This is a genomic window from Paenibacillus luteus (assembly GCF_006542765.1).
Classification (GTDB): Bacteria; Bacillota; Bacilli; order Paenibacillales; family Paenibacillaceae; genus Pristimantibacillus; species Pristimantibacillus luteus.
In genome coordinates, this window is record NZ_SKCD01000033.1 from 115,344 (window position 1) to 173,014 (window position 57,671).

Annotated in this window: 42 protein-coding genes and 1 pseudogene; 35 read left to right on the forward strand and 8 right to left on the reverse strand. The window is 48.7% G+C overall.

All coding sequences use genetic code 11. The features are described 5' to 3' along the window. The first annotated feature begins 141 nt into the window (after positions 1–141). From E0496_RS22765 to ppk1, 8 genes are all read left to right on the forward strand, one after another. Complete coding sequence (locus E0496_RS22765) at positions 142–633, forward strand: phosphatidylglycerophosphatase A family protein (RefSeq protein WP_141504079.1); 492 nt, start codon at positions 142–144, stop codon at positions 631–633. A 95-nt stretch (positions 634–728) separates the two neighbouring features. After that, complete coding sequence (locus E0496_RS22770) at positions 729–920, forward strand: hypothetical protein (protein WP_053374720.1); 192 nt, start codon at positions 729–731, stop codon at positions 918–920. 40 nt (positions 921–960) lie between these two features. Continuing rightward, the gene (gene accD, locus E0496_RS22775; RefSeq protein WP_141504080.1) at positions 961–1,830 is read left to right on the forward strand and encodes an acetyl-CoA carboxylase, carboxyltransferase subunit beta; all 870 of its coding nucleotides are present in this window, start codon (positions 961–963) and stop codon (positions 1,828–1,830) included. Beyond that, on the forward strand, positions 1,820–2,890 hold the full coding sequence (locus tag E0496_RS22780; RefSeq protein ID WP_141504081.1) for an acetyl-CoA carboxylase carboxyltransferase subunit alpha: 1,071 nt from the start codon (positions 1,820–1,822) through the stop codon (positions 2,888–2,890). The genes accD and E0496_RS22780 overlap by 11 nt, the downstream gene beginning before the upstream one ends. A gap of 94 nt (positions 2,891–2,984) precedes the next feature. Then, positions 2,985–4,739 carry a pyruvate kinase gene (pyk, locus tag E0496_RS22785; RefSeq protein ID WP_141504082.1) on the forward strand — a complete coding sequence of 585 codons (1,755 nt, stop codon included), beginning with the start codon at positions 2,985–2,987 and terminating at the stop codon, positions 4,737–4,739. 100 nt (positions 4,740–4,839) lie between these two features. Then, on the forward strand, positions 4,840–5,307 hold the full coding sequence (locus tag E0496_RS22790) for an acyl-CoA thioesterase (protein ID WP_141504083.1): 468 nt from the start codon (positions 4,840–4,842) through the stop codon (positions 5,305–5,307). Positions 5,308–5,413: 106 nt separating this feature from the next. Beyond that, a complete protein-coding gene (locus E0496_RS22795) occupies positions 5,414–5,806 on the forward strand; it encodes an FxsA family protein (protein WP_141504084.1) in 393 nt (130 codons plus the stop codon). A gap of 254 nt (positions 5,807–6,060) precedes the next feature. Continuing rightward, positions 6,061–8,121, forward strand: coding sequence for a polyphosphate kinase 1 (gene ppk1, locus E0496_RS22800; RefSeq protein WP_141504085.1), 2,061 nt, complete (start codon positions 6,061–6,063; stop codon positions 8,119–8,121). Here ppk1 and E0496_RS22805 read toward each other — a convergent pair. Further along, the gene (locus E0496_RS22805; protein WP_141504086.1) at positions 8,099–9,646 is read right to left on the reverse strand and encodes a Ppx/GppA phosphatase family protein; all 1,548 of its coding nucleotides are present in this window, start codon (positions 9,644–9,646) and stop codon (positions 8,099–8,101) included. The two genes, ppk1 and E0496_RS22805, sit on opposite strands and share 23 nt — an antisense overlap. Positions 9,647–9,952: 306 nt before the next feature. Between E0496_RS22805 and citZ the strand changes: the two genes are divergently transcribed. The 10 genes and pseudogenes from citZ to E0496_RS37235 form a co-directional block, all read left to right on the forward strand. Continuing rightward, the gene (citZ, locus tag E0496_RS22810; protein ID WP_141504087.1) at positions 9,953–11,065 is read left to right on the forward strand and encodes a citrate synthase; all 1,113 of its coding nucleotides are present in this window, start codon (positions 9,953–9,955) and stop codon (positions 11,063–11,065) included. A gap of 170 nt (positions 11,066–11,235) precedes the next feature. Then, positions 11,236–12,531 carry an NADP-dependent isocitrate dehydrogenase gene (gene icd, locus E0496_RS22815; protein WP_141504088.1) on the forward strand — a complete coding sequence of 432 codons (1,296 nt, stop codon included), beginning with the start codon at positions 11,236–11,238 and terminating at the stop codon, positions 12,529–12,531. Between the two features lie 399 nt (positions 12,532–12,930). Next, on the forward strand, positions 12,931–13,872 hold the full coding sequence (gene mdh, locus E0496_RS22820; RefSeq protein WP_141504089.1) for a malate dehydrogenase: 942 nt from the start codon (positions 12,931–12,933) through the stop codon (positions 13,870–13,872). Between the two features lie 121 nt (positions 13,873–13,993). Continuing rightward, on the forward strand, positions 13,994–16,153 hold the full coding sequence (gene recQ, locus E0496_RS22825; RefSeq protein ID WP_141504090.1) for a DNA helicase RecQ: 2,160 nt from the start codon (positions 13,994–13,996) through the stop codon (positions 16,151–16,153). Positions 16,154–16,329: 176 nt separating this feature from the next. Continuing rightward, positions 16,330–16,758 (forward strand): hypothetical protein, encoded by a 429-nt coding sequence (locus E0496_RS22830; protein WP_141504091.1) that lies wholly within the window; start codon positions 16,330–16,332, stop codon positions 16,756–16,758. A 40-nt stretch (positions 16,759–16,798) separates the two neighbouring features. After that, on the forward strand, positions 16,799–17,755 hold the full coding sequence (locus E0496_RS22835; protein WP_141504092.1) for a sugar kinase: 957 nt from the start codon (positions 16,799–16,801) through the stop codon (positions 17,753–17,755). A 2-nt stretch (positions 17,756–17,757) separates the two neighbouring features. After that, the gene (locus E0496_RS22840; protein WP_141504093.1) at positions 17,758–18,540 is read left to right on the forward strand and encodes a DeoR/GlpR family DNA-binding transcription regulator; all 783 of its coding nucleotides are present in this window, start codon (positions 17,758–17,760) and stop codon (positions 18,538–18,540) included. A gap of 315 nt (positions 18,541–18,855) precedes the next feature. Continuing rightward, on the forward strand, positions 18,856–18,996 hold the full coding sequence (locus tag E0496_RS37230; protein WP_421924584.1) for a DUF7336 domain-containing protein: 141 nt from the start codon (positions 18,856–18,858) through the stop codon (positions 18,994–18,996). 169 nt (positions 18,997–19,165) lie between these two features. After that, entirely contained in the window at positions 19,166–20,026 is an 861-nt protein-coding gene (locus tag E0496_RS22850; RefSeq protein ID WP_161601524.1) for an aminoglycoside 6-adenylyltransferase, read from the forward strand. 41 nt (positions 20,027–20,067) lie between these two features. Next, a pseudogene (locus E0496_RS37235) lies at positions 20,068–20,235 on the forward strand (IS256 family transposase); the annotation flags it as partial. 543 nt (positions 20,236–20,778) lie between these two features. On the opposite strand, the gene nagA reads toward E0496_RS37235, so the two are convergent. Both nagA and nagB read right to left on the reverse strand, forming a co-directional pair. Further along, complete coding sequence (nagA, locus tag E0496_RS22855; protein WP_141504095.1) at positions 20,779–21,966, reverse strand: N-acetylglucosamine-6-phosphate deacetylase; 1,188 nt, start codon at positions 21,964–21,966, stop codon at positions 20,779–20,781. Continuing rightward, on the reverse strand, positions 21,967–22,692 hold the full coding sequence (nagB, locus tag E0496_RS22860) for a glucosamine-6-phosphate deaminase (RefSeq protein ID WP_141504096.1): 726 nt from the start codon (positions 22,690–22,692) through the stop codon (positions 21,967–21,969). Positions 22,693–22,941: 249 nt separating this feature from the next. Here nagB and E0496_RS22865 point away from each other — a divergent pair, with 249 nt between their 5' ends. The 8 genes from E0496_RS22865 (at position 22,942) to fni (ending at position 32,083) form a co-directional block, all read left to right on the forward strand. Then, positions 22,942–24,492, forward strand: coding sequence for a phytoene desaturase family protein (locus tag E0496_RS22865; protein WP_241674937.1), 1,551 nt, complete (start codon positions 22,942–22,944; stop codon positions 24,490–24,492). Beyond that, positions 24,483–25,991 carry a phytoene desaturase family protein gene (locus E0496_RS22870; protein WP_141504098.1) on the forward strand — a complete coding sequence of 503 codons (1,509 nt, stop codon included), beginning with the start codon at positions 24,483–24,485 and terminating at the stop codon, positions 25,989–25,991. The genes E0496_RS22865 and E0496_RS22870 overlap by 10 nt, the downstream gene beginning before the upstream one ends. After that, entirely contained in the window at positions 25,976–26,863 is an 888-nt protein-coding gene (locus E0496_RS22875) for a phytoene/squalene synthase family protein (protein ID WP_241674938.1), read from the forward strand. Before E0496_RS22870 ends, E0496_RS22875 begins: the two co-directional genes overlap by 16 nt. Continuing rightward, positions 26,860–27,612: a carotenoid biosynthesis protein gene (locus tag E0496_RS22880; protein ID WP_241674939.1), complete on the forward strand. Its 753-nt coding sequence runs from the start codon at positions 26,860–26,862 to the stop codon at positions 27,610–27,612. Before E0496_RS22875 ends, E0496_RS22880 begins: the two co-directional genes overlap by 4 nt. Beyond that, positions 27,581–28,333: a lysophospholipid acyltransferase family protein gene (locus tag E0496_RS22885; protein WP_141504099.1), complete on the forward strand. Its 753-nt coding sequence runs from the start codon at positions 27,581–27,583 to the stop codon at positions 28,331–28,333. The genes E0496_RS22880 and E0496_RS22885 overlap by 32 nt, the downstream gene beginning before the upstream one ends. Then, on the forward strand, positions 28,309–29,460 hold the full coding sequence (locus E0496_RS22890; protein ID WP_141504100.1) for a glycosyltransferase family 2 protein: 1,152 nt from the start codon (positions 28,309–28,311) through the stop codon (positions 29,458–29,460). Before E0496_RS22885 ends, E0496_RS22890 begins: the two co-directional genes overlap by 25 nt. Continuing rightward, the gene (locus E0496_RS22895) at positions 29,457–30,950 is read left to right on the forward strand and encodes a phytoene desaturase family protein (protein WP_141504101.1); all 1,494 of its coding nucleotides are present in this window, start codon (positions 29,457–29,459) and stop codon (positions 30,948–30,950) included. Before E0496_RS22890 ends, E0496_RS22895 begins: the two co-directional genes overlap by 4 nt. 77 nt (positions 30,951–31,027) lie before the next feature. Next, positions 31,028–32,083 (forward strand): type 2 isopentenyl-diphosphate Delta-isomerase, encoded by a 1,056-nt coding sequence (gene fni, locus E0496_RS22900; protein ID WP_141504102.1) that lies wholly within the window; start codon positions 31,028–31,030, stop codon positions 32,081–32,083. Between the two features lie 92 nt (positions 32,084–32,175). Here fni and E0496_RS22905 read toward each other — a convergent pair whose 3' ends face one another. Genes E0496_RS22905 through E0496_RS22915 form a run of 3 tightly spaced genes read right to left on the reverse strand, consistent with a single transcriptional unit; the run spans position 32,176 to position 35,692 of the window. Beyond that, a complete protein-coding gene (locus E0496_RS22905) occupies positions 32,176–33,267 on the reverse strand; it encodes a Ger(x)C family spore germination protein (protein ID WP_141504103.1) in 1,092 nt (363 codons plus the stop codon). After that, positions 33,264–34,364: a GerAB/ArcD/ProY family transporter gene (locus tag E0496_RS22910; RefSeq protein WP_141504104.1), complete on the reverse strand. Its 1,101-nt coding sequence runs from the start codon at positions 34,362–34,364 to the stop codon at positions 33,264–33,266. Before E0496_RS22910 ends, E0496_RS22905 begins: the two co-directional genes overlap by 4 nt. After that, a complete protein-coding gene (locus E0496_RS22915) occupies positions 34,361–35,692 on the reverse strand; it encodes a spore germination protein (protein WP_141504105.1) in 1,332 nt (443 codons plus the stop codon). The genes E0496_RS22910 and E0496_RS22915 overlap by 4 nt, the downstream gene beginning before the upstream one ends. 184 nt (positions 35,693–35,876) lie before the next feature. Here E0496_RS22915 and E0496_RS22920 point away from each other — a divergent pair, with 184 nt between their 5' ends. Both E0496_RS22920 and E0496_RS22925 read left to right on the forward strand, forming a co-directional pair. Then, a complete protein-coding gene (locus E0496_RS22920; RefSeq protein WP_141504106.1) occupies positions 35,877–36,623 on the forward strand; it encodes a class I SAM-dependent methyltransferase in 747 nt (248 codons plus the stop codon). A gap of 2 nt (positions 36,624–36,625) precedes the next feature. After that, positions 36,626–37,663, forward strand: a complete 1,038-nt coding sequence (locus E0496_RS22925) for an MBL fold metallo-hydrolase (protein ID WP_141504355.1) — start codon at positions 36,626–36,628, stop codon at positions 37,661–37,663. On the opposite strand, the gene E0496_RS22930 is transcribed toward E0496_RS22925, so the two are convergent. Beyond that, a complete protein-coding gene (locus E0496_RS22930; protein WP_141504107.1) occupies positions 37,660–39,273 on the reverse strand; it encodes a response regulator in 1,614 nt (537 codons plus the stop codon). The genes E0496_RS22925 and E0496_RS22930 overlap by 4 nt on opposite strands. 78 nt (positions 39,274–39,351) lie before the next feature. Further along, positions 39,352–41,079: a sensor histidine kinase gene (locus E0496_RS22935; RefSeq protein WP_141504108.1), complete on the reverse strand. Its 1,728-nt coding sequence runs from the start codon at positions 41,077–41,079 to the stop codon at positions 39,352–39,354. Between the two features lie 268 nt (positions 41,080–41,347). Here E0496_RS22935 and E0496_RS22940 point away from each other — a divergent pair, with 268 nt between their 5' ends. From E0496_RS22940 to E0496_RS22970, 7 genes are all read left to right on the forward strand, one after another. After that, positions 41,348–42,202 (forward strand): ABC transporter permease, encoded by an 855-nt coding sequence (locus E0496_RS22940; protein WP_141504356.1) that lies wholly within the window; start codon positions 41,348–41,350, stop codon positions 42,200–42,202. Positions 42,203–42,225: 23 nt separating this feature from the next. Next, a complete protein-coding gene (locus tag E0496_RS22945; RefSeq protein ID WP_141504109.1) occupies positions 42,226–43,104 on the forward strand; it encodes a carbohydrate ABC transporter permease in 879 nt (292 codons plus the stop codon). A gap of 127 nt (positions 43,105–43,231) precedes the next feature. Further along, the gene (locus E0496_RS22950; RefSeq protein ID WP_141504110.1) at positions 43,232–44,962 is read left to right on the forward strand and encodes an extracellular solute-binding protein; all 1,731 of its coding nucleotides are present in this window, start codon (positions 43,232–43,234) and stop codon (positions 44,960–44,962) included. 169 nt (positions 44,963–45,131) lie between these two features. Beyond that, a complete protein-coding gene (locus E0496_RS22955) occupies positions 45,132–53,765 on the forward strand; it encodes a carbohydrate binding domain-containing protein (RefSeq protein ID WP_141504111.1) in 8,634 nt (2,877 codons plus the stop codon). 284 nt (positions 53,766–54,049) lie between these two features. Further along, positions 54,050–55,018, forward strand: a complete 969-nt coding sequence (gene glpX / locus E0496_RS22960) for a class II fructose-bisphosphatase (RefSeq protein WP_141504112.1) — start codon at positions 54,050–54,052, stop codon at positions 55,016–55,018. Positions 55,019–55,470: 452 nt separating this feature from the next. Beyond that, positions 55,471–56,448, forward strand: coding sequence for a transposase (locus E0496_RS22965; protein WP_241674940.1), 978 nt, complete (start codon positions 55,471–55,473; stop codon positions 56,446–56,448). Next, on the forward strand, positions 56,429–57,013 hold the full coding sequence (locus E0496_RS22970) for a hypothetical protein (protein ID WP_141504114.1): 585 nt from the start codon (positions 56,429–56,431) through the stop codon (positions 57,011–57,013). The genes E0496_RS22965 and E0496_RS22970 overlap by 20 nt, the downstream gene beginning before the upstream one ends. Positions 57,014–57,671: the final 658 nt, after the last annotated feature.

Consider the following 57,671-nt stretch of genomic DNA (forward strand, 5'->3'; position numbering starts at 1 on the left):
TGTTCGCGCATATGTTTAGAGATACAAGCGGCGATGACAATTAAGCTTGCCAGAATAAGTTCGGTTTTCTGGACACGGTCATCTGCTCACGCTAATGTTTTCAAGCTAAACGTACAAGCAGTTACGGGAGGGATGAGTTCGATGACAGGTATCGAGAAATGGCTCTTGAAGCGGGGAGTATCGGTCGACAACGTAACGGAAATCGTGTACACGCTGCAGCGTCCTTACAACGCTGATCTGACGATGGAGGAATGCGAGGAGAGCGTGAGAGCTGTACTCGCCAAGCGGGAAGTGCAATATGTGATGTATACAGGCATTGCTCTTGATGAGCTTGCTGAACGAAAATTGCTGCCTGAGCCTTTGCAATCGATCATGGAAAATGACGAGTCTCTTTACGGCGTAGATGAGACGCTGGCACTCGGCATTACAAATGTTTATGGCATGATTGGATTGACGAGCTTCGGATATTTGGATAAAGTAAAACCCGGTATTATTCGTCAATTGAATGTGAAGGGCGAGCGTATTCATGTGTTTCTGGACGACTTGGTTGCTGGATTGGCTGCTGCCGCATCGGCAAGAATTGCACATCAGGACCCGAAAGCGATCCGATATGATTTGCCGGATTCGCCCTGACTATGGTATCATTATGAGATCATATGGCCTGTTACCGGGATAGCTATGCTTAGTAAGTGAACTTTGCGGTAGCAAAGTTTTCAGGAGGTACCATGATGTGGACGGTCATTTATATCGCACCAACAGCAAAAATCGCAGATAACATCAAGAAGCGGCTAACGGAAGAAGGATTTTTGGTGAAAATCCGCTCCGTCAATCTGTCCAAACAGCAATACGAGATACTAGTTCCGTCTGGCGAGTTGGAGGAAGTTCAGGAAGTATTCAACTCCATTATGCGGCCATTATGATGGACTGCTCTATACTATTGCGCCTTGAGAGGTGTCACACGTGCAAATAAAGGACTTATTTACGAAGAAGAAATATGCGACAATACCTTCGGAACCGCGCAAGCGCGAGGTTCCTGAGGGCTTGATGAATAAGTGCCCAAAATGCGGCACAATTCAGTACAGCAAAGAGTTGGAAAAGAATTTAAAGGTATGTTCCTCGTGCAGCCATCACTATCGGCTAACCGCTTTGGAACGTATTGCTTTAACGCTCGATGACGGGCATTTGTTAGAATACGATGCGGATATGGAATCCGTCGATCCTCTAAACTTTCCTGGTTATGCCAACAAGCTTGAGCAGCAGAAGAGCAAGTCCAGTCTTCGCGAAGCTGTTATTACAGGAGAAGGTGCGATCGGCGGTTTTCCGGTTGTCATTGCCGTAATGAGCTTTGATTTTTTCACGGGAAGTATGGGATCGGTCGTTGGAGAGAAGATTACTAGAGCGATAGAAGCGGCTCATGCGAAGCAATTGCCGCTTCTCATTTTCTCTACTTCGGGTGGCGCCCGCATGCAGGAGAGTATCCTCAGCTTGATGCAAATGGCCAAGACAAGCGCAGCGCTTTCGAAATTTCAAAGCGCGGGTGGTTTGTTTATTTCGATTTTTACCGATCCTACTACAGGCGGGGTATCGGCAAGCTTCGCGAGCTTGGGTGATTATAATTTGGCCGAGCCTGGCGCATTGATCGGCTTTGCTGGACGAATTGTTATCGAACAGACAATTCGCCAGAAGCTGCCGGATGATTTCCAGACGGCTGAGTTTAATTTGCAGCACGGCCAGCTCGATAAGGTCGTACACCGCAAAGATATGAAGCCTACGTTAGCAAAGCTGCTCGATATGCATTGCGTAAGGGAGGAAACATCTTATGGCGGGTGAACTGCCTTTTGAAAAACCGCTCAACGATATGCGGCAGAAGGTTACGGAGCTGAAAACCTTAAGCGTCGAGAAGGGCATTGACTTTACGGAAGAAATTTTGCAGCTTGAGCAGAAATGCAAGCAGCTGGAAGAAGAGCTTTACAGCGAGCTAAGCCCTGCTCAAAAGATGCACATGGCACGCCATCATCAGCGTCCAACATCGCTTGATTTTATTCAAACGGTGTTTACCGATTTTATGGAGTTGCACGGCGATCGTCTCTTTGCAGATGATCTTGCGATCGTTGGCGGTCTGGCTAAGCTTAACGGCGTCCCTGTGACAGTCATTGGCCATCAGCGAGGCAAGGATACTCGTGAGAATATCGCCCGTTTCTTCGGAAGTCCTCATCCCGAGGGCTTCCGCAAGGCACTTAGGCTGATGGAGCAAGCGAATAAGTTCAAGCGCCCAATCATTACTTTTATTGATACGAAGGGTGCTTATCCGGGCAAAACCGCTGAAGAACGCGGCCAATCAGAAGCGATTGCGCGTAATTTGCGGGAAATGGCCGGCTTCGGCGTGCCTATCATTTGTATCGTTATCGGAGAAGGCGGCAGTGGCGGCGCACTAGCTTTAGGCGTGGGCAACCGCGTACTTATGCTTGAAAATGCTATCTATAGCGCGATTTCCCCAAATGGAGCCGCATCGATTTTGTGGAAGGATGCTTCCCGTGCGGACGAAGCTGCCGAGGCAATGAAAATAACAGCCAAGGATTTGCTTGAATTTGGCGTTATTGAAGATATCGTGGCTGAGCCGCAGGGCGGTGCACATAAGGATCTAGCTTTTCAAGCTGAGCAAATTAAAGTCAAGCTGTGGCATCATCTGCAGGAGCTCAGAACGATGAGTTCGGAGCAGCTTATCGAAGATCGCTATAATAAATTCCGTAAGGTGGGCCAATTCAAGATCGTGGAACAGCCTGCCGCAGCTTCCAGTGCTTCTGCAAGCGATGAGAATCATGGTGAAGCAACTGACGGTACGGAGCAAACTCAGCAGCAATTATCTGAAGCAGCGCCAACCGTTCAGTAAATTATATGTAAAATTGATTATTTCACTGTACAAGCAGTGGGGTGTCATGTCAGTATAGAATAGAATATCAGGCAATTTACGGAGGAAACTTAACATGCGCAAAACTAAAATCGTTTGTACGATCGGTCCATCCAGCGAATCGTTGGAGAACACAAAGAAACTAATCAAGGCAGGCATGAACGTTGCCCGTCTTAACTTCTCCCACGGAGATTTTGAAGAGCACGGCAACCGAATCAAAAATATTCGTATAGCTAATGCAGAACTTGGTACTTCGGTAGCTGTTTTGCTTGATACGAAAGGTCCTGAGATTCGTCTAGGCAAGCTGAAGGAAGAGCCGATTGAACTAAATCAAGGCGAAATCGTTACGCTTACTACGGAAGAAATCCTAGGTGACCGCAACCGTGTTCCTATTACGTACAACAACCTTCCAAACGATGTTACTGTCGGATCAACAATCTTGATCGATGACGGCTTGATCGGTTTGACAGTTGAAGAAGTAAAAGGTACGGAAATCGTTTGCCGCATCGTAAACAGTGGTCCAATCAAAAGCAAAAAAGGCGTTAACGTGCCTGGCGTGAAAATTTCATTGCCTGGTATTACCGAGAAGGACGCTAATGATATCGTATTCGGTATCGAACAAGGCGTAGATTTCATTGCTGCTTCTTTTGTGCGTAAAGCAAGCGACGTGCTTGAAATCCGTGAGCTTCTTGAGCGTCACAATGCTGGTCATATCCAAATCATTTCAAAAATTGAAAACCAAGAAGGCGTAGACAATCTCGATGAGATTCTTGAGGTTTCTGACGGCTTAATGGTTGCGCGTGGCGACCTTGGCGTAGAAATTCCAGCTGAAGAAGTGCCGCTCGTTCAAAAAAATATGATTAAAAAAGGCAATCGCGTTGGTAAACCGGTAATTACGGCTACGCAAATGCTTGATTCCATGCAGCGCAACCCGCGTCCAACACGCGCAGAAGCAAGCGATGTTGCGAATGCGATCTTTGACGGCACGGATGCAATTATGCTATCTGGCGAAACAGCTGCTGGGCGTTACCCAACAGAGTCCGTACAGACGATGGCTCGTATTGCTGAGCGCGCAGAAGCGGCTTTGGAATACCGTGAAATCTTCACAAAGCAAGCAAATGCACAACAAACTTCCGTAACGGAAGCAATCAGTCAGGCGGTTGCGAACTCAGCTCTTGATCTACGTGCGAAAGCGATTATTACTTCGACTCAAAGCGGCTTTACCGCTCGCATGGTATCGAAGTACAAGCCTAAAGCTCCAATCATTGCTGTAACGACAGATGAGAAAGTATTGCGTCGTCTTTCCCTTATTTGGGGCGTGTTCGCGGTACTTGGCCCGGATGCCGATACAACGGATGAAATGTTCGAAAATGCGGTTAAAGGCGCGATGAGCACGGGCTTCTTGAGCCTTGGCGATACAGTCGTTATTACTGCAGGTGTTCCTGTTGGCCGTGCGGGTACGACCAACCTGATTAAAATTCACCACATCGGTGAGCTTTTGGCTCAAGGACAAGGTATCGGCAGCCAAACAGCTATCGGTAAAATCGTTGTTGCTCGTACTCCAGAAGAAGCGATCGCAAAAACGACGCAAGGTTCTATCCTGGTTACGATTTCAACGGACAAAGAATATATGCCTGCGTTTGAGAAAGCTGGAGCGGTTATTACGGAGCAAGGCGGTATTACTAGCCATGCTGCAGTAGTCGGCCTTAACCTTGGAATCCCAGTTATTCTAGGCATTACTAATGCGACAGAATTGTTGAAAGATGGCATGGAAGTTACCATCTACGGCGAGACTGGCGTCATCTACCATGGTCAATCAAAAGTACTGTAATTGCGCAGCCGCTTTTAAATGAACCTTATAGTACAAAAGCTAAAGCGATGGTGATCTCACCGTCGCTTTTTGCTAATCATATAGGCTCAGGAGGAATAAGATGCTCGCAGCTTCCACTTGGTGTATGCATCCGATTCGTGTCCGTTATCAGGAAACGGATCAAATGGGTGTCGTGTTCCACGGAAATTATGTAACCTGGTTCGAGATTGGACGTACAGAATGGATAAGAAATGCAGGTTATCATTATAAAGAAATTGAAGAGCGGGGCTTACTGCTGCCTGTTGTTGACTTGCAATGCAAATATGTGCTCCCAGCACGTTATGATGATATGGTTCTTGTGTGCACAAGGATAGCGGATTGCTCGCCGCTTAGGGTTTCTTTTGAATCACAGATCAGACGGGTGGACGCCACTGACTTTCATGCCTCGCAGCTTGCGGCAACGGAACAATTACCAGGAGAACTGCTGGTTGAAGGTGGTACGAAGCATGTATGGGTTAACGCGAACTGGCAGCCGTCCAGGCTAAACAAAGTGATGCCAGAGTTGTATGAGCTGTTGCGTACCAGGTGATTTTTTAACGCAAACTAGGCTTATGCTAACGAAGTAAGTTTGCTTCGCAAACTAAGCTTATGCTTACGAAGTAAGTTTGCTTCGCAAACTTTTAGGAGGTCAAATCATGTCCAAATGGTTGTTGGCTGTCATTATTGTAGTACCATTTATAGAGCTTTGGGGCATATTTCAGGTCGGGAGCTGGATTGGCGGCTGGAATACGTTTTTTATCCTTATTGTAATGGCTCTTGCCGGCGCTTATTTAGCGAAGGCAGAAGGGCGCAAAGTTTGGGGAGAGGCTCAGCGCCAAATGCAGGCCGGACAAATTCCAGGCCAGTCGCTTTTAGATGGACTTTGCGTGCTCGCTGGTGGGCTACTGCTGCTCATTCCCGGTTTTCTGTCAGATATTGTGGGTATCACACTCCTAATCCCCGGGACACGTGCCTACTACCGCCAAATCATGCTGCACTGGATAGAAAAACGGATTCGCAATGGTAATTTTAGAATCGGAAGGTTCTAATATTTACGTGACATTTACAAAAGGTTAACATGGCAATAATAGTTATGCTTCATAATAAAGTGAACATATGTCGTATCCTGTCACTAATGGCAAGCGATTGTGATTTTTAGCTCGCCGAATATGTGAATAGGCGCTGCTTATGTGTAAATAGGATAGCCTGAGCTTCAAGCTTGTGAAGCAGTCTTCAATTCGAAGCTGCAGCGTAAGCTAAGAGAGAAGGTTTACTTAGCATAATGACTCAGGAGGCGTGAGAAATGACCAAGCTTTTGTCCAACTATGTAAACCGCGACTTAAGTTGGATCGAATTCAATCGAAGGGTTCTTGAGGAAGCTCAGGATACGAGCAATCCTTTGCTCGAGAGAGCCAAGTTTCTAGCGATTGTCACGAGCAATTTGGATGAATTTATGAGTGTGCGGGTGGCAGGCATACAAATGCAGATGCGGGCAGGTCTGTCGAAAACGGATTTTACTGGATACACGCCTTCTGGACTGTGGAAAAGGCTCATCAAGCGCGCTACGCAGATGGTAAATGATCAATATCGTACATATCGAGAAGTATTTCGCGGCTTAAGTCGTGAAGGTATATTTATTCGTACTATTGAAGAGCTCAACATATCGCAGACCAAGGCAGTGTCGGACTATTTTCATGAAATTGTATTTCCAGTTTTAACACCAATGGCTGTTGACCAAAGCCGACCGTTCCCACTTGTTCATACGAAAGAATTGTATTTGGCTGTGCTTCTCAGACAAGACAGTGACCCGTCAGAGGAAGAGCCGTTATTCGCAATCGTTCAGGTTCCATCTATTTTACCTCGTTTTGTTCCGGTTCCAGGCAGAGTGAACAGCAAAAAAACAGAGTTTGTGCTGCTTGAAGATTTAATCGAGCAGTTTATTGATACCTTGTTCAATGGCTATATTCCATTCTCCGTCAATCCATTCCGGTTGACAAGGGACGCAGATATTACGCTCAACGAAGAGGATGCGGAGGATCTGCTTGAAGAAATTGAGAAGGAGCTTCGCCGCCGCCGCTGGGGCATTCCTGTGAGGCTTGAGGTTGCAAAGGGAATGCACCCTTATGCGCTTGAAATGCTGACCGAAGAGCTTGAGATTGAAGATAATCTATTCGAAATCGACGGCCCTCTTGATCTAAGCTTCTTGATGAAGTTCGCAGGCGCCGTGCCGGGCAACGAAAACTTACGTTATGAGAAGCTGGAGCCTGTGTATCCAAGAGAATTCGATGAGACCGATGATATGTTCGAGGTGATACGCCAGCGTGACGTTTTGATGTACCATCCGTATGAATCTTTTGATGCAGTTAATGATTTTGTCATGCAGGCAGCCTATGACCCGGACGTGCTGGCGATCAAAATGACATTGTATCGCGTCAGCGGCCAGTCTGCGCTCGTCCAGGCACTTGCCAAGGCAGGCGAGTCAGGCAAGCAGGTGACGGTAGTTGTAGAGCTAAAGGCGAGGTTTGACGAGGAACGGAACATTGCATGGGCGCGCCAGCTGGAGAAAGCAGGCTGTCATGTCGTTTATGGCTTGGTTGGACTGAAGACACATGCGAAAATTTTGCTGGTCGTTCGTCGCGAGCAAGGAACTTTGCGTCGTTTCGTTCATGTAGGCACAGGCAATTACAATGACAGTACAGCGACGTTATACACGGACATCGGTCTATTTACCTCGCATCCTGTCATTGGCGGTGATGCTTCGGCATTATTTAACGAAGTGACTGGATACTCCTCGCCTTACGAGTGGAAGGCATTTGGTGTCGCGCCGTCAGACTTGAAGGAAAAGCTTTACCGGCTGATCGATCGCGAACGGTTAAATGCAATCGCTGGAAAGCCGGCCAGGATCATTGCGAAGATGAATTCCTTATCGAACCAGGAAATGATTGACAAATTATATGAAGCTTCACAAGCAGGCGTGAAGATCGTATTGATCGTACGCGGCGTATGCTGCTTGCGTCCAGGGGTGCCTGGCCGGAGCGAAAATATACAAGTAATTAGCATTGTAGATCGCTTCCTTGAGCATGCAAGAATCATGTATTTCCATAACGGCGGGGAGGAAGAAGTATATCTGTCAAGCGCGGATTGGATGACACGGAATTTGACAAGACGTATCGAGCTGATGTGTCCGGTATTCGATATGTCACTTAGACAGATTTTGATCAAAATGCTTCAGCTTAATATCGATGATAATGTGAAGGCGCGCGAACTGCGGCCGAACGGCACTTACGAGCATATTTCAAGTGAAGATAAGCAGCCGTTCCGCAGTCAGTTTGAGGCAAAAGCTATAGCGTCGTGGAAGGGATAGGGGAAGAAGTGTAATCCAGGCTTGGCGTTACGCCCCATAGCTTCTTGAATTCAGTACCCAGCTCTTCCACCTCTCGTCGCTCGACGGCTAAGGCGCCGCGCGGCTGGATTGGACGAAGCAGCAGTTGGCTTCCATCCAGTTGAACGTTTAACTGGGCAATGGCCTGCGTTTCTGTGCGGTCCAATGCTGCAGAAAGCTGGAGCAAGGAACCAAGCTTATAAATAATAGCAAGGTCGGATTCGTTCAGCAGCTCCTTATATTCGGAAATATGCTGACGGGCCCGGCCTTTGCTTTTGTAAGAGGCAATCGCTGCGGTCATAATCATTTCCCGGTGCGTAAGACCATTAAGCTGTGAATGGATAATCAAATAGAACGAATGCCTGGCGTATTCGTAATAATCGATGGAAGCTCCAATCCGGAACAATTGCGAAGCCGTATCAAGCAGTACTCTAGTCTGAGGCTGCAAGGGATACTCATAATTCAACACATCGAATAGCTCCAAGGCAATGCGGTTTACCTGCAGCACATGCTGCTTGGGGGCGGCCGGATGAAGGGCGCTTAAATTTGTAAGGCTGTATTTTAATACGTCGTCGAGCTTTGGATGGTTAGGAAACCGAGTAGCATGAAACAGTCCATCTCTTAAGCCTGCACCACAAATTCGGTAGTAGGAGGCTTTGGTTGCTCGGAAAAGGACACGCAAGATGGCTACTCCTGGTAAGACGACATCGGCGCGGTCCTTGGACAAGCCAGGCAGTTTGCGCCGTTTGTCGAGCGGCAGCTTGCGCATCTGATGGAACAGCTCATCCACCTGCTCTCCGGTAACGGGATAGTTATGCGTTTGCGGGAATGGGTATCTATAGGCTGCTTGATGCATTTTACCCAGCGCACGGACCGTTCCGCCTACACCAACAAGGGGTAAGCCAGGCGTATCGCCGATCCATGATTCATGCCTGACCGCTTCCGCGACAAAGGTCTCAAGCGCTTTTAAATCATCGTCCTGAAGGGTTCCTTTAGCCACAAAGCGTTTGTTAAGACTGACGCAGCCAAAAGGAAAGGATACGGTGCGAACGATGGCGCGATTGCGGAATAAGGATAGCTCGGTGCTTCCGCCTCCGATGTCGATAAGCAGTCCATCCCGTATTTGAAGCGAGTTGATCATGCCAAGAAAACCGTAGGATGCCTCGTCCTCGCCAGAGAGCAGCTCAATGCTGAGTCCTGTTTCTGTTTTGATTCGATTCAATATTTCGGGCCGGTTATTGGCGTTGCGAACAGCGGCTGTAGCGACTGCTCGAATACTGGTTGTATGATTATGTGTGCAAATCATGGTAAAATGGGTCAGCGTGTCGATCAGCTCGTCAATCGCTGTCCCGGGGAGACAGCCGTTCTCATCGATGCGTTCGCTTAGCCTGGCAGGCCGTTTGCTGCTGTCGGCCACACGATGGGCACCATTTGCTGTCCTCTCGTATACGACGAGCCGGACCGAGTTGGAGCCTATGTCAATAATTCCAATACGTTGTTCTGTCATGTAGCGCCTCCAATACGGCAAATTTTGCTCAGTGAATTCTCTTTTTGACATTTTACCACTATATTCGCTTCTGTAAAAATAGTTTATGCAGCGTCTAAAGTTGGAGCGAATAGGGAAAAATGCAGCTGGAGCATACGATACGATGTGGTCAAACCATAAGCGAAAAAAATATTAATGACGCCGATAAAGCATTTTTATGACGTATTTGTTCACTTCGCTGTCAAAATCATTTATGATTAATAGCGATGGTACAAATTCCGAATCCCTACTATTGTTTATGATACCCAAGTTAAAGGAGAGAGAACGATGACAGCAACTAAAGGTCTAGAAGGAATTGTTGCCGCGGCTTCGTCCATCAGCTCTATTATTGATGGCGTACTGACATACCGTGGTATCGATATTGATGATCTCGCAGCAAACGCTACTTTTGAAGAGGTCGCATATCTGCTATGGTACGGCAAATTACCTAATCGTTCCGAGCTTGACGGACTGCAAAAGCAATTGGATCAATTTGCTGCAGTACCGCAAGGCGTGCTTGATCAAATCAAGCTATATCCCAAAGACACCAACTCGATGGCTGCACTTCGTACAGCAGTATCTAGCCTGGCTTTGTACGATAGTGCTGCCAACGAGATGACTCCTGAAGCTAATCAATTGAAAGCAATCAAATTGCAAGCTCAATTGCCTACGATTATTGCTGCATTTGCCCGTATCCGTCAAGGCTTGGAGCCAGTTGCTCCAAAGCAAGGCGTATCCATCGCTTATAATTTCCTTTATATGCTAACAGGCAACGAGCCAGCTGAAGTAGCCGTTAAGGCGCTTGATCAAGCACTCGTTCTTCATGCTGACCACGAGCTGAATGCTTCGACCTTCGCAGCACGCGTTACGGTTGCAACGCTGTCAGACATTTATTCAGGCGTGACATCGGCAATTGGCGCTTTGAAAGGACCGCTTCATGGCGGTGCGAACGAAGCTGTTATGGTGATGCTCGAAGAAATCGGTTCTGCAGCTAACGTGGAGAGCTTTATTAACAACGCGCTTGCGAACAAAGTGAAAATTATGGGCTTTGGTCACCGCGTTTACAAAAACGGCGATCCTCGTGCAAAGCATTTGCAAAAAATGTCGCGCGAGCTTGGCAAGTTGACAGGCAATATGGAGCTTTATGAAATGTCTGTCAAAATCGAAGAGCTGGTCACAGGTCAAAAAGGCTTGAAGCCAAACGTTGACTTCTACTCCGCTTCCGTATACACGACGCTGGAAATTCCACGCGACCTATTTACGCCGATTTTTGCAATCAGCCGGGTTTCTGGGTGGAGCGCTCATATTCTTGAGCAATACCAAGATAACCGCTTGATTCGTCCGCGTGCCGACTACGTTGGCCCTGTTAATGCGAAGTATATTCCGATCGAGCAGCGCTAATCTCTAAATTAGGATACAATGGGAGAAGTGAACGGGCTGTCGTTCGTTCTACTTTTTCCAAATATAATCATTTATAAAGCACTACATATAAAAGATTATATGGCATTACGAAATAATACCAAATTATGCCTGCATAAGAAGCAGGCCCCATTCTAAGGAGGATTTCATTCATGGCTCAGTTCGAAAAATTCGCGCTTCCAACCGAAGGCGAGCAAATCACAATCGATAACGGTGTTCTTAATGTACCTAACAACCCGATCATCCCTTTCATTGAAGGCGACGGCACAGGCCGCGACATTTGGAAAGCTTCGAAACGCGCGCTTGACGCAGCGGTAGAGAAAGCATACAACGGCGAGAAAAAAATCGCTTGGTACGAAGTATTTGCCGGCGAAAAAGCATTCAATGAATACGGCGAATGGTTGCCAGCTGACACGCTGACAGCAATCCGCGAATACATCGTTGCGATCAAAGGTCCTTTGACTACGCCAATCGGTGGCGGTATCCGTTCTTTGAACGTTGCTCTTCGCCAAGAGCTTGACCTTTACACTTGCTTGCGCCCAGTTCGTTACTTCACTGGCGTACCTTCCCCGGTAAAACGCCCTGAGCTTGTTGACATGGTTATTTTCCGTGAAAATACAGAAGATATCTATGCAGGTATCGAGTACCAAGAAGGTTCTGCAGAAGTGAAAAAAGTAATCGAGTTCCTTCAAAATGAAATGGGAGCAAACAAAATTCGCTTCCCTGAAACTTCAGGTATTGGCATCAAGCCGGTATCCAAAGAAGGTTCACAACGTCTTGTTCGTGCAGCAATCGAATATGCGATCAAGCACGGTAAAAAATCCGTTACGCTTGTACACAAAGGCAACATCATGAAATACACAGAAGGCGCGTTCAAAAACTGGGGCTACGAAGTGGCTGAGCAAGAATTCGCTAACGAAACCTTTACATGGGGCGAATACGACCGCATTAAAGAAGCAGAAGGCACAGACGCTGCTAACAAAGCACAAAAAGATGCAGAAGCTGCTGGCAAGCTAATCGTAAAAGACGCAATCGCGGATATCGCATTGCAGCAAGTTCTTACTCGTCCAACTGATTTCGATGTAATCGCAACATTGAACCTTAACGGTGACTACCTGTCCGACGCTCTTGCTGCTCAAGTTGGCGGTATCGGTATCGCTCCAGGCGCGAACATCAACTACCTGACTGGCCACGCGATCTTCGAAGCAACACACGGCACAGCTCCAAAATATGCTGACCTTGACGTTGTAAACCCAGGTTCTGTTATCTTGTCCGGCGTAATGCTCCTTGAGCACCTTGGCTGGCAGGAAGCGGCTGACCTTATCTATAAAGGTATGGAAGCTTCGATCCACAATAAAACCGTAACTTACGATTTCGCTCGCTTGATGGAAGGCGCAACAGAAGTTAAATGTTCCGCTTTCGCAGACGAAATCATCAAAAACATGTAGTCCAACCTTTATCTTAAATTAGGGAACCCTGTCCCCTAGTTTTTACACTCACACAAAGACAAAGAATGGTGTCCCGCAGGGGACACCATTCCTCTCTTTAGCTCTTGAACTTAGGATGGCGTCGCGTAAGGGACACATTCTGTTCTTCGCTCTTGAACTTGGAATGGCGTCCCGCAGGACGAAAGCGCTCCAAGCTCAAAAGTTGCATGTGTTCGCCGTTCAATCACCTACGTTTGTCCAATTTGCAGGTGTCCAGAGGGCGCAGCGCCTTGGGGTCCTCCCTTGGAAGGGAGGATTTAGGTGGGTTCGAAAACGAACTTAGGAGCTCGAAGGTTTAAGTGGTAAATAGGGGGCAAAGGGGTCTCCCCTTTAATAAAATTTCGGGAGGGTTTACTCAAGATGGCTATAAAACGCAAAAAAATCACGGTAGTAGGAGCAGGTTTCACTGGTGCTACTACTGCACTTATGCTTGCTCAAAAAGAACTCGGCAACGTTGTTCTTGTTGATATTGCCCCGCTTGAAAACCCGACTAAAGGCAAGGCGCTCGACATGCTGGAAGCAACTCCTGTACTAGGCGTTGACGCAAGCATTATAGGTACTTCCAACTACGACGACACGAAAGATTCCGATGTTGTCATCATCACTGCGGGCATTGCCCGCAAACCAGGCATGAGCCGTGATGACCTTGTCAGCACGAACGCTGGCATTGTAAGATCCGTTTGTGAAAACATCAAAGCAAGCAGCCCAAATGCCTACGTAATCATCTTAAGCAACCCGGTTGATGCGATGACTTATGCGGCATTCCAAACGCTAGGCTTCCCTAAGAACCGCGTTATCGGTCAATCTGGCGTTCTTGACACTGCCCGTTACTGCACATTTATTGCGCAAGAGCTTAACGTATCCGTGGAAGATGTTCGCGGCTTCGTGCTTGGCGGACATGGCGATGACATGGTACCGCTCGTTCGTTATTCGAACGTTGGCGGTATTCCAATCGAGAAGCTGATCCCTGCTGATCGCATAGAAGCCATCGTTCAGCGGGCTCGCGTCGGCGGTGGCGAGATCGTTAATTTGCTGGGCAACGGCAGCGCGTACTATGCGCCTGCAGCGTCGCTCGTACAAATGACAGAAGCCATTCTTAAAGACAAAAAACGGATTCTTCCGGTCATCGCATTGCTTGAAGGCGAATACGGCTATGACAACTTGTTCATGGGCGTACCGACAATCATTGGCGGTGACGGTATCGAGAAAGTGCTTGAGCTTGACCTGACTGATGAGGAAAAGGCAGCACTTGATAAATCCGCGCAATCCGTTCGTAGCGTTATTCAAATTGTAACGGGCTAATGAATCGGATGTTAGCAGATTAAATAAATGATTGCGTTTGGGAGGACCCTGACAGAATGCTGCCAGGGTCCTCCCTGTTTATTTTTAGAGGGCAGAAGCTTTAGTTTAGGAGGAATACGGAATGATTGAACAAGCGAAGCAAGCCTTGAAACAGGTGTACGGCTACGACTCTTTCCGGAAGGGGCAAGAGGATATCATTTCGGGCATCATGCATGGAAGGGATACTCTCGCCATCTTGCCGACAGGCGGAGGTAAATCGATATGTTATCAAATTCCTTCGATGCTGCTGCCAGGTACGTCACTTGTCATTTCGCCGCTTATTTCATTAATGAAGGACCAAGTGGATGCTTTGCGCCGGGTAGGGGTTTCTGCGGCATTTCTGAACAGCTCTCTTGGAGCAGCGGAATACCGGGAGGTGATGCGGAGCGCAATGCAGGGCGAGTATAAGCTGCTGTACGTGGCGCCTGAGCGTCTCGACGCGCCGATGTTCCAATCCTTGTCCGAGCAGCTCTCGATCCCTCTGATCGCCATTGACGAGGCTCACTGCGTATCGCAATGGGGGCATGACTTCCGCCCGAGCTACAGGCAGTTGGCAGGCTGGATTGCAAGAATGAAGGATCGGCCTTTGGTAGCCGCATTTACGGCGACGGCCACGACTGAAGTAGCCGCGGACATTTCTGAAATGCTGAAGCTGCGTGACCCGAGTATATTTGTCACTGGGTTTGCCAGGCCGAATCTATCGTTGTCCGTTGTGACAGGCGTGGACAAAAAGAAGTTTCTAGAGAACTTTGTGTCTGGCCGAAAAGAGCAATCGGGCATTATTTATGCCGCAACGAGAAAAGAAGTCGAGAATGTGTATGAGCAATTGACTCGCAGAGGCATCCAGGCCGGTAAATATCACGGTGGTCTATCCGATGTGGAGCGTGCCGAAACACAGGAGAAGTTCCGTTTTGACGACATTCGCGTTATGGTGGCAACCAATGCTTTTGGGATGGGGATCGACAAGCCGAACGTTCGGTACGTGATGCACTGGCAAATGACTAGCGATATTGAATCGTATTACCAAGAGGCAGGCCGTGCGGGCAGGGACGGTGAGGAAAGTGAATGCATTCTTCTGTTTGAGCCGGCAGATATGCAGGTACAGCGATTTCTAATTGAGCAAGGCACAGGGGATACGGATCGTAAGTCGATTCAGCTCTCCAAGCTTCATACGATGATGAATTTTAGCCGGACACAGCGATGTTTGCAGCAATTCATCGTTGATTATTTTGGAGAATCAGGCGTTGAGGCATGTGGAAAATGCAGCAGCTGCCTAGACAAGAGCGAGCCGGTGAACCGGACCGAGGAGGCGAAAATGGCGCTCTCCTGTGTCGGTCGAATGAGAGGGCGTTTTGGTGTAACGATGGCGGCTAAGGTGCTGAAGGGCTCCCGTGATAAACGGCTGCTTGAATTTGGTTTAGATCGCTTGAGCACTTATGGCTTAATGCGGCATTTGCCCGAGAAGGAAATAGCGGATTGGCTGTATTGGCTCGTTGCGGAGGGTTACCTTAAGCTGAGCGAGGGGCAATACCCCGTTGTCTCTTTAACCGCAAGCGCTCTGCCAGTGCTAGAAGGCCGTGAGCCGATCATGCAAAGAGTAAGAGCGACTGTCCGGCAAGCCGCTTCTTCTGACAGCGCGATTTCTTCGCCGTTGTTCGATGCGCTCAAGCAGTGGCGCAAAGAAAAAGCTGCGGTGGAAGGCGTTCCGCCATTCATGCTGTTTTTTGACGCGACGCTTCGGGAAATTGCCAATGCACAGCCCAAAACGACGGATCAATTGCTTGGCGTAAAAGGGATCGGAGCGGCAAAGGCAGAGAAATACGGCGAGGATTTGCTTTCCCTTATCCATTCATTTGCCGGAGATGGCCAAGAGCAAGCTGCGGGAACGGTCTCGACGGTTTCGCGGGCGGGTGCGGCAACGGCCAAGCGAGTGCAAAGTGACGAACAGCCCAGCCACTTAGCCACCCTTGAGCTTTTTCAAGCCGGACAGGAGCCGGAAGAGATTGCAAAGGATCGTGGGTTAAGCAAGGTGACGGTTGAAGGACATATTATTCGCTGTGCGGATGAGGGCGAGGAAGTGGATTGGAGCCGGATCATCCCTGCGGATTACGAGCAATTGATCGTAGATGCCATTGGCGAGTTGGGCATTGAAAAACTTCGGCCGATCAAAGACGCTTTGCCGGAGGAAGTGACCTATTTTTCCATCCATGGCGTAATGAGCAAATACGGTTTCAAATCATAAAAGTGTGAAAATTTCGGGAACGATTCGGGATAAAGCGTGCAAAAAAGTGCATAAAGGTTCGTATCGGGTGCGTTATCATTTGAAAAAAGTTTCGTTTCTGATAAAATATTTAATATAGACGATTTTGGCAATTGCGGATCGTAGAATACGCGTTACCAAAACAGGAGGAGTTAAAAATGTTTAAAGTCATGTTATTTTTGCATGTGCTAGGCGCAGCCGGTATGGGCTTTTATATCGTGCTCCCTATCATGGTAGGCAGAGCTTCCAAGCTCGCTGGGGTTGGACAAGGGGGACTGGCAGAAGGCTTGCTGTCGGCGAATCGCATCGCTCAGTACTTCCTAGTGCTGCAGCTGCTAACGGGTGGTTACCTCATATCGCAAGCGGACTATTCCGTTGCATGGATGGTTATCATCGTACTGCTTTTCCTTGCCGTAGCTGCGCTCGGCGGAATCATTTCCAAGCCGCTGAAACGGGTGGTAGCCTCAATTCAAGAGGGGAAAAGCGCGACTGCGCATATTAGTAAAGCACGCGTAATGAGCATTATTGTGCTGGTGCTGTATATCGCGATTATTTATTTCATGAAATTTCCGATGTTCCAAGGTTAATTTTTTCATAAAGTCTAAAACGCTGTAGGGGGATTTTAACGTGCATGAATCATCACCACAAATTGTAACGTTTGGCGAATCAATGGCACTATTTATGCCGCAGGAGCATAAGTCGATTGAACGCGCCGCAACGCTTGAACAAAGCTTCGGCGGGGCGGAAAGCAATGTCGCAATTGGACTTGCACGTCTAGGTTCCTCTGTAGGCTGGTTTGGCGCATTGGGCGACGATCCTTTTGGCAAAATCATTCTGAAGACACTCCGCGGCGAAGGCGTTGACGTATCTCGCGCCCAGCTTAGCACGGAAGCGCCGACAGGCATGATGTTCAGGGAGCATGTAGCAGGAAGGCTCGCCGTCCATTATTTCAGAAAGCATTCGGCAGCCAGCCGGATGCTGCCGGAGCAGCTTGACGAGAACTACATACGCGGAGCCAAACTTCTTCATGTAACCGGTATCACAGCGGCGCTGAGCGAGGATTGCCGCAGGACGCTGCGCCGTGCTGTTGATATCGCCAAGGAAGCAGGCGTGCTGATCAGCTTTGACCCCAACTTGCGCCTAAAGCTGTGGTCCATCGAGGAGGCCAGAGAAGTGCTCCTTCCGCTTGCCGCGGAGGCGGACTATTTTTTACCTGGCTGGGACGAGCTTAAGCTGCTGTACGATACGGACGACTACGAGCATGTGAAGGCTGAGCTTTCGAAATTGAAGGCTGTATCCATCATCAAAGGCCGTGGAGACACGACGGTCGTATTGAACAATGGACAAGAAGAAAGTTTGCCATTTTATCCGGCTGAGCAGGTCGTTGATACGGTAGGAGCTGGTGACGGCTTCTGCGCGGGATTCCTCGCCGGAATCATGAAGGGTCTATCCCCAGTGGAATCGGTACGTCTGGCAAGCATTAATGGCTCTTTGGTCGTCCAGATGCGCGGAGATTGGGAAGCCCTTCCCGAGTGGAACGTTGTCGAGCAGCGAATGTCCACCAAAGCTTGGGTGGAGCGCTGACGATGGCTGAAGTGAATGGCTCCAAAGGGCAGCGACGCCGAGAGGCCGTGCTGCAGCTGTTGAAGCAGCAGGGACGGGTCACGATCGCGGAAATGGTTGATCGTTTCGGATGTTCAGAGGCGACGGCGCGGCGCGATCTGGAGCAAATGGAAGCGGAATATCCAATCATTCGCACCATTGGCGGAGCGATGTATGATGGCATGAATTCAGCTCGAGATTTGCCTTTTGCTGAAAAAGAGGGCTTGTCGATCTTGGAGAAGGAACGCATTGCTCAGCTCGCAGCCTCTTTAATTATGGAAGGCGACGTCATTGGTCTCTCCGGAGGGACGACGAATTTTCTGATTGCCAAGTCAATCAAGTCCCGTAAAGGGATCACGGTGGTTACGAATGCGGTTAATATCGCGATGGAGCTTGCGGGTAGTGACATTCAGGTTGTTGTCACCGGAGGGATTATGCGTCATAACAGCTTTGAGCTTTGCGGGCCTTTGGGTGAGGGAATGGTTGCTCATCTTCATATCGGTAAAATGTTTATCGGTGTCGATGGCATTTCTGCTGCAGGCGGCATTACGACTTATTCGGAGCAAGAAGCTCAAATCGCCAAAGCACTCATTAAACGCTCACAAGCGGCTTATGCCGTATTCGATCATACAAAAACCGGGCGAACCTCGCTTTTCTCGATTGCTTCACTTGCCGAGCTGCGCGGTGTTATCACTGATGTTCCGCTCACAGCCGAGCTTGCTTCAGAAATCAACGAACATGGCATTTCTGTGCATGTGACGGGTTAATTCAATTAATAAGAGACGGTATATCCACTAGCGGATATGCCGTCTTTTTTTGTGTATTCTTCTTTTATAAGGAGATGACTATCAATACTGGAGGGTGTTAGTATGGTCATAGGTTAGTGAAATGATTATATTGATTTCATGGACAAATGGACAAAACTCGGGTGTGTTGGATATGAGAATTGGCAATGGATGACTTTTATAGAAGAGGGGGGATAGACAATGAAAACGGTATTTTTAGTTCAACATGCATATGAAGTCGGAGAAGATGGAAGGTATGATGAGACTAAACTAATTGGGATCTATTCCTCATAAGAAATAGCAGAATCTGTAGTGGAAAGATATAAAACCCTGCCAGGGTTCAGAGACAACTTAGATACTTTTTATATTGATGAATATGAAATTGATAAAGATAACTGGAAGGAAGGGTTTATTGGTTGTAATGATTCAGATATATAAGTTCAACGAAAGAAATGAAGCCGAAGAGAACCCTTTAATTTTAGAATAGGTGGTTGAATAACCAAGCTAAATATCCGTCTGTGGTCGGAGGTATGGACTTGTCATTTCGGATATGCTAATTTTTGTATAAGAATTTTTTTGATGTGGAAGTGGAGGAGGTTGAATTCAGTTGGATATTTACAAAACGCTGGAAGAGCGTATTTTCCAGTGGGGCATCCAAGTCGAAGAGGTAAGTGCTATCTATATTCTTGGGTCCAGAGCGAGAGTAGAGAGGCCATTTGACGAGTTTTCTGATTTGGATGTAGTGGTCTACTTGTCCAATCCAGATTATTATTTTCAAAATGATGATTGGTTAATAAATATTGGCGAGGTGTGGACGAGTTTTCTGTTTCGAACAGTGGGCGGGGACCCCGAAAAACTTGTTCTTTTTGATAAAGGAGCGCAGGTTGACTTTCTATTCCAGCCTACATCTGATTTCCATCAATTAATCAAGAACGGGAGGATTCCAATCGGATTTCAAAGAGGGGTTAAAATCCTTCTGGATAAGACGGGAGATGGGGAAAAGCTTTTGCCTAAGGCACTGGCCGCACCTGATGAAGTGCCTGTTTCCTATGACGCTTTTAATCAAGCGGTAAGCATGTTTTGTTTTGCAACCCTCTACGTAGCCAAACAAATTTTGCGTAATGAGATATGGGTCGTCAAAGAAAGGGATCGGGATTGCAAAGGGCTGCTGCTCCAAATGATGGAATGGCATGCGAAAGCTCTAAACGGAAATACATATGATACTTGGCACGCAGGTAAGTTTATTCATGATTGGGCTGAAAAAGAGGTAGTTTCAGACTTGAAGCAAGTTTTTGGAGGATATGATCAACTTAGCAATTGGCATGCATTAATCGCTTCTTTTGACTTATTCCGCAGGTTATCTGGAGAAGTGGCAAGCAAGTATAACTATTCGTATCCGGATCCATTATTTTCAAATGTTGAGGACTGGATTACGGAACATCGTCAGTCCCTATTATTGAGTCAATAGAGATACTTAGGCGAGAATATGGCTGATATGAGGTGTGAGCGAGTATTAAAGGGATGGTTCGTTCGATTTTTGCTGCACCGATGCAGAAATTGCACGGAAATGTTTGAAGGAAAAGATAGCTGCTTTCCAAGACAAAGCACCAAAAGCGATGTGTACCGCTCGAGAACGGCTTTGATGATGCAACAGCGATTCTCATCTTTCCTGAGGAGTCCTTAGCCGCAAATTCATGGACATGGCTGCCTGCAATGAATGGCGAAAAAACCGTTGATACCCATTCCGCTAAGCTAGATAAGATTTTACACGCAAATTTGGACTTGACACTCAATCGGCTATTTCCGCCAGATTAGATCTAAAAATAGACCTATTTCTCCAGAACCCAGCCATAAGTTACCCTTTTGAAGCCGCTGGGTTAGAATAGATCTATTTTATAGATCTATTTCATCCAAATTGGATATTTCCGCCAGATTAGATCTAAAAAATAGATCTATTTCTCCAGAACCTAGCCATAAGTTACCCATTTGAAGCCGCTGGGTTAGAATAGATCTATTTTATAGATCTATTTCATCGATTTCGGCTATTTTCGTCAAATTAGATCTAAAAAATAGATCTATTTCACCAGAACCCAGCCATATCCAGTCCAATTTGGGCAGCTGAGCTAGATGAGATTTTACACACAAATCTGGACTTGACTCGATTCGTCATTCCTTTAAAAAACTCCCCCAGCAAGCCATAAGCCTGCTGGGGGAGTTTTTTTATAGAGCTTCAAATACGGAACGTCCTTGTACCCACGTTTGCTGCACATTAAGCTGGGCGTCGGTCCATACCAGATCGGCTTGCTTGCCGATGGAGATCGAGCCGGTACGGTCGAAGAGGCCAAGCTGTTTAGCGGCATTGCTGCTGGCTAGTCGGCTAACCTGCGCGATCGTGAGGTCGGTATGCTCAAGCATGAACCGAACAGCGCCGATCATGGTTAAGCAGCTGCCAGCGAGAGCGTTGCCCTCCAGCAAGCGGGCTTCGTTATCCTTCACCACTACAGCCAAACCGCCAAGGCTGTACTCCCCGTCGGGCATGCCAGCCGCGGACATGGCGTCCGTAATCAGAATGATTTTATCTTCTGGCTTGGCGGCAACCAGCAGCCGTACGGCTCCCGGGTGGACATGAATCCCGTCAGCGATGAGCTCGGCCGCAATCCGGTTATCCGTCAGCACGGCGCCAAGTGTGCCCGGCTCGCGGTGATGCAAGCCGCGCATGGCGTTATAGGTATGGACGGCCTGGGATAGCCCGGCATCGGCTGCGGCAATAACTTCGTCATAAAGAGCGTCCGTATGCCCGCAAGCGGTATTAATGCCTTGCTCAGCAAGCCAGGCAATTGTCTCAAGGGCACCCTCTTTCTCAGGGGCCAGCGTCAGTTGACGAATTAGCCCTGGCCATTGCCCCTCCCATTGCTTCATCCATTCAAGCTGAGGATCTTTGATGAATTCCGGATTTTGCGCGCCTGGCCATTTTTCGCTAATGAATGGTCCTTCTAAGTGAACACCATATAATGCAGCATGTGGCATTTCTTTTCTTTGGTAAGCATCTACGGCATGGAGGACGGCCTCAATGTCTGCTTTAGCAGCGGTCATTGTAGTCGCAAGCATACCGGTCGTTCCTTGCGATGCATGGAATTTCGTAATCGTATGGAAGCTTTCGCTGCTTGCATCCATAAAGTCGGCTCCATAACCGCCATGGACGTGCACATCAATGAAACCTGGCAGCAGGTAGCCTCCGCGCCCGTCTATAACTTGCACTCTATCCATAGCTCTTACCGCTTCTGTACTTGTATCAGGAAAAACGTCTGCTATTTTTCCATTTTTAACCGAAACGCTCCCGGTTATAACCTCATTCTCAAGTACGATGCTTACATTGCGAATAAGCCAGTCAGCAGAATGTTCTGCCATTTAATCCAACATCCTTCCTGCCTCGCGATCGAGCAGTACGATTACGCGTGCATGTGTTTGTAGCAATGAGGCTGGTACGCTTGTGGTAATGGGCCCAGTCAATGCTTCTTTGACAATCTCCGCTTTATCTGCTCCGCGCACAGCAAGCACGATCGTGTTCGCCTTTAGAATCGAGCCTACTCCCATAGTAATGGCATAATTAGGGACTTCATCCATGGAATCGAAGAAGCGGGCATTCGCTTCGCGAGTTTCTTCTTTTAGCTTAACGGCATGCGTGCCGCCAGAGAGATTCACGTCAGGCTCGTTAAAGCCGATATGTCCGTTGTGACCGAGACCAAGCAGCTGAATATCTACGGGCTGTGCTGCAAGCATAGCATCATAGCGTGCAGTTTCTTCTTGAAGGACATCAGCCATGCCATTAGGCAAATGGGTTTGAGGTGCAGGGATATCGATATGGGAGAATAAATGTTTATTCATATAATAAGCGTAACTTTGATCATTTTCCGGTCCAATGCCGACATATTCATCGAGATTAAAGGTCGTGGCTTCCTTGAAGCTGACTTTATTCTCATTGAACCTTTCTACTATTTTGTCATATATACCGATAGGTGTCGATCCTGTTGCGAGACCAAGAACGGCATTTGGCTTTTCCTTGACTGTATTTATAAAAAGCTCAGCTGCGTAAGCGTCTAATTCCTGCTGCGTATCAAATTTAATAATTTCCATATGTGTGCCTCCTAAGGGGATTCGTTACTTTCATTTTATATGAATTCCGACAGATTAACAATATAAAATGATTGTAAAAATCAAATTAATGATTGTAAAAATCATTAATTTGAGGGACAACATATGTGCCCCATCTTAATAGAATAAAAGATAGACATGCATGATTCTTGCTTTCTGTCTTTTCATTTACAGTGTTTGATAGCGTATGTATAATGTATGTATAAGATTTGTACAATATGGGGTGGAACTTTGAACAGGGGAAAAAGCGTTATCGTTATTGGTGCGGGACCAGGCGGACTAGCTTCGGCAATGCTCTTATGCGCCCAAGGCTATCGCGTTACTGTACTAGAGAAACAACCCTATGTAGGCGGGCGGACCTCTGCTTTAAAAGTAGGGGCCTATACATTCGATCGCGGTCCAACCTTCCTGATGATGCCTCATTTGCTTGAGGAGCTATTCCATGCGTCAGGGCGCTGGCTCCATGATTATATTAAGCTTGTTGAAATTAATCCTCTTTACCGTCTTCAATTCGGCAAAACCAGATTTGAGCCTTCGAGAGACCAAGAGCATACAGCAGCCGAAATCGACCGCGTATTTCCTGGAGAATCAAAGGGTTATCTGGCATTTATGAAAGCAGAGGGCGAGAAGTTTAATCGAGTGATGCCACTTCTGCAAAGGCCCTTTGCCAAGGTGACGGACTACATACGCAAAGATACAATTATGGCGCTTCCGAAGCTTCATCTAACCGACCATGTGTATGGCCGGTTATCCCGCTATTTTAAGGATGAACGCTTGCGGTATTCCTTTGCTTTCCAATCTAAATATTTAGGCATGTCCCCATGGGAGTGTCCTGGCACTTTTACTATTCTTTCCTATATTGAGCATGCTTATGGGCTTTGGCACCCGATCGGTGGTGTAAACCGGGTATGTGGGGCCATGAGCGAGGTCATTCAGGAATATGGCGGAGAGCTTCGCCTTGGCACAGGCGTGAAGCAAGTGTTAACCGATCAGCGTAAGGCTACTGGCGTATTGCTCGAGAACGGCGAGACGCTTGTTGCCGATCATGTCATTTTGAATGCGGATTTCGGTACAGCGATTACGCAGCTCTTTGAACCGAGGCAGCTGAAGAAATGGAAGCCTGAGAGACTTACGAAGCTAAAATGGTCTATTTCAACTTATATGCTCTATCTCGGTATCGACCGTAAAGTGGATATGCCTCATCACACGGTGATGTTCGCAGGCGATTATAGTCTCAATCTGAGAGAAATGACGCAAGGCAAATTAAGTGCGGATGCTTCCATTTATGTCCATAATCCAAGCGCAATCGATCCAACCTTGGCACCGCCCGGCAAATCGGCCCTTTATATCTTAATGCCCGTGCCCAATCTCGATGGTGAGACGAACTGGTCCCTGCCGGAAACGCTGGCTGCTATGAGAGAGCAGGTACTGCTCCGTCTTGAACAGGAACCAGAACTGAACGGATTGAGCGGCTGGATCGAAGAGGAGAAGGTTATTTCTCCACTTGATTGGCAGCAGTCCATGTACGTATATAAAGGAGCAGCGTTTAATATGGCTCATTCACTCGATCAAATGATGATGCTGCGTCCTCATAATCGGTTTGAAGATATCGCGAACTGTTATTTGGTAGGTGGCGGCACTCATCCAGGCAGCGGGCTTCCGACTATATTTGAATCGGCTCGCATCAGCGTTAAGCTTTTGTTGGAGCAAGATGGTCGGTCCAAACCGTTCGAGCAGCCGATCAAACGAAAGCATCGGGAGGAGGCAGCGGTATGGAGGTAGCCATAATTGGCGGAGGAGTTGGAGGTATGATCAGCGCGCTTCTCCTGGCCAGAGCAGGCGTAAAAGTGGCCCTATTCGAGCGCCAGGAGCAACTGGGCGGGAGACTTGCCTTCGAGGAGGGGCAGGGGTATCGGATCGACAGGGGCCCGACGATCGTTCTTTTGCCAGAAATGCTTCAATCCATTGCGAGAGAAGCTGGCATAGGAGACGATGAATACGAGCTGCTGCGCTGCGATCCCATGTATCGATTTCATTATCTGGATGGCTCCCAGCTTACGAAATGGACGGAAACCGACCGGATGGCGGAGGAGCTGGATGCCATTTCTCCTGGAGAGAGCAGCGCCTACCGTCGTTACATGCGGGATATGCAGCCGGTGTTTCTTGAAGGCAAGGAATTGTTCCTTGAGAAAACCTTTCTGGAGCGCCGTACCTTCTTTTCCTGGCGCAATATGAAGCTGCTAGCCAAGCTTCGGGTTTATATGAATGTACGGCAAATGGCCAAGAACTATTTTGGAGATCATAGAGTGATTGATGCCTTTTCGCTGCAAACGCTGTATGTCGGCGGACTGCCCTCGGGCTCCCCTTCCTTGTATACCTTTATTCCATATGCGGAGCATGCATTTGGCATTTGGTATATGAAAGGCGGCTATGCCAGCTTTGCAGAGGTGCTGGAGCGGGCGCTTTATCGCGAGAACGTGACTGTATATAAAGGGAAGCGGGGAGCAGTCAGGCAGATTGTAACTGTGAATGGCGCGGTCAAGGAACTGTTGCTGGAGGACGGTACAAGGCATTCGTATGAAAAAATCATATATAATGGAGATTTTCCACATTTGGCTGGCATGCTGCAGGGCATAAAAGAGCCGATGAAGCCACGAGAATTCACACCCTCCTCAGGCTGTGTCCTAGCCTATATCGGAGTAGGCAAGCGCTGGGAAAAGGGGGATTTGCGAACTACGCATCAATTCGTAATGCCGGAATCCTTAACGGATAGTCTTCGGACGATTGCTTCAAATAAGAGGTTGCCGGGAGAATCCGAGCGATTGCCCGCGTATTACATATTCAATCCCTGCGAACTCGATGAGGAAGCAGCGCCTCCGGAAGAAACGGTTCTTTATATTCTCATTCCCGCCCCCATCCCGGTTGAGCCGCATTCTACGTATGACTGGGAAAAGGAAGGCAGCCAACTGGTAGAGCGTGTGCTCAAAGATGCAGATAAGCGATTGTTCCCGGGATTAATCGATGCGATCGCTTGGAAGAAGATTAGAACACCGAAGGACGGTGCGAATGAGGGCTGGTTCCAGGGAGGCAGCTTTGGCATTGCGCCTACCTTGTCGCAATCCGGACCGTTTCGCCCGCAATATGCACCTTACAAAATTAAAGGCCTATACAGTGTTGGAGCTTCTGTCCACCCGGGCGGCGGCGTCCCGATTGTGATGCAAGGGGCTAAAATGTTAGTTAATCACTTGGTAGAGGAGTGGGCAGCTTGGAAAGTCAATTAAGCGCAACGCTCAAAGCATGCGAGCATATGATTCGTGAAGGCTCAACGACATTTTATAAAGCTTTTAGCTTCTTGCAAAGCCCGCGTAAGGAAGCGGTCTATGTCATTTACGCCTTTTGCCGCATGATCGACGACGCGGTTGATGAGCCGGAGAGCTCTCCTTATTCGCTTGAAGAACTCGCTCACCATTTCACACAGCTGGAAAAGGCAGATGGCCATTTCATTTGGCCGGCTTTGCGCTGGCTTCTGGAAAGGTTTCCTGTCACCAAAGAGCCTTTCTTTCGCCAAATGGAAGGGCAGCGGCTTGATTATGAATTGACTCATTACGATACGATGGAGCAGCTTGAAACCTATAGCTATCTTGTGGCAGGCACGGTCGGGGAAATGCTGCTCCCGGTGCTGCATGATGCTCCTGACAAACATGTGATAGCCTCGGGCATTTGGCTCGGCAAGGGGATGCAAATCGTTAATATTGTTCGTGATGTGGGTGAAGATCAGGCGAAGGGGCGGAGATACATTCCGCTGGATCTGCTTACCAAGCATGGCTATACCGAAGCGATGTGGCAGAAGAATATCATCAATGATTCATGGAGAAATGTCATTCAGGAGCTTACTGCGCTTGCGCATGCCTGGTTTGCAAGAGGACTGATTGATGTGAGCCAGTATCCGCGCACCAGCAGCTTTTGTGTAGAGCTGTCTGCCCGTATGTACGAAGCGATTCTGGAGGATGTGGCGGCCCATGGTTACGATGTGTATAACCGCAGGGCGTATGTATCTACGCTTGGCAAAATGGCCATTATGAATCAATTGACATTGAAGCATGGCTTAAGTGTATTGCAGTTGAAATCTAACGCAAGCAGCGCGGTATCATGAAGGCTATCCGTTATTTATTTTGGTGCTGGCTAGTTATTGGCTTGACACTTATGCTGTTCTACAGAGTGCCGGAGCCTCTTGGATTCAGCAATGGTTTATTTCTCGTTTTTTTCGCGCTATATGCCTACAGTTTGGAGCAAAAGGCACTCGGAGGATTTAACCGTACAATTGCGTCACGGGCTTTGTTTGTGGGAGTGTTTACTTTCGTTCTCGAATGGGTCGGCACGGAAACGGGCTGGCCCTTCGGTCATTATGAGTATAGCGGGACGCTGCGGTTCTGGGACGGGGGCGTCCCGGTTGCGATTGGTTTTGCTTGGATTGGCGTCATGTCAAGCGGAGTCATGCTCTCTTCCGCCCGGACAAAGCTGGGACGCGCGGTTCAAGTAGGGGCATTCGCGCTGCTCTTTGATTTGGTGCTGGACCCGGTTGCCTTTGCCCAGCAGTTCTGGATGTGGAGCAAGGAAGGAGCCTTCGGCACCTATTATGGCGTACCGCTGCAAAATTTCATTGCATGGTTTCTAACCGCTGCGCTGCTATCCTATCTTTATCCGCTGAGGCATCAACATACAGGAGCAGCACCCTCGATTTATCGCGAAGGGACAAGACTCTATCAAGGGATGCATCTCATGTTTGGCCTGCTTGCATTCAAGGCGTCCTTATGGGGGCCGCTTCTGACGGCCATTGCAGCGATCCTATGGCTGGAAGGAGGGCTGTGGCTTGATCGAAGCAAGCAAAAGCAAAGCATTTGACCGACTTTTTCTCAAATACAATGAAACTTATTTGCTCCGCAAGCATTTCCGCTATGTCGGTTTTCAAGGCGAGCTTGATCCGTATCCTGACCGCAGCATTCTCTATGTTATGAATCACAGTTCTTGGTGGGACGGGCTGCTAGTTTATGAGCTGTTTCGTAAAAAGTCTCAAAACGACCATTACGTCATGATGGAAGAGAAGCAGCTCCGTCAATTTCAGTTCTTCCGCAAGCTGGGCGCCTATTCCATTGATAAATCGACGCCTCAAAGCCTTATTCCTTCCTTGCGGTATACATGCAGGCTGTTGAAGGAAGGCAAGCGCATCTGGATGTTTCCGCAGGGAGATATTCAGCATTTGGAGCTTCGGCCGTTAACGCTTAAGGAGGGTGCCGCCCATGTGCTGAAGCAGTGTCCGCAAACCGTTGTTATACCGGTAACGGTTTATTACTCCCTCTTTCACCATCAAAAGGCTGAAGTAACGATGGTAGCTGGCGAACCGATTGCTGAAGCATGGGATCAAATGGAAAAACGAGTGATTACGGCACGGTTAGCTGCAGTGTTAGAGGGACAGATGGATACCCACCGGGCTCGCATTATTAATGGCGGCCCAGAGGTGACTGCTGAATTTGAACGTTTAGTGCGGCAAGGAGGATCAACAAGTGAAGCCTTTATGGCATTCAAGAGGAGGATGAGTAGATGGAAATCGTTCTTTGGTCGGTAGCTGCATTGTTGTCGCTGCAGCTGGTATTTGCCGCTTGGAACGTTCGCCAGCTGCCCTTGTTTGGCCAACTCGGCCATTCATCAGGCAAGTTGATACCAGAAGAAGGCGTGCAGCTTTCGGTTCTCATCCCCGCAAGAAACGAGCAGGGAAATATTATCGAATGCTTGCAATCCATTCAGCGATGCTTACCCGCAAATCAGAGTGACAAAAGGATAGAAGTGATCATCTTGGATGACCGTTCAGAGGATGAAACGGCCCGCCTGGTCGAGCAATTCTCAGCGGAGGATCAGCGCTTCCGTCTTGTTCGCGGATTAGAGAAGCCAGATGGCTGGGTGGGCAAAGCCTATGCCTGCCATCAGCTTTCGATGCAGGCTCGCGGTGCTTGGTATTTGTATGTTGATGCGGACACGCGGCTGCGCCAAAGCGCGCTTGAGACGGTTCTGCAGGCAATATCAGGGCAGGCAATAGGTTTCATCAGCGGGTTTCCAGAGCAGCAAACAGGCAGTTGGCTGGAGAAGCTGGTTGTACCAATGATGGGCTTTACGATTGCCTGCCATCTGCCGATCAGGCTCGTTAGCGCTTCTTCGGATCCGCGGTTTGCAGCCGCGCATGGCGGGTGGATCGCAATCAGCAGGGCTACATATGAGGCGGCAGGAGGACATGAGGCAAACGCCGGACAACTCGTCGATGATGTGGCCTTGATGCGGGCGGTCAAGCGAGCCGGCCATCCGGTTGTGCTCGCTGATGTGCGGCAGCAGGTGTCCATGCGCATGTATCATAACGCTTCAGAGGTATGGAGCGGCTACAAAAAGAACATCTTCGCAGGCGTAGGCCGCAGTGGGCTGCTGCTTGCAGCGGTGCTTGCCATTTATGTTCTGCTTTATTTACTTCCGTTCATGATGCTGCTAGTATCTCCGCTATATCCAGCCCTTCTTCCTTCAGCGTTAACTGGCTATTTGCTTGGCATTGCGGTTAAGGCAGTCGCAGACCGCTCTCAAGGTCAGCCCTGGCTGCTTGCCTTGTTCATTCCTTTCAGCATTGGAGCGGTTGTTGCGATCGGAGCGGCTTCTTGGCTTTCAGCCAAATTCGGAACCGGTTATGTCTGGAAAGGGCGGATGTACGAATGAGCGAGGCTAAGCGGAAAAGGGTCGTTATTATCGGAGCAGGGCTTGGCGGTTTGTCAGCCGCCATTCGTTTGGCACATGCGGGCTTTGAAGTGCGTGTGCTGGAGCAGCAGCAGACGGTTGGAGGCAAGCTGCAGCGGGTAACCGCTGAGGGCTACCGGTTTGACCGAGGGCCGAGCACGATCACGCTGCCGCATTTGTTCGCCTCTGTGTTTGAAACGGTTGGCAGAAGGATGGAAGATTATATTACGCTCGAGCGGCTTCGGCAGGCGACCCGAAATGTGTTTGCCGACGGAGCTATTGTTGATCTGACAGCTTCAGTAGTGGAGACAGCCGAGCAAATTGGTTGCTATAGCCAGCAGGATGCAGCTGCCTATGCCGCATTTTGCAAGGAGGCGGCACGGCTGTATCGCCTCGCGGATGATCGTTTTCTTGGCCGGCTGCTGCTGGACGCTCGGGATAAGCTTGATCCGAGACTAGCCGCAGGATTTATGCAGGTTAGGCCGTTAACCAATTTGAACAAGCTGCTGCGGCGATATTTTCAGCATCCGAATACGCTGGCCATGCTGGGCAGATATGCAACTTATGTTGGCGCATCTCCTTACGAATCGCCGGCTATTTTTGCCATGCTTGCACATGTAGAAAGCGAGCTAGGCATTTATAGTGTACAGGGGGGGACTTATGCAATCGCGGAAGCTTTTGCAAAGCTTGCCAAGGAGCTTGGCGTTGTTATTCAGACGGGCGTTCGCGTGAGCCACATTATGGTGAAGAACGGCATATGCCGCGGCGTTGAAACGGAGCAGGGCGTGTTTGATGCTGATATCGTGGTTGCCAACGGAGATGTTCTGTCTATGTACAGCTCGCTTATCAAGCCGGAGCATCGTCCGACTTTCACCAATGAGCGAATTGCCCGTTATGAGCCCTCCTTATCGGGTTTTGTACAGCTGATTGGCATTCAGCGCACCTATGAACAGCTGCTTCATCATACTGTTTTCTATCCGGAGCATTACGAGGATGAGTTTAGCAGCATTTTCAAACATCGGAAGCCGCCAGCAGAGCCGACTATTTATATATGCAATGCAGCCATTTCAGATCAAAATGCAGCTCCAGCAGGTGGAAGCAGCTTGTTTGTGCTGGTAAACGCGCCTTATGTGTCAAAGTCATGGAGCTGGGAGCGGGAAACCGAAAATTATGCTATGCTAGTACGTAGTCGTCTTGCCGGATTTGGTATAGATTGCTTGGAGCAAGCAGATGTAACCATTACATATACGCCAGAGCAGTTGGAGCGTGATACGTCCGCGCATCGTGGCGCGATATACGGGATTTCCTCGAACGGAGCTAGACAAACCTTTTTCAGGCCAAGCAACCGATCCCCAGATATTCAAGGATTGTGGTTTACAGGAGGTACGACGCATCCCGGAGGCGGAACGCCAATCGTTACGCTATGTGGTCAGCTTGTTGCTGAGGAGCTTATCAAACAGTACAGGAATTAAAAAGATAGAGAAGCGCAAGGAGGGCCGCGTCGCTATAAAAGGCGCTGCCCAGATGCGCTTGCTTGGGAGGAACAAGCATGACAGTTGATCAGCAAGCAGCAACCGCGAAGCGCAAGGGCGAGCATATCCGCATTTGCTTGCAAGAGCAGGTAAACAGCGTGGGCATTGATACGGGCTTGGAGAGATATCGCTTTAAGCATAATGCACTGCCTGAGCTTTCGTTCAGTGAAATTAAGCTGGACACAGAATGGTTTGGCAAGAGGCTGGGAGCTCCTTTGCTTGTCAGCTCCATGACTGGCGGAACAGACGAAGCAGGCGCTATCAACCGCCGTCTGGCCATTGTGGCAGAGGAGAGAGGCTGGGCGATTGGACTAGGTTCCATGCGTGCTGCCATTGAGAATGAGCAGCTCGCGGCTTCTTTCTCCATCCGAAAGGATGCGCCATCGGTTCCGGTCATAGCCAACATCGGAGCGGTTCAGTTCAATTACGGCTTTGGTGTGGATTCTTGTCGCAGAGCCGTGGATATTGCAGAAGCCGATGCGCTCGTTCTACATCTGAACAGCATGCAGGAGGTATTCCAGCCTGAGGGGGACACGGATTTCCGCAATTTGCTCTCAGCGATTGAACAGGTATGCAAACGATCCGATGTTCCTGTCGGCATCAAGGAGGTCGGCTGGGGAATCGACGCCGATACCGCTGAAGCGCTTATGGAAGCAGGCGTTTCCTTCATCGATGCGGCTGGCGCAGGCGGAACATCATGGAGTCAGGTTGAGAAATTTCGCTCGCAGGACGAGCTGAGAAGACAAGCTGCGGAAGCATTTGCGGACTGGGGAATTCCGACCGCAGAAAGCGTAACGGAAATTCGCTCGCGGTTGCCGCAGGCGAATATCATTGCCAGCGGCGGATTGCGGACGGGTGTCGACGCGGCGAAGGCAATTGCGCTAGGAGCGAATCTGGCCGGGTTTGGCCGTGTGCTGCTGCCACAAGCAGCTGGAGACAGTCATCAGGTGTCGCAGGAGCAGCTGCTTCAGCAATTCAAGCGAATTGAATTTGAATTGCAGACGGCCATGTTCGGTATCGGAGCGGGCTCGATCAATGAACTGCGCGGGACGAACAGGCTGCTGCTAAAGTAAGGCTGCAGCATAATAGATAAGGCGTGGGAGCAGCTGAAAGGCAGCAAGCACGCCCTATTTCTATTTTGCCACAAAATGCAGTCAGCAAAGGCTTATTTAATTAAGCCCGTACCTTCAATAATAATATTGGCGCGGACCACGAATTTGATGGTGGGGTAAAGGGATTCCCACTTCTTAAAGGCGTCAGAGCCGGGATGCGTTGCCCGGTAGCGGAGACCAAAACCAATGGGATCGACACCTGCTTTTTGAATTTTGCGGAGCAGCTTGACGCAGGATTTGGCATATTCCTTATTAAGGTCCTCTTCGACCGATCTCCACTGAGCGGAATACAAGTCTTTTGGCGCCTCTTCAAATACGACCTTCATCTTAACATCCATCGTTATGGTATCTTCGCCGTTTTGTTTCCCTATACGGAATTTGGAATGGATTTCGGTAATGGCCACGACAAGATCAAGCCCTTCAAACATGCCATGCATGGACGATTTAGTGAAATCGTTAGCAAGCTGGTTATAAAGCTGCGCCTCGGAAGGATTCAGAACAAGCTTCACTCTCTTTTTGTCGAGGAGCGCTGTCTTGTTAATAATGAAGCTCTCCTGATTATCTTTCTTTATGATAGGCATCAATGGATCGAGCCCTTCCTCTGAAGCTCTTCTGGAAAAATCGGACAGTGACTCAACATACGTATATGAGGATTCGGTCCCATCTGCTCCAAAGCTTAAAAACAGCGTGTTGCCTGGATAACGCTCGGAGAGCGGCTTCACTTTCAGCAAACTTTCGGCATCCGGCTTACCGATGGCAATATTGGCTACACTTTGAATGTCTCTTCTTCTCGTCATCCACTCCAAGGCGCCTTGATAGTCACTATTCGCCACCTTCTCGCCGATGATAAAAATTTTGCAATGACCAAAATCAATCTCCTTATCCACATAGGCCTTTAGCATTCGAACACCTTCGGCAATGCTGGGAGCGTCTATGGTTTCAATTTGTGTTTTGGATGCGCCGGGCTCGATTTTCGGGGAGGGGATGGCGAGCTGAAGCGTTATCCGGTAAGGTTTTTTTTCATTTTCCGACTGATCTATGCCGAGGGCAACAACGAAAAATCGTTTGTCGATGTCTTTAAAGCCGCAAGCCCCAAGCATGCAGACCATGATTATGGCAAGGCATATTCGAATGATTACGTTCATGTGGTTTTGGGCCTCCTTCGACTAAGCACAAATACCGTTAAAACAATGATGAACTCAACGAACATTCTAGCTACCAGCCAGTAAGAGGTAATAAACATATTGATCTTCTCGTTTGTTAGAACGAGGTACAACATCGTAAGCATAGCGAAAATACCGACGATTACGTAATTAGCGACCGGTGTCTTGGGGCTGTCGATTTCCGGTTTATAATTGCGGAAACAGCATTTAATAAATTCCATAGCTTGATGCCAGCCACACATGGTGTACACAAGTGTCAAGTTTAGAAAAACGATCAAAAACAGGAACAATACCCGTTCAATAAAGCCATATTGCATAATGAGGGAGTCTGCGGTTACGCTCCAAATGTAGGTGTACTGGTTAACTGCTTCCGTTCCGTGAAAGCCGATCGGCACAAAAAACGTGATTAACATAATGGTTATTCCAAAAACTGGGTATACCCAGCGGAACTTGAATCGAAAATTGGGAGGCAGCAGCCGGTTGAACAATGATAGATTAATATAACCGGTAAAAATAAAGCTCGCGGCAGCGACGGCCGATAGGGTAGGCATGGCGGTCACATAATTAGCGACCACACGAATTGAATCAAAATTTAATTGCGTGCTGCGGACGGCCTTGAACAGGATAAAGATAATGACCGGAGCATTGACTATGAGCCCGATCTCTAACACGAACATGACGGACAGCGTGGAACGAGTCGCCGCATATCCGCAGGCGATAATTAGCATGGACAAGATAATGATCGAATTTGCGTCCGGATTAAAGAAGCGGTTAATTAAAATAGCGTAGGCCACAACAACGATTGACGTTGCAAACCACCACATGACCGCAGAGCAAAACATGCAAATGGAGACCAGCCACTGCGGGAAGTGTTGCTTCAAAATCTCTGGCAGCCCTTTTCCTGGATAGCGGGCCATCGCGCTTGTATACATATAGACAAGAATGGTTCCTATAACAGTGCCGACGATCATTGATGACACTGCGCCGTTGAAGCGGGCTTCAATCAAAATATGCGGAACGAAGAGCAGCAAATTGATAAAACTAACCATAATAAAGTTGTAAAAAACATAGCGATTCACTCTACGTTCACCTGCCCGATATCTCCTTCCAGCGGTCTTAATTTACCGAAAATGCGCATATACGGTTTACCGAAGCTCCTGAGATTGCAAAGATAGGTAATGTAGACAAACAAGCCCACCGCTACGCCGGTGATGCCGAAGAAGATGGATACGGCAATCAGTGGATATTTCAAGAAACGGATTGCAAAGGATAGCGAATTGACCGGGATAACGAAATTGGAAATGGCAACAACGGACGTAACGATAATCATAATGCTGCTCACAAGACCAGCCTGCTGGGCTGCCTGTCCCAAAATAAGTCCTCCTACAGTGGTAGCGGTAGAACCGATATATCGCGGCAGACGGATGCTGGCCTCAATCAGGGTCTCGATCATGAATAGCATAATAAAAACCTCGACAAAAGAGGGATAGGGAACGCCAGATCGGCTACCCGCAATCGAGAAAGCAAGCTGGACACGGAATACCTCCGGGTTATAAGAGACAACCGAAATATAGAGAGCTGGAAGGGTAATGGTTAGCACAATGGAAGTGTAACGCAGAAAGATCAGAAACCGGGTCATCCAATAGGCATCGTAATCATCTTCCATCGCATGCATGAAATCAAAAAAGGTTGCTGGCAAAATAATGGCGAACATATTTCCTTTCAGAAGAATGACGACCTTGCCTTTGGAGATCGCTTTGGAAATGCGGTCGGGCCGCTCTGTAATGAGCAGCGTAGGAAACAGGTGCTTGCGCTTGCCGACGAGCAGCTTCTCTAGTTCTCCGGCGGCGTGCAGCATTTCAACGTTAATCGAAGTCAGCTTGTCGCGAACGGTATCCAGCACACTCGGGTCAACTCGCCGCTGATCAAATAAAGCCAAAATCGGAGTTTTGGACAATGAACCGATCGTATGCTCCTCTACCGATAAATCAGGAGAAGGGTACATGCTGCGAATAAGATTGAGCGAAATATTCAAATCTTCGCTAAGCGCAAGCTGTGGACCTTGTATTGCGCTCTCTACCTGCGTCTGAGGATTCTCGATGCTGATAATGCGGGAGGCATCAAAGGCATAGATGATTTGGTTCGCCTGAATAAGCACATGACCGCGCAGAAGCAGCTCCTGCCACTTGGCGATATCCTCTACTTGGCGATATTCTGGATTTGTATCCAGCTGGCTCTGAAAGGGATAGGCATCCTTAGTGAAAGGGACGATAATAAAATCGTTTATTTTATTCTCTTCGCAAAGCGGGGCGATATAAGCGATTTCAATGGACATTTCGCTATTTTGCAAATGTTCAAATTTCATATCGATGGCTTCGGCAAACAACAAGCGAAGACGTTCATTCATAGCGATTCCCCCTTTTTAAGCATTGATTCCAAGTTGGATGATCTGGATAAGCTTCCATAGTTTGTGTTGAAAACCAAAAATTATGCCTGTTCCATTCCGCTTTGCCAGCATGTTCGAATTCAAGTACAATGAAACATACAGAAATAATGGCAGTGCGTACGCCCTTAATGAAGGAGAACAAGGAATGAAACCATGGTACGAACAGAGCTTCGGCTCCGATTATATGCTTGTCTATAAACATCGTAACTGGGAAGAAGCCAATAAAGAGGTTGGCAAAATGATCGGATGGCTGCAGCTGCCACAGAAAGCAAGGGTGCTTGATATTGGTTGTGGCATGGGAAGGCATGCGCTTGCTATGGCGAGATGCGGCTATGCAGTTACCGGCACCGATTTGTCTCCTGTCCTGCTCGAGGAAGCGAGGTTGCATGATGAGGAGGGCCAAGTCAACTGGGTCCCTGGGGATATGCGAGAGCTGCCGTTTGAAGCGGGAAGCTTTGATGCGACGGTGAACCTATTTACTTCCTTTGGCTATTTCTCGCTAGAAGATGACAATGTTCATGTGCTTCGGCAAATACGAAAAGTATTGCAGCCGGAAGGCTCGTTTCTAATCGATTTTCTTAATCCTATTCATGTGGCCCAAACCTTAGTTCCCCGATCGGAACGTTTAGACGAAGAAACCGGTTTACATATTTTAGAGGAAAGAGCCATTCTGAATGGTTGGGTACAGAAGGAAATTACGGTATATGATCCGCGAAAACAGGAAGAGCAGAGACAGTATTTGGAGCGGGTTAGGCTGTATCAGCGGGATTGGTTTGAGCGGAACCTCGCCCAATGCAGTCTCGGACTAGAAAAGATTTACGGAAATTACGACGGCTCTGCCTATGAGCAGGAAGCTTCGCCGCGGATGATTATGACGGGAAGGGCGCTATGATGATGACTAAGCAGCAAGATGAAGCCAAGGCGGACAAGCCCTCAAAGGCACGGGAGATCGGCAAGGCCATTTTGCAGGAAGGCTGGATACAGGTAAAGGTGCCTGTCCCTTTCTCGCTCAGATGGGTGAACAGCTATTTGCTCCCAGAAGAAAGCGGCTATACGCTGATTGATCCTGGCCTTCGTACGGAAGCGGCCCTTGGCGTCTGGACTGACGTGATGCAGGACCTCGGAATAGAGTGGACGGATATTAAGCGAGTTGTGCTAACCCATCAGCATCCGGACCATTACGGGCTTGCTGGTTATGTGCAGGAAAGAAGCGGCGCACCAGTTTATATGACCCGTAAGGCCCATGCTTATACGGTTAGGCTTTGGGGAATTAAAAGCCGGTTTTCCGAAGAGCTTCAGGCGCTTTATACAGACCATGGCATGCCTGCAGAGCATAGATCGGCAATTGCTGAAAATTTGGAAACGTTTGTGGAAATGGTGACGCCTCAGCCTTCCGTTACCTACTTTGAGCCAGGGAGTAGCATGGCTCTTGGCGGCTTAGAGTGGAATGTGATCGATGCGCCTGGCCACGCGAAAGGGCAGGTGTGCTTTTATCAGAAGGATAGGCAGTGGATGATATGCGGAGATCAGGTGCTTCCCCATATTACGCCGAATGTGAGTGTCGTGCCCGGGGAGGGCGGCGATCCGCTTAATGATTTTCTGGTTAGTCTCGAGCAGTTGAAATCCTATGAAGTGAAGCTTGCTTTTCCGGGGCATCGCGATCCTTTTTCGAATTTCGAAGGCAGAATTACGGAGCTTCAGCAGCATCATGAGCGCCGGCTGGACAAGATGGTGGCCATGCTCGCCGAAGAGCCCCGCACGGCTTATCACATGTGCGAGGCTCTGTTTGGCAGCAGGCTCAATGGCAATGCCCATCAATTAAGATTTGCGATGTCGGAGACGCTTGCTCACCTGGTTTATTTGGAGAATGGCGGAAGGGCTTCCTCGGAGCTTGTGGACGGCGTCTACGTATACATTGCGCACGCTTCTTAGCGGTCACGGAATTCCTGAGGCGTAATGCCATATCGGTCCTTGAACACCTTGATGAAATAGCTTGTTTTCAGATAGCCTACCTTGGCTGCAATTTCATAAATTTTATCGGGCGTTGTGCGAAGTAAATGCGCCGCGGTTTCCATTTTGAGCCGGGACAAATAATCGCTAATGCCTTCGCCCGTCTCCAGCTTATAGATTTTGGACAAATACGAAGGGTTAAGAAAAACATGGGAGGCGATCGATTGAAGCGATGCATCCTCCAGATGGCCAGCCACATATTCCTGCACCTTCTGTACAGTGCTCGAGCGGGAGTGCTGCACCCTGCTGCTCATATGGCCGCGATAGGCATCAATGATTGCCGTTGTCCAGGAACGGAGCTGCTTAATGGTATGGAACTGAGGACCACTAAGCAGTTGATTGAACTCCCCGCCCATAATATCCGCCATCCAGAGCTTGTTCTTGTGGATCGAGAAGCTGAGTGAGCTGACGATCATGAAGTAGGTTTCCAGAATATGCTCATGCGATTCTCCCCAATTAAGCTCAAGCTCCTCGAAGGCAAGCCTCAGCTTCTCCTCGATAGCCTCCCATTGTCCGGCCTCCAGCAAATGGATGAGCAGCGGAGGATTATACAGGTGAGAGAGGGAGTTGGCTTCGCCGTGCTCTGCCTCCTCTGTCAACGTTAACAGAAATCCACGCTCGCTGCCGATTCTCTGCCTGAAGTTAATGATTGAAAAATCATAGGTATCGTGAAGCTCGCGCGGAAATGCCTCCTGCTTTGTAAGGACAAGCGATACCGTTCCTTTTAAATATAGCTTTACGTAATGCTGAAGCTGTGCCGCCTTCTGCTCAACCAGGTGAAGGAGCGGGGGATGCTCGGCAGAACTGGCGTTTTTACTCATAATAAGAAAAATAAAGTAACCATGCTCGTCCTTCGTATGCCAAAGCCTGTACTCCTCGGCAAATATTTCTTCAGCGATATTGCTAACCGCATATTCCAGCAAGGCTCCATCACGGTCCGTCTGTTCATTGAAATAGTCCTCCATCCGGAGCAGCATCATGCAGTAAGGAGAGCCTGCCTGGAATGGAAGATCGAGCATATCGAGCTTTCCCTGCAGCTTCTCCTGGCTGTAAGCCTGCCCTTGCAGGAGGGAGAGGAGCAGATGATTCCGCAATATAGGCAAATTATCCTTCAGGGACGCCAGCGCGCTTTGATGGGAGCTGATTTCCTTCCAATGCTCTTCAAGCTGATCGGCGGCTTTCTTCACGGCCTGCAGCAATTCCTCGTCCTCGGCAGGCTTAAGCAAATAGTCGCTGGCTTGGTGCTGGAGCGCTTTTTTGGCATATTCAAAGTCGTTGTACCCGGATAACAAAATACATTTCACATTGCTCCAGGAAGCGCGAATCTGTTCAATTAAATCAAGCCCGGAGAGTCCGGGCATATGAATATCCGTTATGACGATATCAATGGGTGTCGTATTCATAATCTCTATTGCCTCATGGCCAGAGTTCGCTTGGTATACCGTATCTACGCCAACGGTGCTCCATGGCAGATTGCTTGCCAGATCCTCGACGAGATCCGGCTGGTCGTCAACAATTAATAGTTGATACATGATGAACAGCTCCAATCCTATTATGCATTTGTAAAAGCTCTTACGCTGGACTAGGCAGATGAGGTGGCCCAGAATCTACTATTGCTTCACATTCGGCCAACTGAGATAGACAGCCACGCCCGCCTCGGGACGGATACGGAAGCTGATGGAGGCCTCAGGCCCAAATTGATAGAGCATGCGCTGCCGGATGTTCCACAGCGCGCAGCCGCTGGTCTCGTCAGGCGGATTCATAATTTTTCTCTCCAGTTCCCGCAAGCCCTCTTCCGATATGCCAATGCCATTATCCTCTACAATGATCGTATGGTAGCGGTCATTGCTCTCACCGGAAATCGTGATGATGCCATCCCCGTCAAATCGCTCGATGCCATGCAGCACCGCGTTTTCTACGACCGGCTGCAGTAGCAGGCGCGGAATTTCGATGCCCAGTATCGCATCAGGCACTTGGATGCGGTAGGACAGGTGTTGGATATGGAATTGCTGGATTTCTAAATAGCTCTCTACCAGCTGGAGCTCCTCTTTGAGCGTGGCGGTCAGCTTCTCAACACGAGTCGTATAACGGTAATAAGTGGATAGATGCATCGCAAGCTTCATGACCGATTCCTTCTTATCCAGCCTAGCCAGGCTGCGAATGAGCGCAAAACAGTTGTATAGGAAATGTGGATTAATTTGCGATTGCAGCTGCTTGACGTTTGCTTCGCGTCGCCTGAGTTCCTCCACGTAAACCTTCTGAATCAGCTGCTCTGTATTGGCGGCCATATCGTTAAAACGCTGAAACAAATAGGTGAATTCGTTTTTCGGATTCGCTGTAATTCGTGCGGCATAGTTGCCTTCCTGCAAACGTTTGACGCTTCGGATTAGAAGGGCAATAGGGCGCTGGACATTGCGATATAGCAGGTACCCTGCGAGCAAGCTCATGATCAAGAGCAAGCCGACGGAGCCATAGAACAAACTTTGGCTTTTGACGATTGGCTTTAATATATCCGCCAGCGGAACATAGTCAATTAAATACCAATCAAGCGTTTTCACATGGGCGGAGGTGACAAGGAAATCATTTCCCTTAATCGTAATAATTTGATTGGATGCTTCCTGGACGTTCCCTTTCAAGATTAGCGCCTTAATCGTCTCGGTCATTTCCCGGTCCGCCGTCCGGTTCTTGATCGTCGCCCCATCAGCATGAACCAGAAAGGGGTCCCCCTTGCCCGCCAGCTTGAACGTATCCAAATCTTTAATCAGATGCTCCTCGGGAAAAGAGATTTCAACGATAATGCCGGCTTTCTCGATATCGGTAATTTTGTTCGTAGGCTTGACGATATGCCTAACGAACCGATTTTGCTTCATGCTTTGAATCGTCATTTCCTCGTATTTCCAGGTGCGCGTCAGTATTTTCTTGATCGATTCAAGATCATAGGAAAGATAAGTATTGGTCGATACGAGCTGCTTGCTCGCAGGCGCCGTGATGCTGTACTGCGTATCCCAGCGCTGAGCTACGTTGAGTAGCCGAAGACGCTCCAGAATGCGCAGCTTTTCGTCATTTCGCTGGTAGGAGCTTTCGATCAGATGCAGGTTTTGCAGCTGCTGGATATGAATATCCTCGCTCAGAAGAAAGCCGAGCGTAGATAGTGTAGTCACGCTCCTGTCGATTTCATTGGCAAGGAATGTAATATCCTTTTGCTTCAACGACTGCATTTCCTCCTTAATGACGTCGATGCTTGTCCGAATAGAAAGCGTATACAAAACAATAATCGGAATGAGCAAAAGTATGAATATCGTAATCATTTTGGCAAACGTGTTTTCTCGTAAACGCATGCGTGAACCCTCTCTTTTGATCGAAATTAAGCTAGATAAGTCTACAAAGTGGCATGCTTCCAAAAATCGTGGTCTATAGAACAGGAGAGACTGCTGATAAAATTAATCATACAGGAGAGCTGATAAAACACAAATCAAAATTTGTTTGGAAAGGGGCAGAACAGTGGAAAGTGCGCTAAACGAACCGCTGCAGCAGGGGACAAAACAAACACGAAAGAAGGAAAACAAAACCAGAGAACTATTTAGCCGCACTTGGCCCTTGCATCTTATGCTGCTTCCGGCAGCCATCATCACCTTCATCTTTGCATACGTGCCCATGAGCGGATTAATTATGGCCTTTCAGGATTTCAAGCCGTATGACGGCATGTTCCGCTCGAAGCTTGTTGGGCTGGAGCATTTCCGCTTTATGTTCGAATACCCGGACAGCAAGCAGGTCATTTGGAACACCTTGATTATTTCAGGGCTAAAAATCGTCTTTGGCCTGGTGGTCCCATTCACCTTCGCGATCTTGCTGAACGAGGTTCGGAAAATGTTTTTCAAACGGGTTGTCCAAACGCTCGTGTACCTTCCGCACTTTATCTCTTGGGTAATCCTCGGGGCGATTTTGACGGATATGCTGGGCAGCAAAGGAATTGTGAACCAACTGCTCAACAGTATCGGCATGGATTCGATCTTCTGGCTGGGCGAGGGCAACTGGTTCCGCTTCACCGTCGTGGTCAGCGATATTTGGCAGAACTTCGGATTCAACACGATCGTATTCCTTGCTGCGCTCTCAGGCGTTAACCCTTCGTTATACGAGGCTGCTGAGGTAGACGGCGCCACGCGCTGGAAGCAGACGCTGCATATTACGGTCCCGTCGATGATTCCGATCGCAGTGGTCGTGGGTACGCTGTCGCTGGGCAACATTTTGAACGGCGGCTTTGACCAAATCTTTAACCTTTACAATGCGCTCGTTTACGATAAGGGTGACATTATCGACACGTTCGTGTATCGGACTGCGATATTGAACGGCCAATACAGCTTCGGTACGGCAGTGGGATTATTTAAATCCATCATCGGGCTGGTCATGATCGTATTCTCTTACCGGATGGCCTACAAATATGCCGGCTACCGCATTTTCTAAGAAAGGGAGGAAGGAGACAGAGCATGTATCACAAAACATCAGGCTATAAGGTTTTCTCGGTATTCAATTACGTTTTGCTTGCCGTTATCTGTATTTCCTGCGTCATTCCGCTCGTTCATATTCTTGCCGTAAGCTTGAGCGCGAGTGCGCCGGCAAATGCCAATCTGGTGAAGCTATGGCCTGTAGGCCTTAACTTTGACGCTTATGCCAAGACGTTAAACAACGATAATTTTCATAATGCGCTGTACATGGGGCTTAAACGGACAGCCCTTGGTACTGTCGTTGGCATGTCGCTAATAATCCTGGCCGGCTATGCATTATCCAAGGATGGCCGGATTTTTAAGAGCCGTTCCGTCTACACTTGGTATTTTCTCTTTACGATGTTGTTCAGCGGTGGTATTGTTCCTTCGTACATGCTTATTCGCAACTTGGATTTGATGAACACGATATGGGCGCTCGTGCTGCCTGGAGCGATCAATGTTTTTAATATGGTGCTTCTGATGAACTTCTTCCGGGCTGTACCGAAGGAGCTTGAAGAAGCATCACTCATTGATGGGGCAGGACAATTCCGGACGCTCTGGAGCGTGTTTTTACCGATATCGATGCCCGCATTAGCGACGATTTCACTATTTACAATGGTTACACATTGGAATTCATGGTTTGATGGCTTGCTTTATATTACAGATTATAGAAAATATCCGTTATCAACCTTTTTGCAAACGATTATTGTACAGCAGGATTTTAATAAAATAAATCCGGATGTCAATGAGCTGAAGCATATCTCCCAGCGCACCGTCAAATCTGCGCAAATCTTTATCGGGACGCTGCCGATCCTGCTCGTTTATCCGTTCCTTCAGCGTTATTTCGTGAAAGGCATCATATTGGGAGCGGTTAAGGAATAGCGCAAGAAAAAGGCATCAATAACAAAATTGTGGTCTTTCGGTCATGAATAACGAGCAGTATATTGGTAATAAGCGATATAACATATATCGTAATTAATAACAAAATATAACTTACGGGGGTAAAGGCATGAAGAAGTGGCTTTCGGTCTTATTGGTACTATCATTTATGCTCGCAATTGCGGCATGTTCGGGCAACAACACGAACAAGGGAACAAATTCTCCGGCAACCAACAAGCCGGGCAATGAACCTGTCCAAACGGAAGAGGGCAATAAAGAAGGTTTTGTAGACGGGAAATATACGACACCGATTACATTGACGACGGTTTGGGGACTTAACCAAAACGGTTCCGTCTTTAAAGAAGGCGAATCGATCGAGGATAATGTACATACCCGTCTGATCAAAGAAAGACTAGGCATTGACATTAAATACAACTGGGTAGTTACGAACACGAATGACGCTTACAAAACGAAGCTGCGCCTGATGCTGTCATCCGGCGAGGAAATGCCTGACGTGGTTACCTACCGCGGAGACATGGAAACGGTTAATATGCTGATTGACTCCGGCCAATTTATGCCAATTGGCGATCTGGTGGACAAATACGCAAGCGATACGTATAAAGCAGGTCTTGATCTAGATCCAACGATCTGGCTGCCAATTAGCCGCGGTGGAGAGAAATTGGCGCTGCCGATTCTCGATTACGCTTACAACGCGGACCATGTGATGTGGATTCGTGAAGATTGGCTGACGAAGCTGAATCTTAAAGCGCCAACGACGCTTGCTGAGATGGAAACCGTGATGGATGCATTCGTTAATGGCGATCCGGACGGTGACAGCAAGAAAAACACGATCGGCCTTGCCACGGGCTTCAAAAACGGCTTCGCTAACTGGATGACCGATATCGGTTTTGTGTTCGGCGCGAACGGTACGATGCCAGGCCAATGGAATCTTGCGGCTGACGGTACTCTTGAGCATGGCTCTATCAATCCGGCAGCTAAGGATGCCCTTTCTACTTTGAAAACTTGGCTGGAAAAAGGCTACATTTCGCAAGATTCCGCTTTGCTTGACGAATCGACAGGCTCCGAGCTGTTTACGAAAGGCGAAGCAGGCATTATGTTCGGACCGAACTGGCTTCCAGCTTGGCCATTCCCGGATCTTCTGAACAATGTACCGGGTTCGAAATACAAAGCTTATCCGGTTCCTGCAGGTCCTAATGGCAAAATCGGTTCCGCAGGCGGAAATCCTCCTGCCAATGGTTACCTATTCGTAAACAAAAAAGCAAAAAATCCGGAAGCTATTTTGCACTACTATAACTGGTTCTTCGAAAATATGGCTAACCCGCAGCCGGGCAGCGAGTTCGAGAAGGGCTTCGCGGAAGGCTACGATTACGCAACGCTTCCTGACGGATCGATTACGGCTGATATCGCGAACCACCCTGATCTCTTCCCAGGTCTGAAGGATCAAACGGCGCCACCGCTTTACTACACGCTGACTTATGAAGGCGCTCGTATTCCAACGCTATACGCAGAGACACATGTTAAGCTTGCTGGCGGCGCAGAGGCGGTAACGCCTTACGAGAAGCAAGAGTTCAATACCCGTCTTAAAGAGAACACCGATGCGATGAAAGTTGTCATGGACCAAAAGGATATCCGCATGAAAAACTACTATATGGGACCTTTGACTGAAACGATGCAAAGCAAAAATGAACTGCTTAACAAATTGCTGAACGAAACGTTTAACAAAATTATTTATGGACAACAACCGCTGGAGTCTTTTGATACGATGGTTGCTAACTGGAAAAAATCAGGCGGCGAGCAAATTACGAAAGAAGTCAACGATTGGTACAACAGCGTAAAATAAACCGGCAGCTTTGAAGCGGTTCATTTGCTGGAAGCATGATTAACTAACCGAGCGAACAGCCTGTCACTTTGCAGTTTCATCATTGAGCTGTAAGGAGCAGGCTGTTTTCTTAAAGTGCGAAGTAAGCGTTTCCATTTATTGGATCAAGAGGAAAGGGAGTAGGAGAAGCATGAATAAACGGTTCATTTCGATCGTATTGGTATTTATGATGTTAACGAGCAGCTTACCGGCAGTTGGCGCAGCAGCCTCCTCTGCCGAACCATCGGCAGCGACGCATTGGGGGGAAGCCTCTTTGCAAAAATGGATTTCCAAGGGGATGCTGGGCGGTTATCCGGATGGGAGCATTCAGCCGGATCGCCAAGTGACGCGGGCGGAATTTGCGAAACTGGTCAATGCTGTATTTCGCTTGGGAGCCAAGGGCGAAGGGGCATTCGCGGATGTTGCCTCTGACGCTTGGTACAGCAAGGATATTCTGGCGGTCAAAGAAGCCGGCGTGATCTCGGGTTACCCGGATGGCAGCTTCAAGCCTGATGCTCCGATTACAAGGCAGGATGCGGCGAAAATAACGGCCGAGCTGTTCCAGCTGCAAACGGTAGGGAATGATCCCTTGTCCGGCTTCGCAGATCGCAATCAGGTGCAGTCCTACGCAAAGGAGTCGCTTGAGCGCTTGCTCGCGGGTGGATACATAAAAGGTTATCCCGATCAAACGATACGTCCGCAGAAGGCCATCACTCGCGCAGAAGCGATCGCGCTGCTAGACCGCTTGGCGGCCGAGGTTGTGAATGCGGCTGGCAGCTACGATGGGTTGAACGTTTCCGGCAGCGCTGTCATTAATACATCGGACGTTAAAGTGAACCAAGCGGTCATTAAAGGCGACTTGTTTCTGACGCCGGGCATCGGCGAAGGGGATGTCTATTTAACGGATGTGGAAGTGCTCGGCACGGTCTACGTTCAAGGTGGCGGAATCAACAGCATTCATTTTATCAATTCAAAGCTGAATAAGCTTGCTGTAAATAGAACGGACGGCAAGGTGCGCGTCGTATTGTCCAGCAAGACTAACGTGCAGGAGCTCACGGTCGATACCGATGCGATTATTGAAATCGGAGAAGATGCAAGCAGCGACTCCTTGACGGTAGGTGAGACCGCAACAGGAACCGAAATCAGGGTTCAGGGAAATGTGAAGCAAGTGAAAAACAGGGGCACGGGCACTTTATTGAACGGCAGAAGCTTAAATAAAGGAAGCGAAGCGTCTGTACAAAATGGAGTCGTAAAAGATGGATCTGCGACATCTGGCGGTGGCGGCGGAGGATCAACACCTGCTCCAGAGGTAACACCGAGCCCAACCGCTGCGCCGACGGCAACGCCAACAGCATCGCCTACGACAGAACCAACGGCATCACCAACGATAGAACCGACGGCATCGCCTACCCCATCTCCTACGGCAGAGCCGAAGGATGAGTGGAAGCTCATATGGAATGATGAGTTCGACGGAAGTGGTGACAATGTGGACACCAACGGCGTCGATTTGGATAAATGGGCCTACCAGCTTGGTACAGGGGCACAGTATGGCCTGGACGGCTGGGGAAATAACGAAGAGCAATTTTACCGTGCCGATAATCTTTTGGTTAAAGATGGAACCTTGACGATTACGGCCAAAAATGAAGCCCATGAAGGGAAACCCTATACATCAGGCAGGCTGTATACTCAGCCGACTTTTACTAAAACGTATGGTAAATTCGAGGCACGCATGAAACTTCCTGTTGGAGAGGGCATTTGGCCTGCTTTTTGGATGATGCCTGCGGAAAGTGAATATGGCGTCTGGGCGGCATCGGGAGAGATCGACATTATGGAGGCGCGTGGACGTCTTCCTAAAGAGGTCGGCGGGACGATCCACTACGGCAGAAACTGGCCGAACAACAAAGCGACCGGAGACGAATACGAATTCGGCGAAAATACGGATATAACCGATTTCCATACTTATGGAGTAGAGTGGGAGCCGGGTGAAATTCGCTGGTACGTAGACGGAGGATTGTATCAGAAGCTGAACAATTGGGATAGCTGGGGTGCAAATCAACCTTCCAAATACGCTTTTCCCGCTCCATTTGATAAGCCTTTTTACATGATCTTGAATTTGGCGGTTGGCGGCAATTATGATGGCGGGCGCCGGCCAAATCCATCAGACTTGCCGGCAAAGATGGAAGTGGATTATGTCCGTGTTTATGACATTGCGAGCAGGCCTTACAAAACGCCGGTAGAGCCGAGCTTTGAATCAGAGCCTTATCCTGCGCAATACAAAGAGCCGATTGCAGGCAATTTTGTTCACGATATGGATTACAAAGAACCATTCACAAATATTGCAGAGCCTGATCAGGTATTGAACACGAACTTTTGGAACTTTGTGCACGTGAGTACGTTCCAAGGAAACGGCTCGATTTCGGTTGAACCGTTTGGCGGCGTGAATTTTGCTAAAGCAGACATAACGTCAGGCGGCAATGCCACACACGCGGTACAGCTGATCCAGAACGTGACACTGGGCAAAGGACGCTGGTATAAGCTGAGGTTTGATGCCAAATCAAATGCTAACCGTAATATGACGGTGAAGTTTGGGGGCGGCGAAAACCGCGGCTGGACAACGTATTCAGACAGCTTGGAAGCGAGGCTGTCGAATAGCTTGCAGTCTTACGAGATGTTGTTCCAAATGGGAGCCGAGACCGACACGCTGGCAAGGCTGGAGTTCAACTTGGGGCTGAGCACAAGCCCGATTTGGCTCGGAAACGTAAAGGTAGAGGAAACTACCGCTCCAGACCCTTTTCAAGATAACGATCCGAAAGAGCCGCTGAACGGAAACCATGTCTACAACGGTACCTTTGATCTTGGCCGAGTGGACCGGATGACCTATTGGAATTTATCGGCGGAAGGGGCAAATGCTACAGGCTCTGTTGATCCGGCAGTCCGGGAGCTTAAGGTTGCCATTGGCGATGGCGGAGTAGTGCCAGGAGCGGTTAAGCTGACACAGTCCGGCATTAACCTTTTGGAAGACAATGAATATAAGCTGACATTCAAGGCGAGGGCTGCATCGGAGAGAACGATTCAAGCTGCCGTGACCCGACTGGATGGGACCATTTATGCGGGTCCGGAAACGTTTGCGCTGACAACCGATATGAAGGAGCATACGCTGCTGTTCACAATGGATCAGCCGACCGACGTGCTGGGCCAACTCGTCTTTATGCTTGGCGGCCATCAAGCTGATGTCTATTTGGACGACGTAAAGATTGTTCGCTTGACGAACAACAACGTTGGAGAGCTTGCGCTGAAGAATCAATTTCCAGTTAAAAACGGTGATTTCTCCAACGGGAAAGCTAGCTGGGGCGAGCATGTACAAGGTCGCTATGACGGCTGGGGCTCAAACGCGGCCTTTACACCACAAAACGGCGAATTAAAAATAGCGATTGCCAGCGAAGGCAATAATCCGTGGGATGTCATGCTGATGCAAACGGATTTTGACCTGTTCAAGGGTAATACCTATAAGGTCTCGCTGGATGTCAGCTCTTCGAAAAACCGCGAGATGGAGCTCGTTATCGATGCGAATAACCAGCGGTATTTGTCCGAGAAGGTACAGCTTACGAATGAGAAGCAAACGTTTAGTTATGAGCTGGCGGTGCAAGCGGACATTACGCCATCCTTGAAGCTGCTGCTTGGCAAGCTGGAAGGGGCCGCGGTCATTGGCGCACATGATGTTATCGTTGATAACATTCATGTGGAGCTGAAGGACGCAAGGACACGTGCGTTTCCGCTCCAAAATGGTTATTTTGACGCGGGCATGCAGGGTTGGAGCACTCATATACAAGGGAAATACGATGGTACCTCTGACGCGGTGATCACTGCGGAACAGGGAGCGGCTAAGTTGGCGATTGCCAATACGGGCGCTAATCCGTGGGATATTATTTTGCAGCAGGAAGCGCTTGGCTTATTGAAAGGCAAAACCTACGTTGTATCATTCGCGGCAAGAGCGAGCACGCCGCGGACGGTAGAGGCGGTCGTCGAAAATAGCGCCAATGTCCGTTTCCTTAATGAGAAAGTGCAGATCGATAATGTAACGCAAACCTACAGCTACGAATTTACGATGGAAAAGGATGAGCTGGCAGCGATCAAGCTGCTTATGGGCAAACAGCCGGGCAGTCCGGCAGGAGCTCATGATGTATGGATCGATAATGTTCGTCTAGAGCTTAAGGGCGCTAAAGAAGCAACAGGAGAAAAAGCGCGCAGCACAAATGATATCACGCTGCCGCTGCCTCCCGTGCTTTCGCCAGATGCGTCCGACAACGCGATTGGCAATGATATTGACATAACTTTCATTGATAACGAAGCATGGAGAAACGCGATTACGGATGTTTTTGTGGATGGAACGAGAATATCGGAGCAGGCTTATCAGCTTGCGGCAGGCAAACTGACCATCGATAAGGGGCAATTTGCAACGGCGAAGGCCTATCAGCTGATGATTAAAGCGGCCGGCTTTGAGAATGCGCGCGTAACGCAGGACATTCAGGCTGAAATCATGTGGAGCTTGGTTTGGTCTGATGAGTTTGACGGAAGCGGCACCAATGTGGACACAAATGGTGTCAACCTCGACAAATGGGCCTATCAGCAGGGCAATGGCAGTGAGTATGGCGTCGCAAACTGGGGCAACAACGAGGAGCAATATTATAGAAAGGAAAACATTAAGGTCGAGAACGGGCAGCTGGTGATTGAAGCCAAAAACGATGGTTTTGGCGGCAAACCTTATACGTCTGGCCGTCTATGGACCAGTCCGACGTTCAGCAAGGCTTACGGCAAATTCGAAGCGCGGATAAAGCTTCCTGCAGGTGAAGGGATTTGGCCGGCCTTTTGGATGATGCCGAAGGACAGCGAGTACGGCGGCTGGGCATCTTCTGGCGAGATTGACATTATGGAAGCGCGCGGACGGGTGCTTGGCGAAGTCGACGGAACGATCCATTATGGCAAAAATGCGCCGAATAACAAGGCAACAGGCTCGCAATATCATTTTCCGGAAGGAGAAGACATTACAAGCTTCCATACTTATTCGGTGGAATGGGAGCCAGGCGAGCTGCGCTGGTATGTGGATGGGAATTTGTATCAAACCATCAACGATTGGCATAGCTGGGGTGCGGACCAACCGGATAAATATGCGTTCCCTGCACCGTTCGATAAGGAGTTTTACATTATTCTTAACATGGCGATAGGCGGCAATTACGACGGCGGCCGCAAGCCGGACCCGTCGCTGCTTCCGGCGCAAATGGAAGTAGACTATGTGCGGGCTTATGAGCTGACGGGCCGGCCTTATAAGCAGCCAGTTGAGCCGACGCTCGTGAAGGATACGTTTCCGCAAAATGGGAAAAAGGCGATTGATGGAAATTTTATTTATGATCCTGCCTTTACGAAGGGTGTTAAAGACATAACGGCTGCTAATCCGGATATGGATATGAATAATTGGAATTTCCTGCATGGCGCCGAATTTGGCGGAGCAGGCCAGGTATCGGTCGTAACGAGCGACGGCGCGCCTTTTGCCAAAGTAGATATTACGAGTGGGGGCAACGTGCCTTATTCGCTACAGCTCATTCAATATGTCACGCTCGTGAAGGGGCAGGCGTACAAAATCAGCTTTGATGCGAAAGCCTCCGCGCCTCGCAGCATGAGCGTGAAGTTTGGGGGGGACGCCAATAGCGGCTGGGGCATTTATTCCGACAATTTCGATCCTTCGCTCAAGGAACAGCTGGGCCATTACGAATATCGTTTCCTGATGACTGCTGACACGAATGCTGCAGCACGCATTGAATTTAATTTAGGCCAAAACATCAACGACGTGTGGATCGGCAATGTTCGCTTGGAGGAGATCGATGAGCTGAACGAGCCGGGCGCAGCGAAAATACCGCTGAACAACGGCAATCATTTATACAATGGCGGGTTTGATCTGGGCACGATGGACCGTATGCTTTACTGGAACACTAGCGTGACGGATGCGGCATCTGCGGTTCTTGGAGTCGATCCGGCAACACGCAAGCTGAATGCAGCGATTTCGAATGGCGGAGCAAACGCTGCTTCGATTCGATTAATTCAGAAGGGAATTAATTTGCTCCAGAAGGATTCTTATGAACTAACCTTCGATGCCAAAGCTTCGGCAACGCGCACGCTGGAGGTCCAGTTCAAAAGCAAGGATGGCTCGGTGGTCTATTCCGGACCGCATGCCATTCACTTGGAGACGGCGAACGAGTCTCACAAAATAACCTTTACGATGCCGGCAGGATTGTCTGACGAGGAAGGACAGTTGGAGTTCTTGCTTGGCGGCAGCGATGCGGATGTTCAGCTCGACAATGTTAAGCTGCTCAGAACAACGAACTTAAACGTGGACTTCACGGGCATTGAGCTGTTCCCGCTCAAAAATGGCGATTTCTCTTATGGCCTAAGCGGCTGGGAGCCATTCACGCAAGGCGGAGCAGCGGTGTTCACAGAATCGGATGGAGCGGCAAAAATAGCGGTTACTAATGTTGGCGCCGAAGCGTGGAACGTCATGTTCAACCAGTCCAATCTGAGCTTGGCTAAGGGAATGACGTATGTGCTTTCTTTTGACGCTAAATCGTCCGTCATTCGTGACATCGAGGCGGCACTGGAAAACGCGGCATATGTCAGACGTTTTTATTCCGGGCCACTAGTGCTGTCCCCGACGATGCAGCATTTTGAATTCACGTTCAAAATGGCCGCTGACGATAATGTGGCGCTAAAGTTTTTGCTAGGCAAAACCATGCAAAGCGCGGCAGGCCCGCATGATGTTATTTTCGATAATGTCGTGTTGGAAGTAAAGGATGCGCCAGTGTTGCGTCCGCCGACTTTAATACCGGATACGACTGCCAACCGTGTGGGTCAGCCGGTAGGAATTAAATTTTCAGACAAAGCGGCATGGAGAGAAGCCATTCAAACGATTGAAGTGAATGGCGCAGCGCTAGCCGCTAACCAATTTACGGTACAGTCAGGCAGCATCGTTATTGATCCAGCTTTGTTCACTACGGATAGATCCTATTCCATCAAAATTAAGGCGGAAGGCTTCGGAGATGCCAGCGTAAGCCAAGTGATGTTCGCGGCTGACGGCAATCTGGTGCTTAACGGCGAGATGTCTAATGGCTCTACTAACTGGACATTCTGGTTTGGTGACAGGGGCGATTCGGAATACGTACCTGAGAATGGCGCGGCTCGCGTAGATATTCATTATCATGGCGGGATGCATCCGGAGTGGAATGTGCCGATCAGTTGGTCGACGCAGTTCTCGCAAAGCGGCATCAAGCTGGAGGCAGGCAAAGCCTACGAGCTTAGCTTTAATGCATGGTCAACGGTTAACCGTCCCATCGCGGCTGAATTGACGGGCTATAACAACAACCAAACCGTTCATTTTAATATTTCGGAAGACCAAGCGGCAGTTTACAAAAGAAGCCTGACTCCGTCAGCTAACGTGAATTTAACGCTCAAGTTTTTGCTAGGCAATGTCATTAATGGGGCGAATGTTACGCCTGACGGTCCGCATACCATCTTCATCGATAATGTTGTAATTAGGGAGGTTGTCGCTCCGCCTGCGTTGACCGCAGATAGTACGGATAATAAAGTGGGGCAGCCGATTGAGCTTGCCTTCGCTGATCAGCAGGCATGGCGCGATAAAATTACTCAAGTTACGATTGACAACGTTAATGTGCCACCAGGCAGTTATACGGTGGAAGCAGGTAAGATTAGGCTGGATGCCTTATTATTTCCTGCTATCAAGACCTATGCGATTGCAATTTCGGCAGCCGGGTACGGGATTAGTGAAGTACAGCAGCAAGTGAAGACAGCCGCGGCCAATGTTGCACTGTACAAAGCGGCAACGGCATCAAGCAGCGCTCAAGCAGCTGGCAACGCGACTGACGGTAAATCGGGCACGCGATGGGAATCGGCCGTTTCCGATCCGCAGTGGATTGCCGTTGATCTAAATGGCGTTTACAAGCTGGAGAGCGTCGTCTTGAATTGGGAGGGTGCCTTTGGCAAGGCCTACAAGCTGCAAATCTCTTCTGCCGATATACCGGGTGAAGGCGATTGGAGCGATGTATTTACTGAAAACGCCGGCAACGGAGGCCTCGACAATATTACGTTGAACGGGCAAGAAGCCAAGCACATTCGGTTGCTTGGAAGCGCACGGGGGACGCCATACGGTTATTCCCTATGGGAGTTTGAGGTTTATGGCTCATGGATTAGCGGCGGGGGAGGCGGTACGGACCCGGGCACTGATCCAGGCACTGACCCAGGCACTGACCCAGGTCCAAACCCTGGAACAGGCCCAGTGTCATCGAATTTAGCTCTTAACAAAACCGTGGTGGCCTCGAGCTTTAACGCTGTATTCCAGCCTAGCCTATTGACCGATGGAAGAATGGATACAAGATGGGAAGCAAATTGGGAGGCTAATCAAACGTCTCCATTTTTGCCCGAATGGTTCTATGTTGATTTGAACAGTGTTGAGTCGATCGGCAAGCTGGTATTGACATGGGAAACAGCTTATGGCAAGGCATTGGATATTCAAGTAGCAGCCGAAGGAAGCGATTTATCCGAAAGCAGCGCGGATTGGAAGACCGTGCAGTCTTTGGATCGTGAGCTAGCGGTTGCAGGCAAGTTTGAAGAAACCGTTACGCTGACCAGCAGTGCATCTGCGAGATATGTGCGGATACTGGTTACGAGCAAAGGGCTGCCGCCTTATGGCCCATCCTTGTATGAAATTGAAATTTACGCGTAATTTTATTTTCGAGTATCATGAAGTACTTTATATAACGTTCTTATACGTTAAAAAGAGCGTCCGTGTGCAGGTGAAATGCCTGTTTGGACGCTCTTTTGTTATCCTATTGGACGTAAAAGATCCTTTGCGTAAATGAGTAAGACTAATAATGATGATTTAATGAAGAAAACTAAATATATATTGCGACATATATAAATATATGATACATATTAAATAACGGAAATGAACTCAACAGGTGTACTAATGAATGATTCCGTCATACGAGAGCAGAGGGAGACTTGAAAATGGAGAGAGAATTGGCATTAGAGCTTGTACGGGTTACGGAGCTGGCGGCACTCGCATCCGCGCCATGGATGGGGAGAGGCGATAAGAATAGCGCTGACGGAGCAGCAACATCGGCCATGCGCTCGATGTTCGATTCCGTATCCATTCGGGGCACTGTCGTTATTGGTGAAGGGGAAATGGACGAAGCACCGATGCTCTATATTGGTGAAGAAGTTGGCAGCTTGAATGGGCCAGAGGTTGATGTAGCGGTTGATCCGCTTGAGGGTACGGAGATTGTGGCGAAAGGGCTGAACAATGCCATGTCCGTTCTGGCTGTAGCCGGCAAAGGGCAGCTGCTTCATGCTCCGGATATGTATATGGAAAAATTATCCTTTGGCCCCGCGCTTGTAGGCAAGCTGAGCATCACGGACCCTATGGATGTCACGCTTCGCAAAGCGGCAGAGGCGCTGAATAAGAAGGTATCGGATTTGACGGTAATGATCTTGGACCGCACGCGTCATGAAACAATCGTGAAGGTTTTGAGGAAGGTTGGCGTTCGGATCAAGTTTTTGTCTGACGGGGACGTTGCAGGAGCGATGGCTCCTGCCTTCCCTGAGGCCGGGATTGATCTCTATGTGGGCTCGGGCGGCGCGCCTGAGGGTGTTATTGCTGCAGCTGCTTTAAAGTGCTTGGGGGGCGAATTGCAGGCCCGCCTGATGCCTGCCGACGGCAATGAGTACAATCGCTGCGTGCAAATGGGCATCGAGGACCCTTACCGGGTGCTGACGATGGAGGATATGATCGGAACCGGCGACGTTTACTTTGCAGCCACCGGCGTGACGCCTGGCGAGTTTCTTGGGGGAGTGCAGTATTTCCCGGATCAGCGGGCTGAGACCCACTCTATCGTCATGCGCGCCAAGACCAAAACCGTTCGATTTGTACGCGCTCTCCATTACTTGCCGAACAAAACCTTTTTGAACGAAAAGTGATTTATTTGCCGGATAAAACCTTTTGAATGAAAAGTGACTTACTTGCTGGATAAAAGCTCATTGAACGATAAGTGATTTACTTACTGGACAAATGCATGTTGATCGAAAGGTGATTTACTTGCTAGTTAAAACTTTTTTGAACGAGAAGTGATTAGATGAAGAAGGTTAGTTTGTTTTTCAATGCTTGAATGTGGCTGTTCCGAGGGGTCTTTATGACTTGAGGGGACAGCCTTTTTTTGAAACTACGACAGTATAATTAACTAACAGGATTTTCCTGCGGTTTGTCGAATACATAAGAGACAAGAATTTAACGGGAGTGTTCTCTTATGCTATCAAAAAATCGTCTAGGCAAAGCGTCGAAAGTTTACTTTAAACCCGAATTATCAAATTGCCCTCATTGTGGGGTCAAATTAAAGCGATCTCATACGGCATGGAACAAGAAAATTTCAACGTTGGACGGTGTAATTCATGCTTGGAGCATGGCTTACGCTTGCCCGAACACCAGTTGCCAGCATTCCGGTGTCCCTTACAAGTCGGCTGAAGCAGAAGCGCTCAGTATGAAACATTCCTCTTACAGTTATGACGTGCTCTGTCTTGTCGGCGAACTACGTTTTAAACATCACCGTACTTGCAAAGAAATTGCAGACGCGTTAAACGAACGCGGTGTCGTGACCAGTGAGCGCTACGCTCAAACGTTATACGAGCGCTATCAAACGCTGTTGTCCGCCAGTCTCGACGAACATGTGAGACAATGTATGACAGAAATCACAGCGCAAAATGGCGGAATCATCCTATCCATGGACGGCGTCCAACCCGAGAAGGGGAACGAGATGCTCTATGTCATTCGCGAGGTATTCAGCGGCACGATTCTAGCGGCTCGGAACATGAAGAGCGGAGCGGCAGCCGAACTTCGTACGCTGATCGATCCCATTATTGAAATGGGCTATCCCATCGTAGGCATTGTAAGCGACGGACAGGTCTCTATCCGTCAGGCTTTCGAATCACTCTTGCCTGATGTACCGTATCAGTACTGCCAGTACCATTACTTGAAAGATATTGCGAAGCCTGTCGTAGATGCGGATAGAAAACTCAAAATGGAACTGAAAAAGAGCATGCGCGGCTTGCGGGATGTGGAACGAAAAATCGAGCAGTCTGAGAAAAAGGCAATGGAGGCTTCACAAGCAAACGCAGATGCCTCTCCTAGCTCTTCAAGCGCCAATGTGGAAACAACGCTACTCGCGGAAGTGCAGGTAGCGAAGGGTTATCTGTCCGCTGTCCGCGCGTTGCTTTTAGAAGATGGCGAACCACCACTTCGTCTACCGGGAATGTTGATCTACGAACGTGCCCAAGCCATACAGGCGTCGCTTGCGCGATGCTTGGCTAAAAAAAGAGCCTCATCTGCTCCAGAGCTTGGTCAGAATTTTCAGTAAAATCGGAGATCAGACCTCACGCTATGAGGCCGTATCCCGCTGGTCGAAGCCTGTTGCCCATATTGCGACAGCCTTGGAACCAGACGAAGACAAGACCAGCGAAACGGTTGAATGGGAAATGACCCAAGTATTGAACTGGCTCAAACAGACCTATAAGAAAGAGAACGATTCCCTTATGGTCAACAATGTGACCAACTATTCCCGCGGGTTCTGGAAAGGGCTCTTTACCTGTTACGATCATTATTTCATCCCGCGAACGAACAACGACCTGGAACAATTTTTTCGACGAACGAAAGCATGTCATCGCCGAATCACAGGTCTTCGTAACTGGAATAGCTACATCATTCGAAACGGAGAAATGATTGTTCTTGTCGACGATGCTCTTCGTCAAAAACACGTCATTGCCCGTCTGCGAGCAGTGAGCTATGAAACGTATATGCAGCGCAAAGCACGTTGGAATGAACGCCTATCCGAAGGAGTTCAACGTAGACGATTTAATCGCAATCCACATACTTTTCTACAACAGTTGGAGGCTCAGTGGGATCAAATTGCTTCTGTTTGTTAATTGTGCCGTCGTAGTTTTGAAATATAGGAAAGCATCCTTAGACTATACATTCTCTATATTACTCGGAATGAAACGCGTTGCCCCGCCAGAGGACGGAGACAGCCGTTTCACCTTGGCTATTTAACTTATTTCTTGATTTGTTGCGTATGAGGTACAAGAGAGCTTCGGCTGGTGCATTCCCAACATCGTTTTAGTAAACGAGTAGAACGGTAATATGTCTGTAAATTGGTCGCTGCACGAGTAAATCATTCTATGGGGTCACGGTTGCAGCCAGATTCTTAGATTGACTAAGATATGTATCAGTAAGAATCCGGTTACTAAGGCGAACACTTCATTTCTCCAGATCGATCTTCTCGCTTCGCTTAATCTTCAATTCTTTTGTTCAATTTAACTATATCTCCAAAACCCAGCCATATCCAGTTCATTTGGGGCCGCTGGGCTAGATTAGATCTATTTTTTAGACCTATTTCATCTATCACATCTAACACATCCGTTTCGGCTATTTCTGCTAAACTCACGAGACAAGTAATGACAATGGAAATTGAACATCAGACTAACAGGAACTGGAAAAAAGATTGAGCTAACAGAAAAACTGACTAATGTATGAACGCGAACAAACGATTTACTTACATGCTGTGAAGCAGATGCAGTGACCGAA

Excerpts from the sequence above, each read along its gene's own strand:
- E0496_RS22765 (WP_141504079.1), top strand. The coding sequence starts at position 142 with ATGACAGGTATCGAGAAATGGCTCTTGAAGCGGGGAGTATCGGTCGAC.
- E0496_RS22770 (WP_053374720.1), top strand. The coding sequence starts at position 729 with ATGTGGACGGTCATTTATATCGCACCAACAGCAAAAATCGCAGATAAC.
- E0496_RS22780 (WP_141504081.1), top strand. The coding sequence starts at position 1,820 with ATGGCGGGTGAACTGCCTTTTGAAAAACCGCTCAACGATATGCGGCAG.
- pyk (WP_141504082.1), top strand. The coding sequence starts at position 2,985 with ATGCGCAAAACTAAAATCGTTTGTACGATCGGTCCATCCAGCGAATCG.
- E0496_RS22790 (WP_141504083.1), top strand. The coding sequence starts at position 4,840 with ATGCTCGCAGCTTCCACTTGGTGTATGCATCCGATTCGTGTCCGTTAT.
- E0496_RS22795 (WP_141504084.1), top strand. The coding sequence starts at position 5,414 with ATGTCCAAATGGTTGTTGGCTGTCATTATTGTAGTACCATTTATAGAG.
- ppk1 (WP_141504085.1), top strand. The coding sequence starts at position 6,061 with ATGACCAAGCTTTTGTCCAACTATGTAAACCGCGACTTAAGTTGGATC.
- E0496_RS22805 (WP_141504086.1), bottom strand. The coding sequence starts at position 9,646 with ATGACAGAACAACGTATTGGAATTATTGACATAGGCTCCAACTCGGTC.
- citZ (WP_141504087.1), top strand. The coding sequence starts at position 9,953 with ATGACAGCAACTAAAGGTCTAGAAGGAATTGTTGCCGCGGCTTCGTCC.
- icd (WP_141504088.1), top strand. The coding sequence starts at position 11,236 with ATGGCTCAGTTCGAAAAATTCGCGCTTCCAACCGAAGGCGAGCAAATC.
- mdh (WP_141504089.1), top strand. The coding sequence starts at position 12,931 with ATGGCTATAAAACGCAAAAAAATCACGGTAGTAGGAGCAGGTTTCACT.
- recQ (WP_141504090.1), top strand. The coding sequence starts at position 13,994 with ATGATTGAACAAGCGAAGCAAGCCTTGAAACAGGTGTACGGCTACGAC.
- E0496_RS22830 (WP_141504091.1), top strand. The coding sequence starts at position 16,330 with ATGTTTAAAGTCATGTTATTTTTGCATGTGCTAGGCGCAGCCGGTATG.
- E0496_RS22840 (WP_141504093.1), top strand. The coding sequence starts at position 17,758 with ATGGCTGAAGTGAATGGCTCCAAAGGGCAGCGACGCCGAGAGGCCGTG.
- nagA (WP_141504095.1), bottom strand. The coding sequence starts at position 21,966 with ATGGCAGAACATTCTGCTGACTGGCTTATTCGCAATGTAAGCATCGTA.
- nagB (WP_141504096.1), bottom strand. The coding sequence starts at position 22,692 with ATGGAAATTATTAAATTTGATACGCAGCAGGAATTAGACGCTTACGCA.
- E0496_RS22870 (WP_141504098.1), top strand. The coding sequence starts at position 24,483 with ATGGAGGTAGCCATAATTGGCGGAGGAGTTGGAGGTATGATCAGCGCG.
- E0496_RS22880 (WP_241674939.1), top strand. The coding sequence starts at position 26,860 with ATGAAGGCTATCCGTTATTTATTTTGGTGCTGGCTAGTTATTGGCTTG.
- E0496_RS22890 (WP_141504100.1), top strand. The coding sequence starts at position 28,309 with ATGGAAATCGTTCTTTGGTCGGTAGCTGCATTGTTGTCGCTGCAGCTG.
- E0496_RS22895 (WP_141504101.1), top strand. The coding sequence starts at position 29,457 with ATGAGCGAGGCTAAGCGGAAAAGGGTCGTTATTATCGGAGCAGGGCTT.
- fni (WP_141504102.1), top strand. The coding sequence starts at position 31,028 with ATGACAGTTGATCAGCAAGCAGCAACCGCGAAGCGCAAGGGCGAGCAT.
- E0496_RS22905 (WP_141504103.1), bottom strand. The coding sequence starts at position 33,267 with ATGAACGTAATCATTCGAATATGCCTTGCCATAATCATGGTCTGCATG.
- E0496_RS22915 (WP_141504105.1), bottom strand. The coding sequence starts at position 35,692 with ATGAATGAACGTCTTCGCTTGTTGTTTGCCGAAGCCATCGATATGAAA.
- E0496_RS22920 (WP_141504106.1), top strand. The coding sequence starts at position 35,877 with ATGAAACCATGGTACGAACAGAGCTTCGGCTCCGATTATATGCTTGTC.
- E0496_RS22925 (WP_141504355.1), top strand. The coding sequence starts at position 36,626 with ATGACTAAGCAGCAAGATGAAGCCAAGGCGGACAAGCCCTCAAAGGCA.
- E0496_RS22930 (WP_141504107.1), bottom strand. The coding sequence starts at position 39,273 with ATGTATCAACTATTAATTGTTGACGACCAGCCGGATCTCGTCGAGGAT.
- E0496_RS22935 (WP_141504108.1), bottom strand. The coding sequence starts at position 41,079 with ATGCGTTTACGAGAAAACACGTTTGCCAAAATGATTACGATATTCATA.
- E0496_RS22940 (WP_141504356.1), top strand. The coding sequence starts at position 41,348 with ATGCTGCTTCCGGCAGCCATCATCACCTTCATCTTTGCATACGTGCCC.
- E0496_RS22945 (WP_141504109.1), top strand. The coding sequence starts at position 42,226 with ATGTATCACAAAACATCAGGCTATAAGGTTTTCTCGGTATTCAATTAC.
- E0496_RS22950 (WP_141504110.1), top strand. The coding sequence starts at position 43,232 with ATGAAGAAGTGGCTTTCGGTCTTATTGGTACTATCATTTATGCTCGCA.
- E0496_RS22955 (WP_141504111.1), top strand. The coding sequence starts at position 45,132 with ATGAATAAACGGTTCATTTCGATCGTATTGGTATTTATGATGTTAACG.
- glpX (WP_141504112.1), top strand. The coding sequence starts at position 54,050 with ATGGAGAGAGAATTGGCATTAGAGCTTGTACGGGTTACGGAGCTGGCG.